Origin of the sequence: Micromonospora sp. NPDC049102 (assembly GCF_043197485.1) — a bacterium.
Classification (GTDB): Bacteria; Actinomycetota; Actinomycetes; order Mycobacteriales; family Micromonosporaceae; genus Micromonospora.
The window spans coordinates 1-57,671 of the sequence record NZ_JBICTE010000029.1; the positions used below are offsets into that span (position 1 = coordinate 1).

Annotated in this window: 50 protein-coding genes, 1 tRNA gene and 1 other RNA gene (1 of these 52 running past the window's edge); 18 read left to right on the forward strand and 34 right to left on the reverse strand. The window is 71.2% G+C overall.

The window, feature by feature from the left end:
- Positions 1-198: 198 nt before the first annotated feature.
- The 7 genes from ACGFH9_RS23740 to ACGFH9_RS23770 all read right to left on the reverse strand — a co-directional run bounded on the left by ACGFH9_RS23740 (position 199) and on the right by ACGFH9_RS23770 (position 7,860).
- Complete coding sequence (locus tag ACGFH9_RS23740) at positions 199-663, reverse strand: hypothetical protein (protein WP_393223163.1); 465 nt, start codon at positions 661-663, stop codon at positions 199-201.
- A gap of 113 nt (positions 664-776) precedes the next feature.
- Positions 777-2,729, reverse strand: coding sequence for a VWA domain-containing protein (locus ACGFH9_RS23745; RefSeq protein WP_393222989.1), 1,953 nt, complete (start codon positions 2,727-2,729; stop codon positions 777-779).
- Between the two features lie 2 nt (positions 2,730-2,731).
- Positions 2,732-4,183, reverse strand: a complete 1,452-nt coding sequence (locus ACGFH9_RS23750; RefSeq protein WP_393222992.1) for a magnesium chelatase — start codon at positions 4,181-4,183, stop codon at positions 2,732-2,734.
- A gap of 66 nt (positions 4,184-4,249) precedes the next feature.
- On the reverse strand, positions 4,250-5,326 hold the full coding sequence (locus tag ACGFH9_RS23755) for a hypothetical protein (protein WP_393222994.1): 1,077 nt from the start codon (positions 5,324-5,326) through the stop codon (positions 4,250-4,252).
- 80 nt (positions 5,327-5,406) lie between these two features.
- Positions 5,407-6,057 carry a response regulator transcription factor gene (locus tag ACGFH9_RS23760; protein ID WP_355232740.1) on the reverse strand — a complete coding sequence of 217 codons (651 nt, stop codon included), beginning with the start codon at positions 6,055-6,057 and terminating at the stop codon, positions 5,407-5,409.
- The gene (locus ACGFH9_RS23765; protein ID WP_393222997.1) at positions 6,054-7,298 is read right to left on the reverse strand and encodes a histidine kinase; all 1,245 of its coding nucleotides are present in this window, start codon (positions 7,296-7,298) and stop codon (positions 6,054-6,056) included. The genes ACGFH9_RS23760 and ACGFH9_RS23765 overlap by 4 nt, the downstream gene beginning before the upstream one ends.
- A gap of 55 nt (positions 7,299-7,353) precedes the next feature.
- Positions 7,354-7,860, reverse strand: coding sequence for a hemerythrin domain-containing protein (locus tag ACGFH9_RS23770; RefSeq protein WP_393223000.1), 507 nt, complete (start codon positions 7,858-7,860; stop codon positions 7,354-7,356).
- Between the two features lie 95 nt (positions 7,861-7,955).
- On the opposite strand from ACGFH9_RS23770, the gene mgrA reads away from it, so the two are divergent.
- Positions 7,956-8,951, forward strand: coding sequence for an L-glyceraldehyde 3-phosphate reductase (gene mgrA, locus ACGFH9_RS23775; RefSeq protein ID WP_393223002.1), 996 nt, complete (start codon positions 7,956-7,958; stop codon positions 8,949-8,951).
- A gap of 24 nt (positions 8,952-8,975) precedes the next feature.
- On the opposite strand, the gene ACGFH9_RS23780 is transcribed toward mgrA, so the two are convergent.
- The gene (locus ACGFH9_RS23780) at positions 8,976-9,878 is read right to left on the reverse strand and encodes a lytic polysaccharide monooxygenase (RefSeq protein ID WP_393223005.1); all 903 of its coding nucleotides are present in this window, start codon (positions 9,876-9,878) and stop codon (positions 8,976-8,978) included.
- A gap of 137 nt (positions 9,879-10,015) precedes the next feature.
- Here ACGFH9_RS23780 and ACGFH9_RS23785 point away from each other — a divergent pair, with 137 nt between their 5' ends.
- Complete coding sequence (locus tag ACGFH9_RS23785; protein WP_091591861.1) at positions 10,016-10,138, forward strand: 50S ribosomal protein L36; 123 nt, start codon at positions 10,016-10,018, stop codon at positions 10,136-10,138.
- 150 nt (positions 10,139-10,288) lie between these two features.
- The gene (locus tag ACGFH9_RS23790; protein ID WP_393223009.1) at positions 10,289-11,587 is read left to right on the forward strand and encodes a hypothetical protein; all 1,299 of its coding nucleotides are present in this window, start codon (positions 10,289-10,291) and stop codon (positions 11,585-11,587) included.
- A 62-nt stretch (positions 11,588-11,649) separates the two neighbouring features.
- Here ACGFH9_RS23790 and ACGFH9_RS23795 read toward each other — a convergent pair whose 3' ends face one another.
- Both ACGFH9_RS23795 and ACGFH9_RS23800 read right to left on the reverse strand, forming a co-directional pair.
- On the reverse strand, positions 11,650-13,032 hold the full coding sequence (locus ACGFH9_RS23795) for a class I adenylate-forming enzyme family protein (protein ID WP_393223012.1): 1,383 nt from the start codon (positions 13,030-13,032) through the stop codon (positions 11,650-11,652).
- Positions 13,022-14,560, reverse strand: coding sequence for an NAD(P)-binding domain-containing protein (locus tag ACGFH9_RS23800; protein ID WP_393223015.1), 1,539 nt, complete (start codon positions 14,558-14,560; stop codon positions 13,022-13,024). The genes ACGFH9_RS23795 and ACGFH9_RS23800 overlap by 11 nt, the downstream gene beginning before the upstream one ends.
- A gap of 63 nt (positions 14,561-14,623) precedes the next feature.
- On the opposite strand from ACGFH9_RS23800, the gene ACGFH9_RS23805 reads away from it, so the two are divergent.
- The 7 genes from ACGFH9_RS23805 (at position 14,624) to ACGFH9_RS23835 (ending at position 23,126) form a co-directional block, all read left to right on the forward strand.
- A complete protein-coding gene (locus ACGFH9_RS23805; RefSeq protein WP_393223017.1) occupies positions 14,624-16,141 on the forward strand; it encodes an aromatic amino acid ammonia-lyase in 1,518 nt (505 codons plus the stop codon).
- Positions 16,131-17,696 (forward strand): NAD(P)-binding domain-containing protein, encoded by a 1,566-nt coding sequence (locus ACGFH9_RS23810; protein ID WP_393223018.1) that lies wholly within the window; start codon positions 16,131-16,133, stop codon positions 17,694-17,696. Before ACGFH9_RS23805 ends, ACGFH9_RS23810 begins: the two co-directional genes overlap by 11 nt.
- A 1-nt stretch (position 17,697) precedes the next feature.
- Positions 17,698-18,687 carry an alpha-hydroxy acid oxidase gene (locus ACGFH9_RS23815; RefSeq protein WP_393223021.1) on the forward strand — a complete coding sequence of 330 codons (990 nt, stop codon included), beginning with the start codon at positions 17,698-17,700 and terminating at the stop codon, positions 18,685-18,687.
- The gene (locus ACGFH9_RS23820; protein WP_393223024.1) at positions 18,684-19,937 is read left to right on the forward strand and encodes a cytochrome P450; all 1,254 of its coding nucleotides are present in this window, start codon (positions 18,684-18,686) and stop codon (positions 19,935-19,937) included. Before ACGFH9_RS23815 ends, ACGFH9_RS23820 begins: the two co-directional genes overlap by 4 nt.
- Positions 19,934-21,193, forward strand: coding sequence for a cation:proton antiporter (locus tag ACGFH9_RS23825; protein WP_393223026.1), 1,260 nt, complete (start codon positions 19,934-19,936; stop codon positions 21,191-21,193). Before ACGFH9_RS23820 ends, ACGFH9_RS23825 begins: the two co-directional genes overlap by 4 nt.
- 71 nt (positions 21,194-21,264) lie before the next feature.
- Positions 21,265-21,921 carry a response regulator transcription factor gene (locus ACGFH9_RS23830; RefSeq protein WP_393223028.1) on the forward strand — a complete coding sequence of 219 codons (657 nt, stop codon included), beginning with the start codon at positions 21,265-21,267 and terminating at the stop codon, positions 21,919-21,921.
- Positions 21,918-23,126, forward strand: a complete 1,209-nt coding sequence (locus tag ACGFH9_RS23835) for a sensor histidine kinase (protein ID WP_393223030.1) — start codon at positions 21,918-21,920, stop codon at positions 23,124-23,126. The genes ACGFH9_RS23830 and ACGFH9_RS23835 overlap by 4 nt, the downstream gene beginning before the upstream one ends.
- A gap of 117 nt (positions 23,127-23,243) precedes the next feature.
- Here the strand turns inward: ACGFH9_RS23835 and ACGFH9_RS23840 are convergent.
- Positions 23,244-23,316, reverse strand: a tRNA-Ala gene (locus ACGFH9_RS23840).
- 87 nt (positions 23,317-23,403) lie between these two features.
- A complete protein-coding gene (locus ACGFH9_RS23845) occupies positions 23,404-23,994 on the reverse strand; it encodes a YqgE/AlgH family protein (protein ID WP_393223033.1) in 591 nt (196 codons plus the stop codon).
- Positions 23,995-24,166: 172 nt separating this feature from the next.
- Between ACGFH9_RS23845 and ACGFH9_RS23850 the strand changes: the two genes are divergently transcribed.
- Both ACGFH9_RS23850 and mdlC read left to right on the forward strand, forming a co-directional pair.
- Positions 24,167-24,967 carry an S-methyl-5'-thioadenosine phosphorylase gene (locus ACGFH9_RS23850; RefSeq protein ID WP_355232725.1) on the forward strand — a complete coding sequence of 267 codons (801 nt, stop codon included), beginning with the start codon at positions 24,167-24,169 and terminating at the stop codon, positions 24,965-24,967.
- A 123-nt stretch (positions 24,968-25,090) separates the two neighbouring features.
- Positions 25,091-26,686 (forward strand): benzoylformate decarboxylase, encoded by a 1,596-nt coding sequence (mdlC, locus tag ACGFH9_RS23855; protein ID WP_393223036.1) that lies wholly within the window; start codon positions 25,091-25,093, stop codon positions 26,684-26,686.
- Positions 26,687-26,767: 81 nt separating this feature from the next.
- Here mdlC and ACGFH9_RS23860 read toward each other — a convergent pair whose 3' ends face one another.
- The 9 genes from ACGFH9_RS23860 to pruA form a co-directional block, all read right to left on the reverse strand.
- On the reverse strand, positions 26,768-27,715 hold the full coding sequence (locus ACGFH9_RS23860) for a hypothetical protein (RefSeq protein WP_393223039.1): 948 nt from the start codon (positions 27,713-27,715) through the stop codon (positions 26,768-26,770).
- A 100-nt stretch (positions 27,716-27,815) separates the two neighbouring features.
- Complete coding sequence (locus ACGFH9_RS23865; RefSeq protein WP_393223041.1) at positions 27,816-28,460, reverse strand: hypothetical protein; 645 nt, start codon at positions 28,458-28,460, stop codon at positions 27,816-27,818.
- 141 nt (positions 28,461-28,601) lie between these two features.
- Positions 28,602-28,977: a transfer-messenger RNA gene (ssrA, locus tag ACGFH9_RS23870) on the reverse strand.
- Positions 28,978-29,081: 104 nt separating this feature from the next.
- Positions 29,082-29,561 carry an SsrA-binding protein SmpB gene (gene smpB / locus ACGFH9_RS23875; RefSeq protein WP_124775313.1) on the reverse strand — a complete coding sequence of 160 codons (480 nt, stop codon included), beginning with the start codon at positions 29,559-29,561 and terminating at the stop codon, positions 29,082-29,084.
- Positions 29,562-29,779: 218 nt separating this feature from the next.
- On the reverse strand, positions 29,780-30,655 hold the full coding sequence (ftsX, locus tag ACGFH9_RS23880) for a permease-like cell division protein FtsX (protein ID WP_393223044.1): 876 nt from the start codon (positions 30,653-30,655) through the stop codon (positions 29,780-29,782).
- A gap of 67 nt (positions 30,656-30,722) precedes the next feature.
- Positions 30,723-31,403, reverse strand: coding sequence for a cell division ATP-binding protein FtsE (ftsE, locus tag ACGFH9_RS23885; RefSeq protein ID WP_007455859.1), 681 nt, complete (start codon positions 31,401-31,403; stop codon positions 30,723-30,725).
- 118 nt (positions 31,404-31,521) lie between these two features.
- Positions 31,522-32,643, reverse strand: coding sequence for a peptide chain release factor 2 (prfB, locus tag ACGFH9_RS23890; RefSeq protein WP_355052002.1), 1,122 nt, complete (start codon positions 32,641-32,643; stop codon positions 31,522-31,524).
- Positions 32,644-32,707: 64 nt separating this feature from the next.
- The gene (locus ACGFH9_RS23895; RefSeq protein WP_355232719.1) at positions 32,708-33,223 is read right to left on the reverse strand and encodes a PadR family transcriptional regulator; all 516 of its coding nucleotides are present in this window, start codon (positions 33,221-33,223) and stop codon (positions 32,708-32,710) included.
- Between the two features lie 175 nt (positions 33,224-33,398).
- The gene (gene pruA / locus ACGFH9_RS23900; protein ID WP_393223047.1) at positions 33,399-35,027 is read right to left on the reverse strand and encodes an L-glutamate gamma-semialdehyde dehydrogenase; all 1,629 of its coding nucleotides are present in this window, start codon (positions 35,025-35,027) and stop codon (positions 33,399-33,401) included.
- Between the two features lie 394 nt (positions 35,028-35,421).
- On the opposite strand from pruA, the gene ACGFH9_RS23905 reads away from it, so the two are divergent.
- Positions 35,422-36,513: a hypothetical protein gene (locus tag ACGFH9_RS23905; RefSeq protein WP_393223050.1), complete on the forward strand. Its 1,092-nt coding sequence runs from the start codon at positions 35,422-35,424 to the stop codon at positions 36,511-36,513.
- A 7-nt stretch (positions 36,514-36,520) separates the two neighbouring features.
- Here the strand turns inward: ACGFH9_RS23905 and ACGFH9_RS23910 are convergent, their stop codons facing one another.
- On the reverse strand, positions 36,521-37,030 hold the full coding sequence (locus ACGFH9_RS23910) for a DUF6912 family protein (RefSeq protein WP_355624921.1): 510 nt from the start codon (positions 37,028-37,030) through the stop codon (positions 36,521-36,523).
- A 207-nt stretch (positions 37,031-37,237) separates the two neighbouring features.
- Between ACGFH9_RS23910 and ACGFH9_RS23915 the strand changes: the two genes are divergently transcribed.
- Positions 37,238-37,465 carry an AlpA family transcriptional regulator gene (locus ACGFH9_RS23915; RefSeq protein ID WP_053657286.1) on the forward strand — a complete coding sequence of 76 codons (228 nt, stop codon included), beginning with the start codon at positions 37,238-37,240 and terminating at the stop codon, positions 37,463-37,465.
- A gap of 211 nt (positions 37,466-37,676) precedes the next feature.
- Complete coding sequence (locus tag ACGFH9_RS23920; protein WP_393223054.1) at positions 37,677-38,258, forward strand: Rv3235 family protein; 582 nt, start codon at positions 37,677-37,679, stop codon at positions 38,256-38,258.
- A gap of 207 nt (positions 38,259-38,465) precedes the next feature.
- On the opposite strand, the gene secA is transcribed toward ACGFH9_RS23920, so the two are convergent.
- Positions 38,466-41,393 carry a preprotein translocase subunit SecA gene (secA, locus tag ACGFH9_RS23925; protein ID WP_393223056.1) on the reverse strand — a complete coding sequence of 976 codons (2,928 nt, stop codon included), beginning with the start codon at positions 41,391-41,393 and terminating at the stop codon, positions 38,466-38,468.
- A 168-nt stretch (positions 41,394-41,561) separates the two neighbouring features.
- Between secA and ACGFH9_RS23930 the strand changes: the two genes are divergently transcribed.
- Together ACGFH9_RS23930 and ACGFH9_RS23935 are read left to right on the forward strand one after the other, a co-directional pair.
- Positions 41,562-42,713, forward strand: coding sequence for a GNAT family N-acetyltransferase (locus ACGFH9_RS23930; RefSeq protein ID WP_393223058.1), 1,152 nt, complete (start codon positions 41,562-41,564; stop codon positions 42,711-42,713).
- The gene (locus ACGFH9_RS23935) at positions 42,710-43,825 is read left to right on the forward strand and encodes a GNAT family N-acetyltransferase (RefSeq protein WP_393223061.1); all 1,116 of its coding nucleotides are present in this window, start codon (positions 42,710-42,712) and stop codon (positions 43,823-43,825) included. The genes ACGFH9_RS23930 and ACGFH9_RS23935 overlap by 4 nt, the downstream gene beginning before the upstream one ends.
- A 62-nt stretch (positions 43,826-43,887) precedes the next feature.
- On the opposite strand, the gene hpf is transcribed toward ACGFH9_RS23935, so the two are convergent.
- The 8 genes from hpf to efeU all read right to left on the reverse strand — a co-directional run bounded on the left by hpf (position 43,888) and on the right by efeU (position 53,282).
- Positions 43,888-44,514, reverse strand: a complete 627-nt coding sequence (gene hpf / locus ACGFH9_RS23940) for a ribosome hibernation-promoting factor, HPF/YfiA family (RefSeq protein WP_355239790.1) — start codon at positions 44,512-44,514, stop codon at positions 43,888-43,890.
- Positions 44,515-44,759: 245 nt separating this feature from the next.
- Positions 44,760-45,467, reverse strand: coding sequence for a ComF family protein (locus tag ACGFH9_RS23945; protein WP_393223064.1), 708 nt, complete (start codon positions 45,465-45,467; stop codon positions 44,760-44,762).
- A 4-nt stretch (positions 45,468-45,471) separates the two neighbouring features.
- On the reverse strand, positions 45,472-47,289 hold the full coding sequence (locus ACGFH9_RS23950) for an LpqB family beta-propeller domain-containing protein (protein WP_393223067.1): 1,818 nt from the start codon (positions 47,287-47,289) through the stop codon (positions 45,472-45,474).
- A complete protein-coding gene (gene mtrB, locus ACGFH9_RS23955) occupies positions 47,286-49,043 on the reverse strand; it encodes an MtrAB system histidine kinase MtrB (RefSeq protein ID WP_393223070.1) in 1,758 nt (585 codons plus the stop codon). Before mtrB ends, ACGFH9_RS23950 begins: the two co-directional genes overlap by 4 nt.
- A gap of 12 nt (positions 49,044-49,055) precedes the next feature.
- Complete coding sequence (gene mtrA, locus ACGFH9_RS23960) at positions 49,056-49,745, reverse strand: MtrAB system response regulator MtrA (protein ID WP_007455837.1); 690 nt, start codon at positions 49,743-49,745, stop codon at positions 49,056-49,058.
- A gap of 121 nt (positions 49,746-49,866) precedes the next feature.
- Entirely contained in the window at positions 49,867-51,144 is a 1,278-nt protein-coding gene (efeB, locus tag ACGFH9_RS23965; protein ID WP_393223075.1) for an iron uptake transporter deferrochelatase/peroxidase subunit, read from the reverse strand.
- Between the two features lie 25 nt (positions 51,145-51,169).
- A complete protein-coding gene (gene efeO / locus ACGFH9_RS23970) occupies positions 51,170-52,303 on the reverse strand; it encodes an iron uptake system protein EfeO (protein WP_355239773.1) in 1,134 nt (377 codons plus the stop codon).
- A gap of 25 nt (positions 52,304-52,328) precedes the next feature.
- Positions 52,329-53,282: an iron uptake transporter permease EfeU gene (gene efeU / locus ACGFH9_RS23975; RefSeq protein WP_393223078.1), complete on the reverse strand. Its 954-nt coding sequence runs from the start codon at positions 53,280-53,282 to the stop codon at positions 52,329-52,331.
- Between the two features lie 169 nt (positions 53,283-53,451).
- On the opposite strand from efeU, the gene ACGFH9_RS23980 reads away from it, so the two are divergent.
- Positions 53,452-53,604 (forward strand): hypothetical protein, encoded by a 153-nt coding sequence (locus ACGFH9_RS23980; RefSeq protein ID WP_355239768.1) that lies wholly within the window; start codon positions 53,452-53,454, stop codon positions 53,602-53,604.
- 164 nt (positions 53,605-53,768) lie between these two features.
- Here the strand turns inward: ACGFH9_RS23980 and ahcY are convergent, their stop codons facing one another.
- From ahcY to ACGFH9_RS23995, 3 genes are all read right to left on the reverse strand, one after another.
- On the reverse strand, positions 53,769-55,268 hold the full coding sequence (gene ahcY / locus ACGFH9_RS23985; RefSeq protein ID WP_393223082.1) for an adenosylhomocysteinase: 1,500 nt from the start codon (positions 55,266-55,268) through the stop codon (positions 53,769-53,771).
- A gap of 263 nt (positions 55,269-55,531) precedes the next feature.
- Positions 55,532-56,695: a mannose-6-phosphate isomerase, class I gene (gene manA, locus ACGFH9_RS23990; RefSeq protein WP_393223085.1), complete on the reverse strand. Its 1,164-nt coding sequence runs from the start codon at positions 56,693-56,695 to the stop codon at positions 55,532-55,534.
- A gap of 4 nt (positions 56,696-56,699) precedes the next feature.
- Positions 56,700-57,671: the 3' portion of a cation diffusion facilitator family transporter gene (locus ACGFH9_RS23995; protein ID WP_393223088.1), read on the reverse strand. The gene runs 36 nt beyond the window's last position; the window shows 972 of its 1,008 coding nt (coding positions 37-1,008); its start codon lies off the right edge, out of view — the gene reads right to left on this strand; the stop codon is at positions 56,700-56,702.

Here is a 57,671-nt window from a genome sequence, read left to right on the forward strand (position 1 = left end):
ACAACCCGAAACCGTTCGTGTGGACCAAGACCGCCGAGGAGATCCTCGACTCCCTCGCCAGATATTGCAAACGAATTTCAGGCGCAGGACACTAGCTAGCCCCGGAAGCTCCACGCGCGCGGCGCGGTCGCGGCGACGAGGACGGCCTCCGGCACCGGCCGGCCCGGCCGTGCAAGATCGGCGAGGTCTCGGGGTGGGTCAGCGGCGGAGCATGCGGAGCTGGGCCTGGTGTTTGGGGAGGTGAACCCGGGCGTGTAGGTCGAGCGTGCGGGACCAAGGCAGCGGCTCGTCGACGATCAGGTCGAAGCCCTCGCGCAGGTGGGTCTCCACCGGCGCCTCCGATGCCAGGCCGAGTTCGGTGACCAGTCCGCAGAGCCGGTCACTGGTGTCGTGCAGCAGGGCCGCCAGACCACGCAGCCCACCCTGCTCGGCGGCCAACGCGTCGAGCTGCGGACGGTGGATGTCCTCCTCCAGCTCGTAGTAGGCGAACGGCGACCCCGCGAGCAACGCCTCGCTCGCCTGGATCATCAGTTCGTCGTTGGCGACGAGGTGCGCGACGATCTGCTCGGCGCTGAGCTGCCCCTGCGGCGCAGGCCCGAACGTCGCCCCGTCGATCTCGGCGAACACCCCGTCGTAGGCCCGCCGCAACCCGCCACTGTCCACCACACCCCCACCCCACCCGCCCACCGTGTCGATCATGGCGTTGTGGTGCCCGGTTCACCCGGACGAGCGGCATTTGCCGCCCACCACAACCCCTCGATCGACACGGTGGACGTTCAGCGGCGGGACTGGCGGGACCGGAGGTAGTCGGACACGACGTACTCGCCCAGGTCGTCCGTGTCGGGGGTGAACATGCGGCCCCGGCTGCGTCGGGCCACCGCGTCGATGAAGCGCCGCAGGCCGTCATCGTCGCCGAGCATGAACAGGTTGAGCGTGGCACCGTAGCGGCTGAGCCGGTCCACCTCGCGGACCGTCGCCTCGATCGTCTCCGGCAGGGGCGGCCAGTGGAACAGCGCCTCCCCGTCGTCCGGGTCCAGGTGGGCGGTCGGCTCCCCGTCGGTGACCACCAGGACGATCGGCTCGGCGTCCGGATGGCGGCGCAGGTGCCGGGCGGCCAGCCGCAGCGCGTGCTGGAGGTTGGTGCCCTGCTCCAGATCCGGCTCCACGGCGGCCAACTCCTGCTGGGTGAGCGTCGTCGCCTCCCGGCCGAAGCCGACGATCTGCAGGGCGTCCTGCGGAAAACGCGTCTCCATCAGGTGCGCCAACGCCAGGGCCGTCTGCTTCATCGGCCCCCAACGCCCCTGAGAGATCATCGAGTACGACAGGTCGACGCAGAGCACCACCGCCGCCGAGGCACGCTTCTCGGTCTCCACCACCTCGAAGTCGTCCGCTTCGAGCTGTAGCGGAACCGTCGGCCCGGCCCGGCGTACCGCCCGGGTGAGCGTGCGGACCACGTCCAACGGCTGCTCGTCGCCGTACTCCCAGGGGCGGGACGCACCGCTGACCTCGCCGGCCGCACCCGCCGACCGCAGGTCGTGCTGGCCCCGCGGCCCGGCCGTCAGGTCGGCGAAGACCCGCCGCAGCGCGGTGCCACCGAGCCGGCGCAACGCCTTCGGACTCAGCGTGAGCCCGTCCGCGTCCCGGCCCACCCAGCCCTGCCGGCGCAACTCCCGTTCCAGCTCACGAAGCCGGCGGACGTCATCGGCCGCGTCCCGGCCCAGCGTCCGGGCCACCGCGTCGACGTCCACGTCGTCCAGCGTGGCCCCGGGGTACTCCTGGTCGAGTTGGTCCAGCAGGTCGTCCAGCTCACCGATCTCACCGAGCGCGCCGGCCGCGTCCGCGTAGTCCAGGGGCTGGTCGCCCCGGACCCGCTCGCCGCGCCCCCAGCGCAGGTCCGGCCGCAGCGCCCGCAGGTTCGCGTCGAGCGCCGACAGCTCACCGGCGAGGCGGTCGCCGAGCGACTGCTGCAGCAGACCGGCCAGCTCGGCGCGCTGCCGGTCGGACAGCGAGTTCATCAGGCGCTCACCCGCCGCCGAACGGCGAGCCAGCACGTCGATCAACTCGTCGACCGTCTCGGGCTTCTCGGGGAAGAAGTCGCCGTGCCGCCGCATGAACTCGGCGAACGCGTCGGTGGTGTCCTCCGCGCGGCCGTGCCGGGCCAGCAGGTCGTTCAGATCCCGCATCATCTCGGCGAGCCGCTGCTGCGCGGCCGGGTCGGCGGACGCGCGCACCGCGTCGCGGAGCCCGGCGAAGCGCTGACCGAGGACGTCGTCCCGGAGCTGGTCGAGGATCTGCTGGTACGAACGACGGGCGTCCTCGCTGGCCCACTGGTAGCCGGACAGCTCCTCGACCGCACGGGCCGTGGAGCGGGGCAGGTTGTCCAGCACCGACTCGGCGAACCGCGCGCCGTCGTCGTCGCGCCCCCGCAGTTCGTCACGTTCGGCGGCGAGGGCCTGGTCGAGCAGGGCCTGTGCCCGGGTCACCGCGCCGTCGAGGTCGCCGCGACGAAGCGCCTCGCGGCGCAGCCGTCGCGCCCGGGCGGCCAGGTCGTCCAACCCGCCACGCCCCTGCGGACCACGGCGCAGCAGATCGCGCAGCGCCTGCCGCAGGCTGCCGCCGGCCAGCACCTCGGCGCCGACCGCGTCCACCGCCTCACGCACGTCGTACGGGGGTGCCAGCGGATCGGGGCCGCCGTTCCACTGCCCGTACCGGAACCGGTTGCCGGCCATGGTCAGCCCCGGCCGCCGTAGACGGTGCGCCCCGACTCGGTGACGTCCTTGCCGAGCCGGCGGGTCAGGTGCAACCCCTCCAGCACGAACTCGACGGCTGCGGCGGCCTGCTCCGGGGTGGGCGCGTCGCCCAGGCCGAGCCGGTCGAGGACCTTGGCCAGGCCGGGCACGGTGCCCACCTGGCGCAGCAGCTCGGCGGAACCGACCAGCTCCCCGGTCTCGATCGCCGCCCCGTCCTCGACCAGGGCGGTGAACCCGGACAGGTCGAGCCCGGCCAGGTGGGCGCGGAACGTCTCGGCGGTCGCGGTCCGCAGCAGGTGGGCCAGGACCTCGATCTCCCGCCCCTCCTCGCCGCTCTCGAACTCCACCTTGCCCCGCAGCGTGCTGGTCACCGACACCGCGTCACCGACCCGGGCCACCGCGGCCTCCGGCCGACCCTCCGCGTCGTCGGAGGCGGCGAGCAGGCCGGCACGACGCAGCGCGGCACCGGCAACCGTCTCGGCGGCGGCGATCGCGAACCGGGCGGAGACTCCGGAGCGCGGGTCCACCGACGGGGATTCCCGCACCGCGCGGGCGAAACGGGCCAGCACCTCCAGCACGTGCTCGGGGACTGCCGCGACCAGATCCGCCTCCTGGCGGATCAACGCCAGCTCCAACTCCAGGTCGACCGGATAGTGGGTACGGATCTCCGCGCCGAACCGGTCCTTGAGCGGAGTGATGATCCGGCCCCGGTTGGTGTAGTCCTCCGGGTTGGCGCTGGCCACCAGGAGCAGGTCCAGTGGCAGCCGGAGCTGGTAGCCCCGGACCTGGATGTCTCGCTCCTCGAGCACGTTGAGCAGCGCCACCTGGATGCGTTCGGCCAGGTCGGGCAGCTCGTTGACGGCGAAGATGCCCCGGTTGGTACGCGGCACCAGCCCGAAGTGGATGGTCTCCGGGTCACCGAGGGTGCGGCCCTGGGCGATCCGGATCGGGTCGACGTCACCGATCAGGTCACCGACGCTGGTGTCCGGGGTGGCCAACTTCTCGCCGTAGCGCATCGAGCGGTGCAGCCAGCCGATCGGCAACTCGTCGCCGGCCTCGGCGACCTGGGCGATCGACGCGGGGGTGAGCGGGCGCATCGGGTGCTCGTTGAGGACCGAGCCTGCGACGACGGGGGTCCACTCGTCGAGTAGCGCGCCCAGGGCGCGGATCAGCCGGGTCTTGCCCTGGCCGCGCTCGCCGAGCAGCACCATGTCGTGCCCGGCGAGCAGAGCACGCTCGACCTCGGGCAGAACGGTGTCGTCGTAGCCGACGATGCCGGGGAAACGGGTCTCGCCCGAACGCATCCGGGCGAGGAGGTTGTCGCGGAGTTCCTGCTTGACGGTGCGGTACTGGTGACCGGCCGCCCGTAGCGCGCCGAGCGTGCCGGGCAGGTCGGCCGGTGGAACCGGGATTACCGGGGTAGGCGCAGTCACCCGAGTAACGCTAGCTCACATTCGCGGGGGCACCTCCGGCTTCGGGTGGCACCCCCACTGCCACCCTCAGCCTCGGCCGCAGCGGCGGCAGGTGCCCCGACGACGCAGGTGGTACGCGTACGTCGCCGCGCCGAGGGCAACGCCCCACACCGGCCAGAGCAGCATCGGCGCCCCGGTCAGGCTGGTTCCGCCGGTGAGCTCCCAGAACTGGGGGTTGCTGAGCAGGCCGAGGCTCGCCGCGGTGACGGAGATGGCGACCAGGCCCGCCGGCACCACGGCCAGCTTCACCGGCACCCGCCGACCGGCGAGCCCGACCATCCAGCCGGGGAACCGCTCACCCCAGCGCTGCACCAGTCCAAGGGTGAGGATCGCGCCGGCGGTGGCGAAGGCGGCCAGCCCGAACCCGGCCCAGACCAGCCCGCTGTCCTGCATCTCGGTCAGGAACTCCCGGGAGATGCCCAGCGGGATGCCGGCCGCCCAGGTGAACCGGGTCGCCGCGTACGTCAGCGGGATGACCGCCGCGATGCCGGCGGCCCACCGACCCCAGCGCGCGGCGACGGTCGGGGTGGTCCAGCCGCGGTCGGTGTCGTCCCGCCCACAGGAGACGCAGGCCCGGGCGGTGCGGCGCTGCCAGGCGAGTACCGCCCCGGCCAGCAGCAGCCCGCCGAGCAGCGCGGCGAACCGGCCGAACAGGGCCCAGTTGAAGATGTCGGAGTAGTCGACCGGCGGCCAGCCGAACGGCGCGCCGACGATCAGGATCGGCAGGTAGCCGAGGATGACCAGCACGCGGACGTCCGGCACAACCACGGCGAGGACGAACGCGACCGCCCAGCCGTAGCCGGCGAGCAGCGCCCGCAGGGGGCCGGGTGGGCGGACCGCCGGGCGGCTCATGGCCAGGGCGGCCACGGCGGCGGTCAGCAGGACACCGGCGAAGAGCGGGGTGGCCACCTCCACCGGCACCAGGCGCAGCAGGCTGACGTCACCGCCGTGGGGGTCGTTCGGGCCGAACGGGTAGCCGGTGTCGGTCAGCGTGCCGACCAGGGCGAGTACACCCCACAGGCCGAGCCAGGCGGCGGCGAGCGGGGCGAGCCGGTCGGGCCAGCGGGAGTCGGTACGGGTTCGAACGTCGTCGATCGTCGTCATGCTCTCAGCCTCGACCGATCGGCGACCGGTTCCCTCCCGGGCGGCGGTGAACCCACTCCCCCGGCCGGGGGAACGGCCGGTCAGCCGGACGGGGTGACGAAGCCGGACTCGTAGGCGGCGATGACCGCCTGGGTGCGGTCGCGGACGCCCAGCTTGGCCAACACGTTGCCGACGTGCGTCTTGACCGTCTCCACTCCGACGACCAGGTGGGCGGCGATCTCCGGGTTGGACCGGCCGGTCGCCATGAGCCGCAGCACCTCGGCCTCCCGCTCGGTGAGGCGCGCGGCGCGCAGACGGTCCCCACCCGCCGGCCCGTACGCGCCGACGAGCTGGCGGATCGCGGCCGGGAACAGCAGCGACTCCCCCGCCGCGACGACCCGGACCGCCTCGACGACCTCCGCCGGCCGGGCTCGCTTGAGCAGGAAGCCGGACGCACCGGCGCGCAGCGCCTCGTAGACGTACTCGTCGTTGGCGAACGTGGTGACCACCAGCACCCGGGGCGGGTCGGCGGAGGTGGCCAGGAGGTGTCGGGTGGCCTGGATACCGTCGATGCCGGGCATCCGTACGTCCATCAGCACCACGTCCGGGCGGTGCCGGGCGACCAGGGGCGGCACCTCGGCGCCGTCGGCGGCCTCGGCGAGCACCCGCAGATCGGGTTGCGCGTCGATGATGGCCCGCAGCCCGACCCGGATCAGCTCGTCGTCGTCGACGATCAGCACGCCGGTGCTCATCGCGCGTCCTCGTACGGCAGGCGGGCCCGGACGAGCCAGCGGTCGCCGTCCGGGCCGACGGTGAGCCGGCCGCCGAGCAGCAGCACCCGTTCCCGGATGCCGTCCAGGCCCCGCCCGCCCCGCCCCGGATCGGAGCGACGCTGTCGGCCGAGGGCATTTTCCATTTCCAACTCCAGAGCATCGCGGTGCAGGTCGAGCCGCAGCGTCACCGGCCCGCGGCCGTGGCGGGCGGCGTTGGTCAGTCCCTCCTGGACGATGCGGTAACCCTCCCGGGAGACCACCGCGGGCACCGCCGTGGGGTCGCCGGCGCGGCTGTCGTAGACCGTCAGCCCGGCCGCGCGGGCGTCGGTGACCAGCCGGTCCAGGTCGGCGAGCGTACGCTGTGGCGCCACCGACGGCCGGTCACCGCCGGTCTCGCGGAGCAGCCCCAGCACGTGGTCCAGCTCGTCCATCGCGGTCCGGCCGGCGTCCTCGATGGCGGCCAGCGCGCGCCGGACGAACTCCGGGTCGGTGTCGAGCACCTCGCGGGCGGCGCCGGCCTGGAGGGTCGCCACGGTCAACGCGTGACCGACGGAGTCGTGCAGTTCGCGGGCCAGCCGGTTGCGTTCGGCGAGCCGGGTGGCCCGCACTTCCAGGGCGGCGATCCGCTCCGCCTGGGCGGGACCGAGCAGCACCGGAGCCATCGACACGGCGAGCGCGCCGAGCCCGGCCACGGCGTAGCCGAGGCCGACCAGCAGGGCGACCCCGGTGAGGGTGAGCCAGCCGCTGTCCCGCCCGTCCAACGGCCCGAACCGTTCCCGGCTGGTCAGCTCGTCGCCGACACCGAACTGCTGCGCGATGAAGGCCAACGCCATCGGCAGGGCGCTGAACAGCGCGATCATCACCACCGCGCCGACGATGAGGTGCGTGGCGATCCAGAGCGCGCTGCGCAGACGGCTCTCCCGGTCGCCGCGGTGTCCCAGGGCCGGGTCGGGCAGGTCGACGCCGAGCAGCGCCCGTACGGCGGCGATCTCCAGCGCCCGACTGCCGTCCAGCAGCAAGGGCACCACGGCGATCAGCGCGGCGATCACCAGCAGGACGTACACCAGCGGGCGGGGGATCGCCGAGTCGCGCAACATCTGCGCGAAGGTCACCGCGAGGACGCCGTACGGCAGGGCCAGCACGCCGCCCAGCAGCAGGAAGACGCCGCGTCGCCAGGTGCTGCCCGCGACCAGCGGGGCCAGCACCGCGCGGAGGGTCATCCGATCATTCTGCTGCCGTCGGGCGGGTGCGCGACTCCCCCGTACCGGGGAGATCTCAGCGGTGGTCGGCGACGTACTCCTGCGGGTCCTTGTCGCGGAACGCAAGGTCGCGGCCGTTCTTGTGCTCGCCGTAGAAGGTCAGCCAGCGTTGCCCCAGCTCGGCGCGCAGTTCGAAGCCGGCGTGCCGGCGGAAGTCGGGCAGCGCCTCGTCCTCCTCCTCGGCCAGGTGCTCGCTGTTCTCCCGGCGGGCCGTGCCGACAGCCTCCCACCAGGGCTTCGAGCCGACCGGGTGCAGTTTGGACTCGGCGATGGCATCCCGGATCTTGTTGTGGTCGCCGATGGCGTCGGCGGTCTCGTCCTCGCCGTCGTCGCCGTGCTTGACCAGGTGCGGGTAGAGGATCGCCTCCTCCGCCTCGGCGTGGATGTCGAGGTGCAGGGCGAGGGCGTCCCAGATGGCCAGCAGCTCCTGCTCGTCGCGGGCGTCGTCGAGGCGGGCGAAGCCGCGCCGGAAGGCGGCGTGGTCGTCCAGGATCAGTGCGGTGATGTCGTCCACGTCGTTCACTTTCTGTGGGTCCGGGACCGGTCGTCGCGTCGAAACTACCCCGACGTCCGACTTCCCACGCCCGATCTCGGGCACGTCCGACCGCGATTAGGCTCATGATCGTGACCTACCTCGCCGCGGAAGACCGCTACGACACCATGACCTACCGGCGCAGTGGACGCAGTGGCCTGCGGCTGCCCGCCGTCTCCCTCGGGCTGTGGCACAACTTCGGCCCGGACCGCCCGTACGAGCGCCAGCGCGACATCGTCCGACGGGCGTTCGACCTGGGTGTCACCCACTTCGACCTGGCGAACAACTACGGCCCGCCGCCCGGTTCGGCGGAGGAGAACTTCGGCCGGATGCTCGCCACCGACCTGAAGGCGTACCGCGACGAGCTGGTCATCTCCAGCAAGGCCGGCTACCTCATGTGGCCCGGCCCGTACGGCGAGTGGGGCTCGCGCAAGAACCTGATCTCGTCGCTGGACCAGTCGCTGGGCCGGATGGGCCTGGACTACGTCGACATCTTCTACTCGCACCGCTTCGACCCGGACACCCCGCTGGAGGAGACGATGGGCGCGCTGGACGCGATCGTCCGCTCCGGCAAGGCGCTCTACGTGGGCATCTCCAACTACAACTCGGAGCAGACCGCGAAGGCCGCGGCGATCCTGCGCGAGCTGGGCACGCCGCTGCTGATCAACCAGCCGTCGTACTCGATGCTCAACCGCTGGACCGAGGACGACGGCCTGCTCGACACGCTGGAGCAGGTCGGTGCCGGCTGCATCGCGTACAGCCCTCTCGCGCAGGGCCTGCTGACGGACCGTTACCTCAAGGGCATCCCGGCCGACTCGCGGGTGCGGACCAGCGTCTTCCTCAACGAGAGTGACCTCGACGACGAGAAGATGGCCACCATCCGGGGGCTCGGCGCGGTCGCCGAGCGGCGCGGCCAGTCCCTGTCCCAGCTCGCGCTGGCCTGGGCGCTGCGCGACCCGCGGATGACCAGCCTCATCATCGGGGCGAGCAGCGTCGAGCAGTTGGAGACCAACATCGCCGCCGTGCACAACCTCGACCTCACCGCCGAGGACCTGGCCGAGATCGACCGGCTGCTGGGCTGACCGCCGGAGTACGGGCGGCCCGGGTCACCAGATCCGGCGCCGCCCGGCGCGGTGGTTGCGCACCTCGCACCGTCGTCCCGCCGGAACGACGGGCTCGCGCCGCCGCCGGCCCACGCCGATGAGCACCGCCAGGACCAGCACGACGGCGGCTCCGGCCAGTACCGGCCACCGGCCGTCGAGGTCGGTCACCGACGCCACCGGCACGCCCGGGTCGGCCGCCGCCACCGCCGACTCCGTGGCGGCCGGCCGGCTGGCGGGGGTACGCGCGGAGGCCGTCGTCGTGGCGGCACGCTTCTCGGTGCCGGGCGGGGCCGTGAAGACCACGTCGGAGCAGGAGTAGTAGGTGTCCGGGGTGTTGGAGTTCTGCCAGATCGTGTAGATCAGGTGACGCCCGGTGCGACCCGTCGGCAGCCGGCCGGCCAGTTGGTACGCCCCGGCCCGCACGGGTGGGTCGGTCCGGGTCAGGAACGGACGCGGTTCCAGATCCGACCAGGTCAGCGGCTTGCCCGGGTCGTAGTCGGGTGTGGTGACGTAGAGCCGGAAGGTGCCCTTGTGCTCGATGGTGGTCCGATACCGGAAGGTGAACGTCGCGCCGGTGGTCAACCGGGTGCTCGGCCAGTCGGTGCGGGGCAGGTCCAGCCCCCGGTACGCGGAGAGCCCACCGCTGCACAGTTCGCCGTCCGGAATCCGCTCCCGGTCCCGACCGTTGATCGCCGCGACGCGTACGTTGTCCCATGCCCGCACCGCCGCGCCCGCCGCCACGGCCGCTCGGCAGGCGCTGGTGGGGGCGTACCTGCCCTCGGGTCCGCAGGCCGCTGCCCGGCTGACGGGGTCGGTGGGGGCGCCGTGCGCCCAGGCCGGCGCCGTGCCCAGCGGTGCCGCCGCCACGGCGACCAGCACCGTGACGAGCATCCGACGCACGCTCATGGCTTGACCTCCCGGTAGTGGTACGGGCGCGGAAGGCCAAAGGTTCGACGCCCGGGGCGCGGGAATCGCGCGGCGGTCCCCGGCGTTCCGATAACCGGTACCGATAAAGGCCAGACCCCCAGGCCGAGGAGGCAGACATGAAGGTACGTAGCTCGTTGCGTTCCCTGAAGCAGAAGCCCGGTTCGGTGGTGGTCCGTCGTCGCGGCCGGGTGGTCGTGGTGAACCGCGCGAACCCGCAGTGGAAGAGCCGTCAGGGCTGATCAACCCCTTACCGGACATACAGTCGAGAACGCCCCGACCGGGACCATCCGGTCGGGGCGTCTCGCGTCTCCGCTTCCGGCGAGCGGCACGGCCCGGTCGATGGCATCATGCCCCTTGATCAAGCACGTTCATCGATCGAGGGGGCGACGGTGCACAGATCAGACAGATCAGCGACCCGACGGCGTACGCGACAGCTCACCGCCGGCGTGGTCGGCGTGTTGGCGGCCCTGGCCGCCGTTCCGGCACCCGCGTGGGCGGCCATGTGGTCGCCCATCCAGGTCGTGTCCGAGGCCGGTTGGAGCGGGCAGGACCAGCCCTTCGTCGCGGTCGACCGGCAGGGCGACTCCCTGTTGGCCTGGGCGGGCTGCGACAGCAACGCCAGTGGCTGCTACGACCAGGTGAAGGCCCAGACAGTCTCGGTCGACGGCGTGTCGGGTCCGGTCCAGACGCTCTCACCGCTCGGCGCGTCCGCGTCCTGGCCCAAGGTGGCGTCCGACGACGACGGCGACTCGGCCGTGGTGTGGACGCAGGACGGTCTCGTGGCGGGACGCCGCGTGTCCGCCACCGGCGAACTGGGTCCGCTCCAGATGATCGCCACGTGGCACGGGGTCAGCCCGGCCGTCGCGGTCGACCCGTCGGGACTGGCGCTGGTCACCTGGACGGAGATCCGCGACGGCGCGTACACGACGAAGGCCCGTTACTTCGGCGCGGACAGCTCGCTCGGTCCGGAGTTGACCCTCGGTGTCGGTGTGGACCAGCCGGTCGTGGGCGTGGACCGTACCGGAACCGCCCTCGTGGCCTGGACGGAGAGCTACGAGCGGGTCGTCGCGCGCCGGGTCCGCCCGGAGGGGGTCGCGCCGCTGCGCGTCATCGCCGGGCGGGCCACCGACGTGAGGTACGCCAGCGTCTCGCTCGCCGTGGACCGGGACGGGGACGCGGTGATCAGCTACCGGTGGTCGAAGGCGGGTGAGCTGCCCCGCCTGCGCGTGCGGCAGCTCAGCCGCACCGACACGTTGGGCAGTGTCATCAGCGTCTCGCCGGCCGCCCACGAGCTGACGCTCTTCGACGAACTCGCCGGTGATCTCGACGGCGACGCGGTGCTGACCTGGGGTCGCTGGACGTCCGACGGTAGGCAGGTGTTCGCCCGCTCGATCTCCAGCACCGGCGTCCTCGGCACTGTCACCCGACTCGGTGTCGGCGACTGGCCGAAGATCACCCTCGACGACGACGGCGACGGTCTCGTCACCTGGAACACGCCCAGCCCGGACTTCTCGACCACACAGGTGCAGGCCAGGACGATCGGGCAGGACGGCGCGTTCGGGGCGGCCGAGATCATCGCTCCGGACGGGCGCTACGCGCAGCCGGCGTCCAGCCCGACGGGCCGTTTCTCGGTGATCTGGCAGAAGGCGTCCTACGAGTCCGACATCCGGGCCCGCTTCGGCCAGTAGCCGGGCGGCGACAGCGAGACGCCCGGACCGGTTCCCCGGTCCGGGCGTCCTGCGTTTGCCCGCTACCGGAGCTGCCGGAGTTGACTCTTGTCGGGTTTGCCGCTGGCGGCGAGCGGAACACGGTCGATGACCGTGACGGTGCGGGGCACGGCGAGATCGCCCATCTGTACGGCCACGAGCTTGCGCAGCAGGTCCGGATCAGGCGTCCTCCCGGCCGCCGGCACCACGAAGGCGTGCACGGCCTCGCCGGTCGTCTCGTCCGGAGCGCCGACGACGTACGCCTCGGTGATCGCGGCATCGGAGGCGAGCGCCCGCTCCACAGCTCCGGCGTGGACCAACTGCGCGTTGACGATGATCACATCCCGCGTGCGCCCGAGCAGCCGCAGGTAACCGTCGGCATCGAGCTCACCCAGGTCACGGGTCCGCACCCAGCCGTCCACGAACACCTCGGCCGACTCGTCCGGGTCCTGCCAGTACGACGATGCCTGCGCGGGGGCGCGGACGTAGATCTCCCCATCGCGGACAGAGACCTCCACGGCCGGACGACCGACAGTGGCGAGCGTGGCCGCGTTCGCCACCATCTCGCCGGGGGTCGCCATCGCGATCATCGACGTCTCGGTCTGACCGTAGCCGTGGAAGAGCACCGGACCCAGCACGTCGAGCGCCTCCGCCAGTCGGCCCGGCGCGAGCGGCGACCCGGAGACCATCAGCGCCCGCAGGTGAGTCAGGTCGACCGGGTGGGCCTGTTGGTCCCGGATCAGTTGGTGCAACTTGCCGACCGTGATCACGCTCGCGGTGGCGCGGTGCTCGACCAGGGCATCCGGGAAGACCGGCCGGGGTGCCACGACGAGGGTGCCGCCCGCCGCGAGGGCGAGGACGCCGTACTCCAGCATCACCTGACTGGCCAGCGAGCCGAAGACCAGGTAGCGCTGCAACCGGGTGGCCAGGTCGGCGATGGCCGGGGGCCACCGGTCCGGGTACGGTACCCAGGCCGCCGACATGGCGGCGTAGGTCTGGACCACGCCCTTCGGCGTCCCCGTGCTCCCACTGGTCCAGGTGATCCGCGCGGGATCATCGGGCCGTCCCGCTGCGACGAGTGGCAGCCCGTCGTCGGGGTGCCCGGCGAGCGAGGCCAGCCGAGCCGAGTCGACCACGAGAGCGCCGGCACGTTGTGCCGGGCTCAGGTCGGCACGCCACCCGGACACCCGCGCCCCCACGGCGAAGGCGGCAACCGTGGCGGCGAAGGCGGCTGCGGTGACCGGCAGGTCGAGCGTGACACCCACTCCGGGCCCCGCGCCCAAGGAGCGCAGCCCGGCCGCGATGCGCCGGATCAGACCCGCCATCTCCGCTGCGGTCGTGACGACCGGCCCGTCCTCGAAGACCGGCCGGTCCCCGCCGGCGGTCAGGAGGTCGAGGACGGGCTGCGGCCAGACGTCATCGGACATCGGCGAGGACACCCTTGACGAAGACCTCGAGAGGCTGCCGGTGCACGGTCGGCAGGTCCCAGTTGTTCTCCAGGTTCTCCGCCAGGTGGTGCTCGGCGACGACCTGCCCGTCGCGCAGCACCCGCACGACGGGGTGGAGATAGCTGGCGTCGTGCGCGGCGTTCGCGTCGTTCTCGGCCGGACGCGGCACGGTGATGTCGAACGGGTCGACCTGGTCGTGGTCGGGGCCGTACTCCAGGGTCACCAGGAACGCGAACACGTCAGGTTCCGCCTCCCGCAGGTAGGCGACCGGCATCTCCTCGCGGTAGCGGGCGGTCTCGTCCTCGACCGTGATGACGTCGCCGAGCACCGCGAACTGCTGCCACAGCGCCGAGGTCACGTTGATCCGGGCGATTATCGAGTCGGCGATCGCCTCCGGCGTCAGGGCGATCTGCCGGGCCGGCCAGGGCTGCCCGTGGTGCCGCTCGCGCAGGATGCGGTGCAGCGCGCGGGTGGCATAGCGGAAGCCGTGGATGAAGCCGTTCGTGGACTTCTTGAAGTCACGCTGCTGGCTGAGGGTGCCGGCGAAGTAGAGACCGGGGATGTTCACCGACTCGAAGGCCGGCGTCTGCGCCGGGAACCGATCGTTGATGACCAGCTCCGGCCGGGCGGACTCGGCGAAGATGGACGCGTCGAAGCGGAACCCGGTGCAGAGGATGACCCGGTCGTACTCGAGTTCACGCAGGTTCTCGACCGTCCGGGCATACCGGAGGAGCACCCGGAACCCACCGCCCTCCCGCTGGCTGATCTGCTCCACGGTGCCGTCCAGGACAGCGTTCTGCGACTTCAGCTGATAGGTGTCCAGGAAGTTGTTGTTCACCGCGCGCAGGTGACCGACGTAGTGGGACTGCCAGGCCAGCTTGATGCTGTGCGGCCCGGCGACGTGAATCGTGGCGGCGGTCTCGACGAGCGCGTCCGCGGTCTCGAAGGCCGAGTTGCCCTTACCGAGGATCAATACCCGTTGGTTGACGAAATCGGCGGGGTCGACGCTCACGGTGTCGTAACGCTCGGCCAGGTCCACGCCCTCGATCGGCGGCACGTAGAGCTGGGAGACGCCGGTGGCGACGACGACTCGCCGTGCCGTCCAGCTGTCGTCGCCGGCCCGTACCGTGAAAACGTCGCCGGCCTTCGACACGGCTGTCACCCGGGTGTCGTAACGGACGCGCAAACCCCGCGCGAAGTCGGCGAGATAACGCACCAGATCGTCCGCGGCCGGAAAGTAGCGCCTGCTGTAGTTCTTGAAGAGCAGCGCCGGATCGTCGGTCAGCAACGAGTTCCAGTCCGACCGTAGATTGAACTCCGGATCCTCCGAGCCGGTCCACACCTTGTTGATCGAAATCAGCTGGCGGTGCCGGGGATAGGTCTCGAAGAACATGCCCGCCCGGGGGCCGCCCTCCAGCACCACATAGTCGTTACCGTCGCGCTCGAGCAGGGCCGCGAGCTGCAAACCCGCCGGCCCGGCTCCGATGATCAGGCAATCGTGCGTCATGCGGCGCAATTTACTGAGGCGATTTCAGAACGCTCTGAGAAGCTGTTCGTAGCATCCGCTTCCATGACGATTCAGGTGGATCTGGCAGCGCCGCTGCGCCCCGCCGACCTGCGCGCCGCAGCAGGCCCGGTCACGGTCGTGGTGGGCGAAGAGGTACGCGACCGGGTGACGACCGGCCGCACATTTCTGGGCAAGGCACTCGGCGACGACCGGGCGATCTACGGTGCCACCACCGGTTTCGGGGCGCTCGTCGGGTACGCGGGTCGAGCCGACCAACGCGACCAGGCCGACAACACCCTCGCCCACCTCGGCGCGGGCCAGGGTCCGGACCTCGCCCCGGACGTCGTACGCGCGACGCTGTTGGTCCGCGCCTGGTCCCTGGCCCGGGGCGCGTCCGGGGTCTCGCCGCACGTGATCGACGCGCTCGCGGCCATGCTCGGCACGACGTTCACACCGGCGATGCCCCGGCTCGGTTCCGTGGGGGCCAGCGGCGACCTGATTCCGCTCGGTGCCGCCGCCCAGGCGCTGCGCGGGCGCGGACACGCCTATGTGGACGGCGTCCGTATGCCCGCCGAGGACGCCCTGGCGAAGGTGGGCCTGGAACCGCTCCCGCTCGACGGCCGGGACGCGCTCGCGCTCGTCAACGGCACCTCGCTGACCACCGCCGCGCTGACCCTCGCCCTGGACCGGGTCCGCGCCTCGCACCGTGTGGTGCAGACGTTGAGCTGCCTCCTCGCCGATCTGCTCGGCAGCGACCCGCAGTTCCTCGATCGCGCCCTCCTGGCCGCCTACGGTCACCGGGGCGCCATCGAGGTCGGCGCCGCGATGCGGGCGACCTGCGTCGGCCTGCGGGCGTCGGGCACCAGACCCTTGCAGGAGCCGTACAGCATCCGCTGCGCGCCGCAGTTGCTCGGGGCGGCCGAGGACGCCCTGCGCTATGTCGACGGCGTCGTGGCGGCGGACCTCGGCGGGGTCAGCGACAACCCGCTGTTCTTCCCGGCCGACGACAAGGTCGTGCACGGCGGCAACTTCTTCGGACAGCCCGCTGCCTTCGCCGCCGACGTCCTGTCCATGGTGATCGCCCAGGTCGGCAACCTCGCGGAGCGCCAGCTCGACCTGCTGGTGGACCCGGCGCGCAACGGCGGGCTGCCACCGATGCTCGCGGCGGGGCCGGGTCAGCAGCACGGGCTACAGGGCGTCCAGCTCGCGTCGACCGCGCTCATCACCGAGATCAGGCGGGACACCGTGCCCGCGAGCGCGCAGAGCCTCCCGACCAACCTGCACAACCAGGACGTCATCCCGCTCGGCACCCAGGCCGCGCTCCGCGCCCTGGATCAGGCGGAACTACTACGCCTGATCACCGGTTCGCTGGGACTGGGTCTGCGCCAGGCGGTGCATGTCGGAGCGCGCCGCCCGACGGCCGCGGGCTGCGACCGTGCTCTGCGGGCCCTGGAGGAGGCAATCGCCCCGATCGATCCGGACCGACCACTCGACGGGGACGTACGAACGGCTGTCGCGATTCTGGAAGAGCTTGAAAAATCTCTGATTTCCGACTCGTACGGTGAGCGCCGTGACGCTTGATTACCTGATCATCGGGGCCGGTCCGGCCGGTCTTCAGCTCGCCGCCCTGCTCGAGGCCGACGGCACGCGTGACTATGTGGTGCTGGAGGGCGCCGACGGGCCGGGGGCGTTCTTCGCCACCTATCCGCGGCACCGCCAACTCATCTCGATCAACAAACCGCACACGGGCACCGACGACCCCGAGCTGAATCTGCGGCTCGACTGGAACTCCCTGCTCACCGACGATCCGGCGCTGCTGTTCACGCAGTACACCGAGCGGTACTTCCCCGACGCCGAGGTGATGGTGCGATACCTCGCCGACTTCGCCGCGAAGACGGGCGTCAAGGTCAGTTACGGCACCCGGGTGACGCGCGTGTCCAAGCACGACGACGTGTTCACGGTCGAGGCCGGGGACCGGCGCTGGGAAGCTCGCGTGGTGGTCGTCGCCACCGGCGTCTCGAAGACCTACTCGCCGGACATCGAGGGATTCGAGCTGGCCGAGGGGTACGACGTGATGAGCGTCGAGCCACGCGACTACCTCGACCAGACGGTCCTCATCATCGGCAAGGGCAACTCCGCCTTCGAGACCGCCGACAACCTCATGGAGACCACGACGCTGATCCACGTCGCGGGACCCAGCTCGGTCCGGATGGCGTGGCGCACCCATTACGTCGGGCACCTGCGCGCGGTCAACAACAACTTCCTCGACACCTATCAACTCAAGTCCGCGAACGCGATCCTCGACGGCACGATCAAGAGCATCGAGCGCGACGGTACGGGCTACAAGGTGACGTTCAGCTTCTCCCGGGCCAACGAGGTCGTGAAGGAACTGCACTACGACCGGGTGCTGGCGTGCACGGGATTCCGATTCGACGACTCGATCTTCGACGCCTCGGCCCGACCCCAGCTCACCATCAGGGACCGGTTTCCGGCACAGACGCAAGCATGGGAGTCGGTGAACGTCCCGGGGCTGTTCTTCGCCGGAACGATCTCGCAGGTACGCGACTTCAAGAAGTCCACGAGCGGTTTCGTGCACGGCTTCCGCTACGCCGTACGCGCACTGCACAGGGTCCTCGCCCGCCGGTACGACGCCACGGACTGGCCGTCGGACAGGCTCGCCGCCGATCCGGCGGCCATGACCGCGGCGGTCATCGAGCGGGTCAACCGCAGCTCGGCCCTGTGGCAGCAGTTCGGGTTCCTCGCCGACGTGCTCACCGTCGCCGGAGACGAGGCCCGGTACCACGAGGAGGTGCCGGTGGACTACCTCGTGGCGACCGGCCTGCACACCGCCGACCACGAGTACGACCAGGCATTCGTGATCACGCTGGAGTACGGCCCCGACCACGACCAGGTCGACCCGTTCGACATCACCGTGTCCCGCGTCGCCCAGGATGTCGTGGGGCAGGCGCACGACGCGGCGTACCTGCACCCGGTGGTCCGTTACCACCGCGAGGGTCAGCTGATCAGCACGCACCACCTCGCCGAGAACCTGGAGAACCAGTGGGATCGGCCCGACGTCCACGTACGGCCGCTAGAGGAATTCCTCGGCCGTTGCCTCTCCGGTGCCGAGGGCTGACATGGACCCGGTCCACCAGGACTTCTTCGAAGGCGGTGCCGGGCGCGAACGCACCCTGGCCGCCAACGAGCGGGCCTTCGAGCGGCGGTGGATCGTGCCACGGGTGCTGCGGGCGACCGGCGAGCGGGACCTACGGACCACTGTGGCCGGCACGTCGCTGGCCGCACCGGTCCTGGTCGCGCCGACGGCCTTTCATCGCCTCGCGCACGTCGAGGGCGAGGTCGCCACCGCGCGGGGAGCCGCGGCGGCCGGCACCGCGATGGTGGTCAGCATGGCCGCCACCCGGCCGATCGAGGAGATCGCGGCGGCGGGCGGGACGCTGTGGTTCCAGCTGTACCCCCAACCCGACCTCGACTTCACGGAGTACGTGGTCAAGCGCGCCGAGTCGGCGGGCTGCCGGGCGATCGTGGTGACCGTGGACTCCCCGGTGTTCGGGCGACGCGAGCGTGACCTGCGCAACGGCTTCACCGACCTGCCAGCCGGCTATGCCTGCGAGAACATGCGCGACGCGACAGGCCAGGTGCGCCCGATCGCGATGGACGCGACGGTGGGGTGGGACCGGATCGCGTGGCTCCACGGCATCACGGGCCTGCCGATCCTGCTCAAGGGGATCCTGCATCCGGCGGATGCCCGTCTCGCGGTCGAGCACCGCGCCGCCGGCGTGATCGTGTCCAACCACGGCGGACGACAGCTCGACGGGACGATCCCCACGCTCGACGCGCTTCCCGCAGTCGTGGCAGCCGTGAACGGGCAGATTCCGGTGCTGCTCGACGGGGGTGTGCGCGCCGGCACCGACGTGGTGGTCGCGCTGGCGCTCGGAGCGCAGGCGGTGCTGGTGGGGCGTCCGGTGGTGCGAGGGCTCGCGGCGGGCGGGTCGGAGGGCGTACGGGAGACCCTCGAACGACTCACCGACGAGCTGGATCAGGCCCTCGCCCTGGCCGGAGCGCGGCGACCAGCCGATCTCACGCCCGACCAGGTGGTGACCCGGTGAAGGCGGTGGTCGCCCTCCGGGAGTGGATCTTCGAGCGGGTGAACGGGACCGAGGGGGTTCCCGTTCCCGGGCCGCTGGTGGGGCCGGAGGACTTCGAGCGGGTCTACAGCCATCCGGCCGCCGACGGGCGCAGCCGCGGGGCCGGCATCTCGGACCTGTTCTGGTACTGGCTCGCCCCCGGTCCCCAGATGCATCAGGAGCACCTGGAGCCCGGCGAGGCGTACAAGACGGTCGCGCGGACGACACGTCAGGTGCTGGCCGTCCCCCACCCGCGCTCCGACGAGCTGGCGACGGCCGCGACCCGCCGGATCCTCGACGCGCTTCCGACCGGCCGGACCAGTCACGTGCGGCTACGGGACCTGATGATGCCGATCTGGGCCGAGGTCTCGTACGAGCTGGTGTTCGGCGCATCCTGCCCGCGCGAGGTGCGGGACCTCATCGTGGCGAACGCGGACGACGTGGTCACCGCGCTGAAGGGGATGAGTCTGCGGCACATGTCCCGGCGGGATCGCCTGACGCGCTACCTGCTGGACCGGATCGACGCGGGGACGTCCCCGGTCGTGCTGCCGCCGCCCTTCACCGCCCTGGAGACCGCCTGGTACCTCCAGGGCGCGTTCTTCAACACGGCGGTGGTGCAGATGTCGGAGGCCATGACACACATCCTGCTGTGCGCCCGGTCCGTCGAGGACACGTCGGACGACTCCCTCGACCGGATCATCGACGAGACGCTCCGCGTGTACCCGCTGTTCGGTATCGCGCACCGGATCACCTCCGGACCGATCACCGTGGGAGATCACGCCCTCCCCACCGGATCGGTGCTGCTCTTCAACTATCTGGCCTACCAGCGCACCGGCCCCGCAGCCGACGACGCGTTCGACCCGGACCGCTGGCTGTCGTTGCGCCGGCAGGACGCCCACTTCATCCCGTACGGCGTCACCGCCAACCGGGCCTGTCCGGCTCGTGGCTCGGCCCCCGTCCAGTTGCGCGCGGCCACCCGGGAGGTGCTGCGGCGCTTCTCGGTCAGCTCGTCGGCGGAGCACACCCGCTCGCTGCCGAGTCGCGGTCCGGCGTACCTCACGCCCCGAGGTCTCGCCGGTCCCGGCCGCAACCGGCTCGCGCTCATGCGGCAGCGTGACCGGCTCTTCGACGTGGGGCGGTCGTTCACGCAGCTCGTCTGCGGCACCTGGATGGTCGTCGACGCCCGGCGACAGAAGTTGTGCACCCGGTTCTTCGAGGAGGCAGACGCATGACCCCCACCGAGCTCGCTCCGCGGTTCTTCATCGCGGTCGCGGTCATCCTGCTCTTCTGCAAGCTGGTCGCCTGGCTCCTGGGCAAGGTGGGCCAGCCACCCGTGGTGAGCGAGATGCTCGCCGGGGTGCTGCTCGGCCCGTCCCTGCTCGGCCTCTTCTGGCCGGGCGCGCAGGCCGCGCTCTTCCCCGCGCCGCTGCTGCCGATCCTGTACGTGGTCGGCCAGGTCGGCCTGGTGCTGTTCATGTTCCAGGCCGGGTACGCCTTCACCTCGCACCGGGTGACCGGGCTCGCGGGCACGGCGGGAGCGGTGTCACTCGCGGGTGTCACCGCTCCTCTGGTGCTGGGGATCCTGCTGGTCCTGGGCATGGCGGGCTTCGTCCCGATCCGCACGGACGGCGTGTCACTCGGTGTGTCCGCGGCGTTCGTCGGCGTGGCGCTGGCGATCACGGCCTTCCCGATGCTCGCCCGGATCATCACCGAACGCGGCCTCGCCGGCACCCGCTTCGGTTTGCTCGCCCTGGCCAGCGGCGCGGTCGACGACATGGTCGCGTGGATCATGCTGGCCGCGGTGCTGGCGTTCGCCTCGGGCGCCGCCGGGCCGGCCCTGGTCACCGTGGGTGGCGCGGTGCTGTTCGGGGTGGTGCTGTGGCTGGGTGGGCGGCGGGTGACCGGCTACGTGATGGGGTTTCCGGGCGAACGTGCGCGGCTGCTCGGCACTGTGGCGGTGCTCTTCCTGGTCGCCTGGTACACCGACGAGATCGGGCTCTACGCGGTCTTCGGCGCCTTCGCGGTCGGTGTGGTGATGCCGCGCTCGGCGCAGACCGACAAGGTGGTCGACACGCTGACGCCGATCGCGGCGACGGTTTTCCTACCGCTGTTCTTCACCTACTCCGGGCTGCGCACCGAGTTCGCGCTGTTGGGCAACCTGGCCGTACTCGGCTTCGCCGCCGCGTGCGTGACCGTCGCGATCGTCGGCAAGTTCGGCGCCTGCTGGGCCGCGGCCCGGGTGCGCGGCGAGCCGAACACTGTCGCGTTGCGGGTCGGCGCCCTCATGAACGCGCGGGGCCTGATGCAGCTCATCGCCCTGAACGTGGGACTGGAGGCGGGCATCGTGAACTCGTCGCTCTTCACCGTGCTGGTGGTGGTCGCACTCATCACGACACTCATGACGACGCCGCTGCTCACCTGGATCGACCGACGCGAGGCCCGAACTTCCGCGCCCACACCGTCGCGCGTGACCGTCGGAACCCCGTAAATTGTTTGTTTGAGGCGACAAGTTTTCCGATACATAGGGACTTCTCGATGCGCTGGTGTCACTATCGAGGCATGAACCGACTCCTGCTCGTCGAGGACGACTCGGAGCTGCGCGGCATGGTGGCCGAGACACTGACCGGCGAGGGATACGTCGTCGACCAGGCCCCCGACGGTCAGCGCGGTCTGCATCTGGGGCTCACCCGTCCGTACGACGTCATGGTGATCGACCGACGCCTACCGGCCCTCGACGGGCTGGACCTGGTCGTCCGACTGCGCTCGCGTGCGGTGGCCGCCCGGGCGCTGCTGCTGACCGCGCTCGGCGCCGTCGAGGACCGGATCGCCGGCCTCGACGCGGGTGCCGACGACTACCTGACGAAGCCCTTCGACCTGGACGAGTTGAGCGCCCGCATTCGGGCCCTCTGCCGCCGGGTCACCGACTCCACCGAGGTGCTGCGGTTCGGGGCGGGCCAGCTCGACCTGTCCGTACGCGACGCCGTCCTACCCGACGGCACCCGGATCGCCCTGTCCGCACGCGAGTTCGAGCTCCTCCGGGTCCTCGCGTCCCGGCCGCTCACCGTCCACTCCCGCGCCGAGCTACGCAGCCGAGTCTTCGACGAGGCTGCCGCAGCGTCCCTGGTCGACACGTACGTCTACTACCTGCGCCGCAAGCTCGGCCGTTCGGTGATCCGGACCGTCCACGGCCTCGGCTACCGGCTGGGCAGCCTGTGAACGTCGAGGACACGATGCTGCGCAGGGCCAGGGCGCGGGTCAGTCTGCTCGTCGGACTCACCATGACGGCGCTGCTCGCCCTGGGTGCCGCCATCTCCTATGCCGCCCTGCTGCACAACCAGCACGAGCAGATCGAACGAGAGCTCAGCTACGGCGTGGTCCACGGCACCATCGACGGGCCGCCGGCCTGTAGCTGGATCATCCTGTACGACGGCGGCCGCACCGACCTGGGTCGGAACCCGCCGCCACCCGGCTTCCCCCTGCGTTCGGCCATCGACGCGGCGGCCTCCGACCAGCAGGTCCACAGCGACAAGGTCGACCGGAACGGCACGACCTACTACGTCCGCACCCAGCCACGCGGCACGGGAGTCGTGCAAGCGGTGTTCGACGCACGCTTCCAGCTCTCCGACCGGCGTCACCTGCTCGCCGCCTTCCTGCTCGCCGCGATCGTCGGCCTCGCCGCGGCAGCCCTCACGGGCATCGCCGTGGGCCGCCGGGCCGTGGCACCGCTCGCCGAGGCGCTCGGACGGCAACGTCGGTTCGTCGCCGACGCCAGCCACGAACTCCGGACGCCCATCGCCCAGGTCCACACCCGCGCCCAGATCCTGGCCCGCCGCGCCGGGGCCGACCGGGCCGACTTCGACCGCCTCATCGAGACCACCGGACGCCTCGGTGAGATCGTCGACGAGCTCCTGCTCTCCGCCCGCCTCGCCGCCACCCCGGTCGACCGTCACCTCTCCGAGCCGGTCAACCTGGCCCTCCTCACCGCCCAGGCCGTCGACTGCGAGGCCGACCGCGCCGCGGAGCAGGGCGTCCAACTGCACGTGACAGTCCCGGACAGCCCGGTCCTGGTCCCCGGCATCGCCTCGGCCCTGCGCCGCATGGTCGGTGAACTGCTCGCCAACGCCCTCACGCACACCCCGAGCGGCGGCCGCATCGATGTCGCCCTGCACACCTCCCGCTGCGGCGCGGACCTGGTGGTCAGGGACAGCGGTGCCGGCTTCGATCCCGCCGACGCGCGACACCTCTTCGACCGCTTCCACCGAGGTGCCGGGGCCAAGGACCGGCGCTTCGGTCTGGGCCTGGCCCTCCTGCGCGAGGTCGTCACCAGCCACGGCGGAACGATCTCCACCGACAGCCGGCCCGGCGCCGGCGCGACCTTCACCGTCCGCCTACCCACAGTCCCGCCTCGCGCCGCCGCCTGACCGGCTCGGCCCGGCGGGATGCGCGTCTCGGCGCAGTGGATGAGGACGTGCGGTAAAGAAAAGGTCAACGGCCTGGCCGGTTAACCCGACCAAGCCGCTGACCTGCTAAAACAAGGGTGGAGCCGAGGGGACTCGAACCCCTGACCCCCACACTGCCAGTGTGGTGCGCTACCAGCTGCGCCACGGCCCCTTGCTGTCGTCCCGGTCGCCCGGGCACTGGGAAACTATACACAGACCGGCTGGCATGGTCATCTCGCGGGGTCCCCCACCGGCCGGGTCAGTTCAGCGCCACGTCCGGCGGGAAGTGGGCGACCGCGGCCATCATCCCGCCCTGCCGCCGCAGCACCATCGGCCACAGGTCGTCGGGGCGGTCGACGAAGGCGTCGCCGGGCAGGGCGTCCAGCAGGAACCAGGAGCCGTCGGCGATCTCCTGCTCCAACTGGCCGCTGCCCCAGCCGGAGTAACCGGCGAAGACCCGAATCCCGCCGATGCTCTCCCGCAGCTTCTCCGGGTCGACGGAGAGGTCGATCGTGCCGACCGCCCCGGACACCTGGTGGAAGCCCTTGAACCGGCGCAGCGGTTGCCGCATCCGGGCCAGGCAGATCGCCGAGTCGGGTTGCACCGGGCCGCCCTCGAAGAGCACCGCCGGGTGGCGGGCCAGGTCGCTCCAGTCACCCAGCACCTCGGCGACCGGCACCTCGGTCGCCCGGTTCAGGACGACGCCGAGCGCGCCGCCCGGCTCGTGGGCGACAAGCAGCACCACCGTACGGTCGAAGTTCGGGTCCTTGAGCGCCGGAGTCGCGACCAGCAGCCGCCCGGTCATCGACTCCATCGCTCGTCCGCCGATCGCCTGGCCCTCTCCGTGCATCCCGCCTACCCGTCAGCCGTGAGCCCGCACCCGGGTTCCGTCATTCGCCGCCTCCGCACGGTGCATCGGTGTCCGCCGCGCTGTCAACGCCATGCCTGGCACCATAGCCTGCGTCCCGGGCGCTGGCTAAGGTCTGAGCGGCGGGTGATCGGACAGTTGCGACGGAGGCTCGATGGCACCGACGGCGGACCTCGCGGTGATCGGCGGCTCGGGGCTCTACGCCCTCCTCGACGGCACCCCTCATGAGCTGGGCACCCCTTACGGTCCGCCGTCCGACGCGGTGACCATCGCGGAGGTGGCCGGGCGACGGGTCGCGTTCCTGCCCCGGCACGGTTCCGACCACCGGTTCCCGCCGCACCGAATCCCGTACCGGGCCAACATGTGGGCGCTGCGCTCCCTCGGCGTACGCCAGGTTCTGGCGCCGTGCGCGGTCGGCGGGCTGCGTCCGGAGCTGGGTCCGGGCACGTTCGTGGTGCCGGACCAGCTCGTCGACCGCACCAGCGGACGGGTGCAGACCTATTACGACGAGGGCGCGGTGCACGTGCCGTTCGCCGACCCGTACTGCCCCAGGGGCCGCCACGCCCTGCTCGCCGCGGCGGCCTCCCGGGACGTCACGGCCGTGGACGGCGGGACGGTGGTGGTGGTCGAGGGCCCACGGTTCTCGACCCGTGCCGAGTCCCGCTGGTACGCCTCGATCGGCGGCACTGTCGTGAACATGACTGGCCACCCGGAAGCGGTACTCGCCCGCGAGATGGCGCTCTGCTACTCCTCGATCGCGTTGATCACCGACCTGGACGCCGGGGTGCGGGCGGGCGAGTCGGTGACCCAGGACGAGGTCTTCCGGGTCTTCGCGGCCAACACCGAGCGCCTGCGGGACGTGCTGCTGGACGCGGTGGCCGCGTTGCCCACCGAGCAGGACTGCGCCTGCGGCCGGGCTCTCGACGGCATCAAACTGCCCTTCGCGCTCCCCTGAGCGCTCTCCGAAGGCCTCCTCGGACGCCGGAAAAGCCCGAAAGGTCTGTCACATCCCGATAGATTCGGCTGATCGGGAGGGCGGCCACGGTCGCTCCTGCGCGCGAGACGGAGGCAGGCGACGATGACAACGGTCCGGGACGCGACGTACGACGTGCTCCGCGCCCTCGGCATGACCACCGTCTTCGGCAACCCCGGTTCCACCGAGGAGCCGTTCCTGCGCGACTTCCCAGCCGACTTCCACTACGTCCACGCGCTGCACGAGGCCACGGCGGTGGCGATGGCCGACGGGTACGCCCAGGCCGCCGGCACCCCCGCGCACGTCAACCTGCACACCGCCCCGGGTGTGGGCAACGGCATGGGCAACCTGGTGACGGCCTGGCACAACAAGACCCCGCTGATCGTCACCGCCGGCCAGCAGACGCGGGAAATGCTGCTGCTGGAGCCCCGACTGACCAACCGGCGAGCCGTCCAGCTGCCCGAGCCGTACGTCAAGTGGAGCTACGAGCCGGTCCGCGCGCAGGACATCCCGGCGGCGCTGCTGCGGGCGTACGCGACAGCCGTGCAGCCCCCGGTCGGGCCCGTCTTCCTCTCCCTGCCGATGGACGACTGGGCCCAGCCCGCCGAGGCGCCGCCCGCACCGCGCTCGGTGGCGACCCGATTCGCGCCGGACCCGCAGCGGTTGGCGACCTTCGCCCGCATACTGGCCGACAGCCGTGACCCGGTACTGGTGTTCGGGCCCGGCGTCGACCGCTCCGGCAGTTGGCCGGAGGCCGTCGCGCTGGCCGAGCGGCTGGCCGCACCGGTGTGGTCCGCCCCGGCGCCGGAGCGGGCCGTGTTCCCGGAGGACCACCCGCAGTTCCGGGGCGTCCTGCCGTTCGCGATCGGACCACTGGCGGAGGCGCTGCACGGGCACGACACCGTCCTGGTCGTCGGCGCGCCGGTGTTCCGCTACTACCCGCACGTGCCGGGCGACCACCTGCCCGAGGGCGCCCGGCTGCTACACGTCACGGACGACCCGGACGAGGCGGCCCGAGCCCCGGTCGGCGACAGCCTGCTCGGCGACCCCGGACTGGCCCTCGCCGCCCTGCTCGACCTGCTCCCGGCCGCCGACCGTCGACCGCCGGCACCTCGGGCCGCCCCGACGCCGCCGGAGGTCACCGCGCCGCTGAGCGCCGACGCGCTGTTCGCCGCGCTGGCCGCGCACTGGCCCTCGGACGGCGTGCTGGTCCAGGAGTCACCGTCCAACCTGGCCGCGCTCCGCCGCCGCCTGCGCATCAACCGGCCGGCGTCGTACTTCACGATGGCCAGCGGCGGGCTCGGCTACGGCCTGCCGGCCGCGATCGGGGTGGCGCTGGCCGAGCGGGACACCGGGCGCGGCCGGCCGGTGGTGGCGGTGATCGGCGACGGCTCGTTCCACTACTCGGTGCAGGCGCTCTGGACCGCCGCGCGCCTGTGCCTGCCCGTCGTGGTCGTCGTCCCGATCAATCAGCAGTACGCGATCCTGAAGGCCTTCGCCGAGCTGAAGGACACCCCGGGGGTGCCCGGGCTGGACCTGCCGGGGCTGGACATCTCCGCGATCGCAGCCGGCTACGGCTGCGCCACCGAGGTGGTGCAGACCCCCGACGAACTCGGCGCGGCCCTCGCCACCGGCCTGCGCGCCGCGGGTCCCACCGTGCTGCCGGTGCCGATCAGCACCGACGTGCCCACGATCCTCTGACCAGGACCCGGACGCGGCACGGATGGTCGCCCGGCGACCGGGGCGCGGTACGGGCGGTCGGCGGCCAGGGCCCGGCGGGCATCACCGCGGGGCGATCGACAGCGGAGTGCCGCTGAAAACGTCCAGGACCGGCCGCGCCCCCAGCGGCGCGGCCAGGGTGACGGTGACCGGCTCCAGTTTGAGCACGGCGGTGCAGACGCCCGTGGACCGGGTGACCGCGCCGCCGACAATCACCACGTCCGGCCGTTCGGAGACCAGCGGGGTGATGCCGGTGTCGCAGGCGTTCACGCCCAGGCGCACGGTCAACCGAGCGCCGTCCACCGCCGCGAGATCCTGGGCACCCACCAACCCGTCCGGCAGCGGCTGCGTCGGTGGGGGCGCCGAGGGGACCGGTGTGACTGCCGTCGGCGCTACGGCGAGTTGGGCCACCGGGGCGGCCAGCTCCTCCACCGTGAACAACCAGGCCGGTACCTGCGCCTCGCCTCGACTCGTCCGGACCGGTACGGCACCGAGGGTCACCCCGGTGACCGTCAGCGGAAGGCAGGCCGTCTCCGTCGGGCTGGTCGCCCAGCCGTTCGGCCCAGGCTCGACTGTCGGACCGCCGGGGGTCGGCCGGCCGGGTCGCTTCGGCCGTCCCGGGCAGGGCAGCGGGTCACCCTGGTCGAGCTGCCGGTACGCCTCGGCCGCGCTGACCAGCGGCAGCGTCAACCGGCCGTCCGGGAAGCGGATCTCGGCACCGACACGGGTGGGCGGGATGGCGACCTGCGCGCGGTACCAACCGGCCCGGAAGGCCGTCTCGGTGTGGGGCGTGAAGCGTGGGTCACCGGTGAGCACGGTCGGTCCCTGCAGAGGGACGTACCCGTCATGCCAGGCCGGACCGGGCCGCCACGCCGCGGCGACCGCGGTGGCCCGCTCGTCGAACGCACGGTTGGTCGACGCGGTGGGGCCGACGGCCGGGTCGGCCCCGGTCGCGGCGCAGCCCACCATGGACAGCAGAGGCAGTACGAGCAGCAGAACCGGTCGGCGCATGCCGGGTTGGACGGCGTCGGCGAGCCGTGGGTTCCGCCGTCGACTCAGGTCTCGCGGCACCCCCTCGGCCCGCGACGGCACGGTGTCGGCGGCGGACCGTTCAGGCGTTCGCCAGTCGGCGGAGTTCGGCGGCGACGGCGCGAGCCCCGGGCGCGGCCGCGGCACCACCGGCAACGAACGCGTCGGCCAGTGCGCGCAGCTCGGACGGCGGCAGGATGGACAGGCCCATGCCCCGCAGCGGGATCGTGGCCCGCTCCCCGCTGACCCGATCGGTGACGACGATGGCCGACCGGTCCCCACGGGCCGGAGCGTCCTCCCCCGTCTCGCGGTACGACCCGGGGTCGACGGCGGCGGTGGCGAGATCGACGGTACGGCTGCGCAGGGCACCCCGCACGTGCACGCGGGTGCCGTCCAACCACGCGGCCGTCCGCAGCACCCGCAGCACCAGGTAGACGCCGAGCAGGACGAACGGAAGCCCGCAGAGCCCGGGAAACAACCCCCGCCCCGGGTCGCCCCCGGACTCCCGCAGGGCGGGCGGGAGCATTCCCGGCGGTAGATCGCGAGCGTCCTCGTAGGAGGCGAACCCGTCCCCCGGACCGGTAAGGCGACGCAGCAGCCCGCCGGCGAGCAGGGGTACCAGCACGAACGCCGCACCGATCGCCGCGACGAGCACCCCCGTCACCACCGCGAGCGTGCGCTGACCGGCCGACGCGCCGACCGACAGGCGCAGTTCCTGGTTCGCCACAGCGGCAGCGTAGGCGGCGACGACCCCACCCCGCCGCCCGGCACCGGTCCCGAGCGCGCCGCGGTGATCGACTCCACGGGTGACATCGGCCGGATACGACGATGCGCCCCGGCCGGTCGGCCGGGGCGCATCGCTTCGAGGTGGTGGAGGTGCCGGGAATCGAACCCGGGTCCTTCGCCGGTTTGTCAGGGCTTCTCCGAGCGCAGCTCGCTGTGCCTCTACTCGGCCCCACCGCTCACGCGAGCAAGTTGGTGTGACGGGCCCAGTCGCTGATTGATCTCGCCGCACGGACCCCGCGACCGGGTCCGATTGGCCAGCCTTCTAGCTGATGCCGGCTACTGGGACGAAGGCGTTCCCAGGCCGACAGACTTAGCTACTCGCCTCAGGCGGCGAGAGCGAAGTCAGCGCGATTGCTCTTGGCGCTTATAAGTTTCCGACGACCGATTCTCGAGACGACGTCGGCTTCCTCGGCTCGCTTCCCCTGTCGCTGCGTACGAAGTCGAAACCAGTCACCCCCTCGACAGGCCGCCGATGTGGCGGCACTGACAAGAATAACGCCTGCCGCAACAGCTTTCATCCCGAGCCCCGAGTCGGCGCGCCGACCTGGACAAACGTGATGAATCAGTCGTCCATTCCCTTGCCGCGCCGACCGGACACCCGGGCGATCTCCCGGTCCGCGTCGCGCTTGGCGAGGTCCTGGCGCTTGTCGTACGACTTCTTGCCCTTGGCCAGGGCGATCTCGACCTTGGCCCAGCCGTCGGAGAAGTAGACCTGCAACGGGACGATCGTCAGACCGCCCTCACGGGTCTTGCCGACGAGCTTGTCGATCTCACCGCGGTTGAGCAGCAGCTTGCGCGTACGCCGGGGCTCGTGGTTGGTCCACGTGCCCTGGGTGTACTCCGGGATGTGCATCGCGTGCAGGTACAGCTCGCCGTCGCGCTCCTGGGCGAACGCGTCGACGAGCGACGCCCGCCCGGCCCGCAGCGACTTGACCTCGGTGCCGGTCAGCGCCATACCCGCCTCGTACGTGTCGAGGATCGCGTAGTCGTGGCGCGCCTTCTTGTTGGAGGCGACCACCTTGCGCCCCTTTTCCCGTGGCATCGGCGCCACCCCCTCCCCTGGTCCGTCCGACGCCGGGGCCACCCCGGCCGGACAACCGATCATGCTACCCGAATGAGGCTTATTCGGGCTCTGGCCGTCGGGCAAGTCGCGCCATCGCGGGGGCCGCCCGAATAAGCCTCATTGACAAGGACCCTCCCGCGCCGTTTATTCCGGCTGCGGGAGGGTCCCCGAAAGCGACGGGCGCGACCCGTACGACCCTAGACCCGCAGGTAGAAGCGCAGGGTGATCCAGGCGGTGGCGGCACTGACCAGGCCACCGACGATTGCCATGAACGGGAAGATGAACAGGATGTCGCCCCAGCTGATCGGCGACAGCAGGCCCTGCAACGCCTTGAGTGACCCGTCGAAGAGCAGATATTTCGCTGCCACCAGGGCCACCAGGCCGAGCAGTGCGCCGATCAGGCCGGCCACGACGGCCTCCAGCACGAACGGTGCCTGGATGAACCAGTTGGACGCGCCGACCAGCTTCATGACCGCCACCTCGCGCCGCTTGCTGTACGCGGCGACCTGGATGGTGTTGGCCACCAGGAGCAGTGCGGCGATGGCCATCACGACCGCGGCGGCCAGAGCGATGTTCTGGATCGCGGTGAGGACGTCGAAGATCTTGTCCAGGAGCCGGCTCTGGTCGACGATCTCGTCGACGCCCTCGGTCTCCTTGTACTGGTCGTAGATGTTCTTGTACTGCTCCGGGTTGTTCAGCTTGAGTCGGAACGACTCCGGCAGCTGATCCGGCTTGACCGCGTTGACCAGGTCCGGCGCGTCCTGGTACATCTCCTGGAACTTCTTGTACGCCTCGTCCTTGTTGACGTAGATGACTTCCTTGACCAGGGGGTCGTTCTTCAACTTGTCGTTCAGGTCGGTGCGCTGCTGCTCGCTCACCTCCTGGCTCAGGAAGATCGAGACCTCGATGTTCTTGTAGTAGAGGTCCTTCATGTCGTCAACCTGGCGGTACATGAGACCGCTGGCACCGAGCATGGTCAGCGAGACCGCCATCGTGATGATCATCGCGACGGTCATGGTCACGTTGCGCCACAGTCCGACCAGTACCTCGGACAGGACGTATTTCACGCGCATCGGGTTTTCCTCCGGGTCTCCGGCATGAAGTGTTCGTCGTCAGGCTGCGAAAGGGGTGAGCGCCGGCTCACCCGTAGACGCCGCGGGCCTGGTCACGCACGATGCGGCCGCTCTCGATCTCGATGACGCGGCGGCGCATCTGGTTCACGATGTTGGAGTCGTGGGTGACCATCACGACGGTCGTGCCGGTGCGGTTGATCCGGTCCAGCAGGCGCATGATCTCGATCGAGGTGTCCGGGTCCAGGTTTCCCGTCGGCTCGTCCGCCAGCAGGATCAGCGGACGGTTCACGAACGCCCGGGCGACGGCGACCCGCTGCTGCTCACCACCGGAGAGCTCGTGCGGGTAGCGGTGCTCCTTGCCACCGAGCCCTACCAGCTCCAGCACCTCCGGCACGACCCGGCGAGCAACCGCCTTGGTCTTGCCGATCACCTCGAGAGCGAACGCCACGTTCTCGTAGGCGGTGCGGTTCGGCAGCAGCCGGAAGTCCTGGAAGACGCAGCCGATCGAACGCCGGAAGTGGGGTCGCTTCCAGGAGCGCATCGACGTGACGTCCTTGCTGTTGACGATGACGCGCCCCTTGTTGGGGGTCACCTCGTGCAGCAGCATCTTGATGATCGTGGACTTGCCGGAGCCGGATGGACCGATGAAGAAGACGAACTCGCCCTTCTCGATCGAGACGGACACGTTGTCGAGCGAAGGCCGGGACGCCTTCGGGTACGTCTTCGTCACTTGCTCAAGCTGAATCACGGGTCGTGAGTCTACGCGGTGTAACAACTGAGCCAAGCCCCACGCCCCGCAGAAGGGGCGCGCGTCGTCGATTCAGGTTCTCACCTGGAGATCGGCGACGCGCTCCGCCCACACGCCGTCACGCACTGTCGCTGGCGAGCTGACGCTGCTTACGCCAACGAATACCGGCCTCGATGAAACCGTCCAGTTCGCCGTCGAAGACCGCGCTCGGATTGCCGGTCTCCTGCTCGGTTCGCAAATCCTTCACCATCTGATACGGGTGCAGGACGTACGAGCGCATCTGGTCGCCCCACGAGCCGGCGGCGTTCTCCTTCAGGCCCTCCAGCTTGGCCTGCTCCTCCTGGCGCTTGCGCTCCAACAGTCGCGCCTGGAGCACCCGCAGCGCGGAGGCCTTGTTCTGTAGCTGGGACTTCTCGTTCTGGCAGGTAACCACGATGCCGGTGGGGATGTGGGTGAGCCGGACCGCCGAGTCGGTGGTGTTGACGCTCTGCCCACCCGGGCCCGAGGACCGGTAGACGTCGGTCCGGACCTCGTTCTCCGGGATGTCGATGTGGTCGGTCTGCTCGGTGACCGGCAGCACCTCGACGCCCGCGAAGCTGGTCTGCCGGCGGCCCTGGTTGTCGAACGGGCTGATCCGGACCAGCCGGTGAGTGCCCGACTCGACGCTGAGCGTGCCGTACGCGTACGGCACCTTGACCGCGAAGGTGGCCGACTTCAGGCCCGCCTCCTCGGCGTACGAGGTCTCGTAGACCTCGGTCGGGTAGCCGTGCCGCTCGGCCCAGCGCAGGTACATCCGCAGCAGCATCTCGGCGAAGTCGGCCGCGTCCACACCACCCGCGCCGGCCCGGATGGCGACCAGCGCCTCCCGGGAGTCGTACTCGCCGGAGAGCAGCGTGCGGACCTCCATCTCCTGGATGGCCTTGGTCAACCCGGTGATCTCGGCCTCGACCTCGGTCAGCACACCCGGGTCGGACTCGGCCTCGGCCAGTTCCAGCAGCACCCGGGCGTCGTCGAGCTGCGAGCGAAGGCTGCCCAGCTTGCTGATCTCGCCGTTGACGTACGACAGCTGCGAGGTCACCTGCTGAGCCTTGGCCTGGTCGTCCCACAGGTCAGGGGCGGACGCCTCCTGCTCCAGGCGGGCCTTGTCCTCGTGCAGCCGGTCCAGATTGAGGACGGCCTCGATGTTGCGCAGGGTCGCGTCGAGTTCCTTGAGCTGTTCGGCGTAATCGGCAGCGGTCACGACAGACAAGCCTACTGCGTTGTGGGAGGCACAGCTCGTTCCGTGTAGGCGAACCTGCCGGTGATCACCCGACCGGGGCGGACTTCAGCCACGACAGGGCCGCCTTGTGGTAGGCGACGGCGAACTCCAGCGCGCTGGCGTCGTACGTCTCGCCGTCCCGTTTGGCGTTCTTCACCTGTTCCCGGACCTGGGCGAGGGCCTCGGTGTGGTATTCGTTGGCCGAGGCGTACAGGCCCTTGAGCTGGCTGGACGAGTGGAGGTTGCCGAAGGCCATCCGGAGCGCGATCGGGTTGCGGATCGTGTCCCGCCCCGGGTTCTCCGCCAGCCAGCGGGAGAACGTCCGTTTCCCACTGGCGGTGAGCGCGTACGGCTGGCTCATGCGGGGGCCCGGCTTGCCGAGCCGCACGTACCCGCGCTCGGCCAGGACCGGCAACTCGCGGTAGACCTGACTGCGGGTCATCGACCAGTAGGGCGCCAGCCGGCGCTCTGCGGCGGCCATCAACTGGCCGCCTGTCATGGGACCCTCGTGGAGCAGCCCGAGGAGGGCCGCCGCCGTGGGGTTGACTCCGGATTCCGCCATGCCCGTTACGCTGCCACTTTGCGCTGCCGGCGTCCAGGATTTGCCAGTTTGCCACCCGACAGGTCTTCCTATGTGCACTGTCGGCGACAGACTGTCCGTTGAGGACTATCGATGGATGGTCGCCCTCGACCGACCGCCGGCGGCGCTGGGCGCACCGCCGGCGGGTCGCCGCAGGTCAGCCCATGTGGGGGTACGTGTGGTCGGTCGGCGGCACGAAGGTCTCCTTGATCGTCCGCGGTGACACCCAGCGGACCAGGTTCAGCCAGGAGCCCGCCTTGTCGTTGGTGCCGCTGGCGCGGGCGCCACCGAAGGGCTGCTGCCCCACCACGGCACCGGTCGGCTTGTCGTTGATGTAGAAGTTGCCGGCCGCGTACCGCATGCGCTCGCCGACCGCGTCGACGACCCGGCGGTCGGTGGCGAACACCGACCCGGTCAGCGCGTACGGGGCGATCGACTCAGCCTGCGCGACCACCTCGTCGAAGCGGGCGTCGTCGAACACGTGCACACCCAGGATCGGCCCGAAGTACTCGGTGGTGAACGTCTCGTGCGCGGCGTCGGAGCACTCGAAGAGCGTCGGCCGGACGAAGTAGCCGACCGAGTCGTCGGCCGTGCCGCCGGCCAGCACCCGGCAGCTGTCGTCACCGGCGATCAGGTCCAACGCCGCGGTGTGCCGGGCGAACGCCTTGTCGTCGATCACCGCGCCGCCGAAGTTGCCGAAGTCGGCCACGTCGCCGTAGGTCAGCGAGTCGGCGGTCGCGGCCAGACGGTCGCGCAGGCCACCCTCCCAGATCGAGCGCGGCACGTACGCCCGGGAGGCGGCCGAGCACTTCTGGCCCTGGTACTCGTACGCGCCGCGGATCAGCGCGGTGTGCAGCGCGTCCACGTCGGCGCTGGTGTGCGCGACCACGAAGTCCTTGCCGCCGGTCTCGCCGACCAGTCGCGGGTAGCCCCGGTAGCGCGCGATGTTGTCGCCGACGGTCTTCCACAACTGCTGGAAGACCGTCGTCGAACCGGTGAAGTGGATACCGGCCAGGTCCGGGTCGGCGAGCACGACGTCCGAGACCTCCTCGCCCCGGCCGGTCACCATGTTGATCACACCGGGCGGCAGACCGGCGGCCTCGAACAGCCGCATGGTGAAGTGCGCGGCGAACTGCTGGGTCGGGCCCGGCTTCCAGATCACGGTGTTGCCCAGCAGCGCCGGCGCCGACGGGAGGTTGCCGGCGATGGCCGTGAAGTTGAACGGGGTGACCGCGTAGACGAAGCCCTCCAGCGGGCGGTGGTCGAAGCGGTTCCAGACGCCGGGGGACGACGCCGGCTGCTCCTCGAGCAGACGCCGCGCGAAGTGCACGTTGAAGCGCAGGAAGTCGATGAACTCACAGGCCGCGTCGATCTCCGCCTGGATCGCGGTCTTCGACTGGCCGAGCATGGTGGCGGCGTTGAGCGTGTCCCGCCAGGGGCCGGCGAGCAGTTCGGCGGCGCGCAGGAAGATCGCGGCGCGCTCCTCGAACGGCAGTGCCCGCCACATCGGCGCGGCGTCCTTGGCCGCCTTGATCGCGGCGCGGGCATCGTCGTGGGTGGCGTGCGCGGTCACGCCGAGCACGTGGGCGTGCTTGTGCGGCTGCACCACGTTGATCGGGTCACCGGCCGCCATCCGCTGCTCGCCGGCGATGGTCATCGGCAGGTCGACACGCTCGGCGGCCAGCTCGGTCAGCCGCCGCTGGAGCCGCTCGCGGTCCGCGCTGCCCGGCTCGTAGTTGCGAACCGGCTCGTTGCGCGGCTCGGGAACGGAGAACACGGCATCCATCAAGGCTCCTGGCGATCTCGACAGCGGTGGCGAAACCGGACCCGCGGGCACCGACCGGATAGCCGGACACCGGACGCCGCGCGGGGTGGCCGAGCAGCGGCGGGACCTCCCGCGATTGTTTCACGCGAAGGTGCTGACCCTGCCGCCGCCGTCACCCGATCGCGAAGGACCGGCTGGCTCTCCTCCCCTTACCGCTCGCTGCTCGCCGTGGTGGGGCTGGGGCGATCCCTTACCGCTCAGGGTGGTGGGCTGGGGGGCGCGGTTCGTGGGGCCGTTGCGGCTTGTTCGGGGTACGTCGCTGGTGCGTACCCGTGGGGTGTGGCTCGTTCGGTGGGGGGCTCGGCGGTCCGCGTACCCTGAATGGTCGGTGACCTGGCGCCTCGAAGGGGAGACGATGACCAAGCAGCCCGGCCGCGACTCAGCCGCGGAGTCGGACCAGCCGGCGGTCGACGCGACCGGCCCGAGTGGCCGGCCCACCGGGGCGCCCGGAGCGGCGGTCCTCGTGCTGCTGGCGCTCGGCTGGCTGGCCGCCATGCTCTGGTCGACCCGGGAGGCCATCACCTCGGCGGCGGCCGGCATCACCGCGATCAGCCTCTCCGCGTTCGCCCTGCCCGGCGTGATCTCGGCCGCGCTGGTGGCCGGCGCGGCCACCGCGCTGGCCTTCAACGACCTGCTGGCCCGCCGGTACGGCGACTGGACCACCCTGCGCTTCGTCGGTGCGATCGGGGCCGGGATGCTGGTCGGGCTGGCCGCCGCGGTGGCGATCAACCTGACCTACTTCGACACCTCGACCACCAACGTGATCGCCGGCACCACCGCCGCCGCCGCGATCATCGGTGGAGCGATCGCGGGCGCACGGACCGCCCCGGCGGTCGGCGCGGTGGTGACCGCCGCGCTGGGCACGTTGATCTTCGTGGTGGCGTTCAGTCGTGCCCGGGACCCGCTGTTCGACCTGTTCGGCGCGGGCGACACCCAGCAGTCGCTTGTCGACGCGGCCAAGTGGGTGTCGCGCACCGAGTCGCTCCTGGGTGGCCTGCTGGCCGGGCTGCTCGCCTTCGGCTACCTCACCTGGGCACGGCGTCGCGCCGTACGGCGCGACCCGCGGACGCCCGCGCTGCGGTGGCCAGCGTACCTGCTCGCCGGTGCCGGGCCGGGTCTGCTCCTGCTGCTCGCCGAGGTGATCATCCGGATCGGCGGTCGGTCTCTGCTGGACCTGGCCAGCGCGCTCAGCGAGGCGGACGCGGTGGCGCAGACCTCGCTGGGCACCTCACGGGTGGACAACGGCATCTGGGTGCTCTTCGTGGGGGCGCTGACCGCGATCGTCGCGTTCGGCCGGACGCTCGGCCCAGCGCAGACCGACGACGATCCGGCCCCGACCGACCGACCCGGTTCCGAGTCGGCGACAACCGCGAACGCCACCGGCGAGGTCGAGCAAGACGAGCCGGACACGGCGGTCCGGGAAGCGGACGCCGACCCGGCCCGCTGACCGCTGCTCAGTCGGCGCTGCGCAGCAGGAGATCCAACTCCGTCACGTCGTACCACTCCAGCTCGTGATCCTCGGCGCCGTCGACGGTGAACTGCGCGTCCGGGTCGCCGGCGGCGGCCTCGGCCACCACGTCGGCCGCGGCGGCGACCTCCTCGACGGCCTCCGTGCCGTCCACGTGGATCGCCGCGACAGCGCCCACCGGAACGGTGTCGACCAACGTCACCATGCTGGAACCCAGCTCACCGTCGCCACGGCCGAGCGCGGCGGACGGCAGGTCGACCGAGACGACCACGCGGCGGCGGGGCGCAGCCGGATCGGCCCGGAGCAGGTGCAGGGCATCCTGCGCGGCCCGGGTGAACGCGACGTACTCCAACTCCTCCTCGTCGCCCTCGGCGTACCACTCGCGCAGCGCGGGCGTCACCGCGTGCGCGCTGTCGGCGGTCAGCCCCTGCTCACGCAGGCGGGCCAGCATCGGTACGGTCGCCGGCACGTACACCCGGACAAGCTCGTCGGTCACCGGTCGTCTCCCCGCTCGGTTCCGTGCCGGCGGTAGCCGGCACGGGCGCAGATCATGCCGCACGCCGTGACCGTCATACACCTCGCCTCCGGGTCGGTGGAAGTTTCCCGCCGGTGTGTCCGGCACCGGTTGGCAGTGGTGGCGGCTGGGCGACGAGCGCCGTCGGTGGCAAACTGAGGCAAACGACGTCAACCCCGGGGAGTTTCCGTGGAGCCGAGGTTCCTGCTGCTCTCCGACGTGGCTGCCGAGCTGAACGTGTCGGACTCGCAGGTCTACCACATGGTCCGCAGCGGAGAACTGCCGGCGATCAAGATCGGCGGACGCGGCCAGTGGCGGGTCGAGCGGGCCCGGCTGGAGGAGTACATCGCGCAGAAGTACGCCGAGACCGCTGACTGGGTCCGTGGTAACCCTCTCGTCGACCGCGATCCGGAGTAACCGCCCGAATCACTGCACCGTGATCAACTCCGGCTCACCGAACCGGGGCTGTTCGAGCCGCGTGGATACCGCCACCTCCAGGATCTGGAGTGGATCATGCCGACGATGTGGCTGGTTCGCAGACTTACCTCATTGACCAAGGCCGTTCTCTCGCTCAGAATCTAAGCAGTAGAAAGCAAGCGAAGGCAAACGCAAGATCGAGGGAGCAGCGATGAGCGAGCGGCGACCCCGGCCCTCCCAACCACCCGTACGCCTGCGCCCCGTCCCACCCATCGATCCGCCGTACCCGGACGAGACGTACTGGCCCGGGCCAACCCACGGCCAACTCGCTCTCGACCTCTTCGCCTCGACACGACCGGACCCGGTCCGGCCCGCGGAACGCCGCTCTGCCCCACGCCGGCCGACCGCGCGTCCGGGCAGCCAACCCGGCGCACCCCTGCCACCGGCGACCGCCCCCGAGGCCACCCGGGCCGCGCACCGCTTCGTCGGCACCTGCCTGGAGGTGGTCAACGGCTATCGGTCGCCGGCCCAGGTACGGCCCCTGCTCGACCCGGGCCGCGCCGTCGAACTGCTCACCGAACTCGCGCGGGCGACCGGGCGGGCCGGACCGGTGCGACGTCGGGCGGCGCGTCCGGCCCTGCGACTGCTACGGCTGCGGGTCTGCGCACCTCGGGAGGCCGCGGTGGAGGCGGCGGCTGTGGTGAGCGGCCTCGGTGGCCGGAGCTGGGCCATGGCGCTGCGCCTGGAACACCGGCGAGGCCGCTGGCTGTGCACCGCTCTGCACGTTCTCTGACCCCGCCACCGTGGTTGATCGACCCGACGTCCAGAGAATCGGGTCATCAACCTGCCACCGACACACCGACTTCCAGGAAGCCGAGTCGATCTCCCGCCCCGCCGCCGCAGGGCGACCACGCCGGCGGGGCGGGATCAGGCCAGGCGGGGCGGAGACGCCGATGGGCCCCGGCCTTGTCGGCCGGGGCCCATCGGGACGCGCGGTAGTTCAGTTGCCGCCGTTGGGCGCGCCGTGGCACCGCTTGTACTTGCGGCCCGAGCCGCACGGGCACGGCGCGTTGCGGGACGGGCCGTTGCCGGCGTCGGCCTGGCTGGGGGCCGGACGCCGCGAGCCCGCAGTCGGGAGCACCGGGCCACGCAGCCCCGAGGCCGGGCGCTGCGGGGCGGACGGCGCACTCTGCCCGGGTGCCGCCGGAGCGCCCTGGGCCGGGCGGCCCACACCGAGCGCCGGGGCCTGCTGCTGCTCCTGCTCGATGGCGGGGGCGCCGGGGCTGGCCTCGCCGTCGATGGTCGGAGCCGAGTACTGCAGGCCCTGCCGCTGCGGCGTGCGGTTGAGACCCTTGGCCCGGATCTCCACCGGCTTGTCGAGCAGCTTGACCTCTTCCGAGTCGGGGTCGGGCTCCGGCTCGGTGACCTGGACGTCCACGTTGTAGAGGAAGCCGACGGTCTCCTCCTTGATGCCCTCCATCATGGTGGCGAACATGTCGAAGCCCTCGCGCTGGTACTCCACGACCGGGTCGCGCTGGGCGTACGCCCGGAGGTTGATGCCCTCCTGGAGGTAGTCCATCTCGTACAGGTGCTCGCGCCACTTGCGGTCGATCACCTGGAGCAGCACCATCCGCTCGAGCTGGCGCACCCCCTCGGTGCCGAGCTCCTCCTCGCGGCGGTCGTACGCGGCGTTCGCGTCCTCCTTGAGGCGGGCGACCAGGAAGTCGGCGTCCATGCCGGCCCGGGAACCTCCGGCCTCCTCCTCCAGCTCCTCGATCGTCACGGCGACCGGGTAGAGCTGCTTGAGGCTGGACCAGAGCTGCTCCAGGTCCCAGTCCTCGCCGTAGCCGTCGGAGGTGGCACCCCGCACGTACGCCTCGACGGTGTCGTCGATCATGTTGCGGACCTGGTCGGAGAGGTCCTCGCCGTTGAGCACCCGCAGCCGCTCGGCGTAGACGACCTGGCGCTGCTTGTTGAGCACCTCGTCGTACTTCAGGACGTTCTTGCGGATCTCGGCGTTCTGGCCCTCGATCTGGGCCTGGGCGCTCTTGATCTGGCGGGTGACCATCTTCGACTCGATGGGCACGTCCTCCGGGATGTTGAAGCGCTCCATCACCGCCTCGACCGCGCCGGCCCGGAAGCGGCGCATCAGCTCGTCCTGCAGCGACAGGTAGAACCGGGACTCACCCGGGTCGCCCTGCCGGCCGGCGCGACCGCGCAGCTGGTTGTCGATCCGCCGGGACTCGTGCCGCTCGGTGCCGAGCACGTAGAGGCCACCGGCGGCGGCGACCTCGTCCGCCTCGGCGTCGCAGGCCTGCTTCCAGGTGGGCAGGACCTCCTCCATCGCCTTGGCGTAGTCCTCCTCGTTCTCCAGCGGGTCGAGACCCCGCTGGCGCAGCTCGTTCGCCGCGAGGAACTCGGGGTTGCCGCCGAGCAGGATGTCGGTGCCACGGCCGGCCATGTTGGTGGCGACGGTGACCGCGCCCTTGCGCCCGGCCTGGGCGACGATCTCGGCCTCCCGGGCGTGGAACTTGGCGTTCAGCACGTTGTGCGGGATGCCCCGGCGGCGCAGGAGCTGGGAGAGGATCTCGGAGTTTTCCACCGAGACGGTGCCGACGAGCACCGGCTGGCCCATCTGGTGCCGCTCGGCGATGTCCTCGATGACGGCGTTGAACTTGGCCTTCTCGGTCTTGTAGATGACATCCGGCCGGTCCTCGCGGACCATCGGACGGTGCGTCGGGATGCTCACGACGCCGACCTTGTAGACCTTGTTGAACTCGCTCGCCTCGGTCTGCGCCGTACCGGTCATCCCGGACAGCTTGTTGTAGAGGCGGAAGTAGTTCTGGAGGGTGATCGTGGCCAGGGTCTGGTTCTCCTGCTTGATCTCCACCCCCTCCTTGGCCTCGATCGCCTGGTGCATGCCCTCGTTGTAGCGACGGCCGTGCAGGATGCGACCGGTGAACTCGTCGACGATCAGGACCTCACCGTCGCTGACGATGTAGTCCTTGTCGCGCTTGTAGAGCTCCTTGGCCTTGATGGCGTTGTTGAGGTAGCCGACCAGCGGAGTGTTCACCGACTCGTACAGGTTGTCGATGCCGAGCCGGTCCTCGACCTTGGCGACGCCGCGCTCGGTGACCGCGATGGTGCGCTTGGAGTGGTCGACCTCGTAGTCGCCCTCGCCGTCCGTTCCGGGCTGGAGCCGGGCCACGACGCCCGCGAACTCGCCGTACCAGCGGGCCGAGTGCTCGGCCGGACCGGAGATGATCAGCGGGGTACGCGCCTCGTCGATCAGGATCGAGTCGACCTCGTCGACGACCGCGAAGTTGTGCCCCCGCTGGACCAGCTCGTCCCTCGACCAGGCCATGTTGTCGCGCAGGTAGTCGAAGCCGAACTCGTTGTTGGTGCCGTACGTGATGTCGCACTCGTAGGCGGCCTTGTGCTCGGTGGCCGGCCGGTTGGGCAGCACCACGCCGACGGTCAGCCCGAGGAACTCGTGCACCCGGCCCATCCAGGCCGCGTCGCGCTGGGCGAGGTAGTCGTTGACGGTGACCACGTGCACGCCGTCGCCGGAGAGCGCGTTGAGGTAGACGGCCATGACCGAGGTCAGCGTCTTACCCTCACCGGTCTTCATCTCGGCGATGTTGCCGAAGTGCAGCGCGGCGCCGCCCATCACCTGGACGTCGTACGGCCGCTGGCCGAGCACCCGGTCCGCCGCCTCGCGGGCCACCGCGAACGCCTCCGGCAGGAGGTCGTCGAGGGTCTCGCCATCGGCGAGCCGCTCCCGGAACTGCTCGGTCATGCCGCGCAGTTCCTCGTCGGTGAGGTTGACGTAGTCGTCCTCGATCGAGCTGACGGCGGCGGCGATGGCCTTGAGCCGGCGCACCATGCGGCCCTCGCCCGCGTTAAGGACCTTTTCCAGAATCGACACGGATCAACGCTCCCCTAGACAGTCTCGAACCATCGTAGGCGCAACATCGGCGCGATGGTCACTGGTGGCGGCGGTCCGCTCCACCGAACCCGACATAACACGCGCACGGGATGCGCCCGGGACGTTATCCGGTTACGCCCAGGGCGAACGTTCCGGCACGATGCACGGGTGGAGCCTGTGAAGATCGTCGAGGACGGGGTGCTGCTGCGACCCTGGCGGGACGCGGACGCCGACGGCGTACACCGCGCGTGCCAGGACCGGGACATTCAGCGTTGGACCACCGTACCGCGCCCATACCTTCTCGAACACGCCCAGGATTTCGTCACGCGGACGAGTCCGCAGGCGTGGGCGGACGGTACCGGGACGCCGTTCGCGGTCTGCGACGCGGACACCGGCGACCTGCTCGGCTCCTGCGGACTGATCTCCATCGACGGCGCCGGAACCGGTGAGATCGGCTACTGGACGGCCCCGTGGGCCCGCGGCCGGGGTGTGACCGTCCGGGCCACCCGGGCGGTGTCCCGCTGGTCCTTCGAGAAGCTGGGGCTACGCCGGATGCTGTGGCAGGCCGAGGTGGGCAACCACGCCTCCCGGCTGGTCGCGCTGCGGGCCGGGTTTCAGATCGACGGCCGGGTGCGGCGGGCGAACCCCGCGCCGGACGGCGACGCGGACGGCTGGATCGGCTCGCTGCTCCCCGGCGAGGTGCCCGAGCCCGGGACGCCCGGGCCGGCCGCCCGAGGCACCCTGGTGGCTCGCCGGGCCGCCGTCTTCGGCCGCCCACAGCCGACGCTGTTCGCCACCTCGGCAGGCGCTGAGCTGCGACTACGACCGATGGAGGAGCACGATCTGGACGCCGTGGTGCAGACCTGCCGGGACCCGGAGACGATCCGCTGGACCACGGTCCCGGACCCGTACGACCTCTCCGACGCGCGGGGATACCGGGGCTACGCCCAGGGCGCCTGGGCCCGGGGAGACTCCGCCTGCTTCGTGATCGCCGACCCGGACGACAGGTACGTCGGCACTCTGGACCTGCGGCTCTCCCCCGCCGACCCGCTGCTCGCGGACGTGGGCTTCATGGTCGCCCCGGCGGCACGCGGGCGGGGGTACATGCCGGCCGCGCTCCTCGCGCTCAGCGCCTGGGGCTTCACGACGCTGGGACTGGCGCGCATCGAATGGAAGGCGAACGTGGGCAACACCTCCTCTCGGCGGGCCGCCGAGAAGGCGGGCTTCACGTTCGAGGGGACGGCCCGGGGTGGGGTCCAGCACCGGGGTGAGCGGGTCGACACCTGGGTGGCCGCGCTGACCGCCGAGGACCTGACATGACGGACCCGCCGCCGGTCGTCGAGGCGCACGGGGTACGACTCCGGCCGTTCCACTCCGGCGACATCGCGGACCTCGTCGAGGGCTGCGCGGACCCGCTCAGCCAACGGTTCGTGTCCACCATGCCGTCCCCGTACACCGAGGTCGACGCCCGCTGGTGGGTCGAGGCCGGCGCGCCGTCGGTCTGGGCCGGCGGCGGCGCCGCGTACGCCATCGCGGACACGGTCACCGACCGGCTGCTCGGCGCCACCGGGTTGAGCAACCCGATGCCCGCCCGGAGTCAGGCGGACATCGGGTACTGGCTGCGGCCGGCGGCGCGGGGACGCGGACTGGCCACCGCCGCGACCCGCGCGCTGAGCGAGCACGCCTTCGACGCGGGAACGCGGCGGCTGGAGCTGCACACCGAGCCGGAGAACACGGCCAGTCAGCGGGTCGCGCTGGCCGCCGGCTTCCGCTACGAGGGCGTGCGCCGGTCCGCCGGTCAGGACCGGGACGGCGGACGGTACGACCTGCTGACCTGGGTACGCCTCTCCGACGATCCGCCCGGTCCGACCCCACGGCTGCTGCCGGACCTACCCGACGGGGTGCTCAGCGATCAGGTGGTGGTCGTGCGTCGGCTCGCGCCGGACGACGCGGAGACGATGTACGGGCTGCACAGCCGGCCGGAGGTGGTGGCCAACCAGGCCCCGCCGGTGCCGCCGACGCGCGAGTCGATCGGGCGACGCTGCCGGCTGGCGGAGAGCGCGTGGCTGACCGGTGACATCGCCCGGCTCCTGATCGTCGACGCGGCGACCGGCGAGCCGGCGGGCAGTTGCGGCCTGTCGTACACCGAGGTGTCCAGCGGCGAGGGGTCGATCGGCTACGCGCTGCTCCCGCGCTGGCGGGGGCACGGGTACGCCACCCGCGCGGTGCGGCTGCTCGCGGCGTGGGCGTTCGGGCCGGCCGGTTTCGCCCGGCTGACGGCCGGCACGGTGCCGGAGAACACCGCCTCGCACCGCGTGCTGGAACGGGTCGGCTTCCAGCACGAGGGCCTGCAACGCGGTCGTCTGCCCGGGCTGGCGGGCGCTCGCCTCGACGACCTGACCTTCGCTCTGCTGCCGACCGACCTGCGCTGACGAAGCATGGGGTCGTGCCGGGCGACCGGCACGACCCCATGCTCGGCGGGATCTGACCCTGCTCAGGTGTCGAGGGAGATGATGCCGTAGTCGTAGGCGTGACGTCGGTAGACGACGCTGGGGCGGCCGGTTTCCTTGTCCTGGAAGAGGTAGAAGTCGTGGCCGACGAGTTCCATCTGGAACAGTGCGTCGTCGATCGTCATGGGCTCGGCCGGGTGCACCTTCTCCCGGGCGATGTGCCACGGCTGGTCGTGCTCCTCCTCGACGCGCTCGGCGACGGCGGTGCCGGCGCGGGCGGCCGGTGCCGACAGCGGGGCGGCCACCAGGTCCGTGACCGGCAGGTCGGCGGTGGCGGCGGCCACGGAGATCGGCGCGTGGCGACCACGGTGTACGCGCCGGCGGTCCGCCGCGCGGCGTAGCCGGGTGTCGAGTTTCGCGATGGCGGCGTCGAGCGCGCTGTAGAAATCGTTCGTGCAGGCCTCGGCCCGGATCACCGGGCCACGGGAAACGCAGGTGATCTCCACCCGCTGGCAGTGATCGGCCTGGCGCGGATTGCGCTCGTGAAACAGCTCGACATCGATGCGAATAATCTTGTGGTCGTAGCGTTCGACCTTTGCGAGTTTCTCGGCTACGTGTACCCGGTAATGGTCCGGCACTTCGACGTTGCGGCCCTTGACCACGATGTCCACGTGACCTCCTTTTTTCGGACGTCTTCGATCCGGTTTCCCGGTCGTGCGCCGTAGGAAGACCCGCTGGCGTCGACCGGTCAGTACGGCTACGCCTCCTCTCACCGCCGGGGGCGGGATGAAACGACCTCCTACCCCCGACAGCGAAACGCTAACTCCTGTTCGCCCGGCAGTCACCCCATGTCGCCAAGACCGCCCGGAATTTTTCGCACCTCATACACCAACGGGTGAAACGGAAACACGGTCGGTTACAAGTGGTGCCTTTTTTCGGTCGCGGCGAGCACCGCCGCGACATTCGGTCGCCACCCGGTCGCGGTCAGCACCCGGGCCGCCGCGGCCAGGGTCACACCTGTGGTGACGATGTCGTCCAGCAGCACCACCACTGGCGCGTCGCCCGAGGTGCCGGGTCCACCGGACGCCCCGGAGCGGGGACGGAACGCCGCCTCGGCGGCTGCGGCACGGCCCGCGCTGTCCAGGGTCACCGAGTCGGGGCGGGGCAGGGCCCGCAGCGGGCGATGCACCCGCGCGGGCCAGCCGGCCCGGCTCAGCCGGGTCGCGCAGTGCCGGGCCAGCCGGTCCAGGTGATCGCCGTAGCGGGCACGTGCCGCCGCGGCGGTGTCCGGCACCGGCACCAGCGCCACGGGGCGCACCTCGCCGACCGCCACCGCGACCACCTCGGCCAGCAGCGCGCCGAGCGGCCGGGCCAGACCGTGCCGACCGTGCTCCTTGTACGCGATCAGCGCCTCGCGCAGCGGACCGGCGTACGGGCCGAGGGCGACGCAGCGCGGCAGGCCCGCCGGGGCGGGCGTGGGGCGGGCCGCCCGGGGGCGCAACGCGTCCAGCGCCGTCGCACAGGCCGGGCAGACTCCCTGTCGCATCGGCTGGTGACGCGCCCGGCAGCCGGCGCAGTCCGCGGGGAGGACCAGGTCGGCGAGGTCCGCCCAGAGCCCGCGCACGACGTCAGTAGAGGAAGAACGGAGCCGACGGGTTGCTCGGGCGGACTCCGGCCGGCGGCGCGGAGACGTCGCGGACGCGCTCGGGCTCGATCCGTTCGAACGGGCTGCTGCGGTACGCCACCTTGTTCGCCTCGTACATGTACGACCCGGTGGGCACCCGCACACTGCGGTTGGTGGGGTACGCCGTCAGGTGGTTGACCTTCGCGCCCACGTCGGTGCGCAGCGGCGTCTCCAGGGCGCCGTCCACGCTGATCTCGTAGATCGCCGGCTGACCGGCCGAGCCGGCCACCACCAGCCGGTCCTCCCCGATCCAGTCCACCGCGGTCAGATTGGTCAACGAGGTGACGAGTGCCCGGGGCGGGCCGATGGACACTCCGCTGCCGGAGCCGTCGAGGTTGAGCGCCGCGACGTAGAGCCGTCCGCCGGCGATCAACGCGATCCGCTGACCGTCCAGTGCGGAGGCCACCGCGGTGACCTCCGACGAGGGCAGGTTGAGCGGCACCTCCGACATGCGGGCGGCCTCGTCGAAGCGGTAGAGGCGACCGTCGGCCACCACCAGCCCCTGCGCGGGACGCGAGTCGGCGGTACGCAGCCAGACCGGGCGGCCGATCGAGGCGTACTCCCCGGCGCTGCGGCCGACCGCGGCCACGGTGTCCGCCCCGGCACCCACCGCGAGCCGCTGCCGGTCCCTGCCGCTCGTCACCACCAGCGCGGCGAGCACCCGGTTGACGCCCCGCGCGAGACCGGCCGACACGATGGCGCGATTGACCTCGGGCGTCAGCGGCACCGCACCGCTCGGCTCGCCGGCGAAGTCGAGCGGGCGGATCGCGCCCTCGTAGACGCCGTACCGCTGTGGGCTCTCCCGGACGGGGTAGAGCTGGTAGGCGGCCCGGCGCTCGTCGAGGTCCTGCACGGGCTGCGAGTTGTTCCGGATCTTCAGCTCCAGCTCGCCCGGCAGGTCACCCAGCGACCAGGCGAGCTGCGTGATCACCTGGTCGACCCGGCTCTGGTCGTCGCCGGACATGTCCAGGTTGACCTCCCACCGGTTGTTCGCGCCGGTGGCGTTGTTGATCAGCTCGGTGCCGTCGGGCAACCCGACGACACCCGGCCGCAGCCAGTCGGAGGGGCCGCCCACCAGCCAGCGCACGACCTCGTTGACCCGGCGCTCGTCCGGCACCGCGTACGGCAGGTAGCGCTGGTCCGGCACCAGCCGGGTGCGGTCGGAATTCCAGAAGTAGATCGACTCGTCCTGGTAGTACTGCTGGAGGGCCACGTCGCTGAGCAGCAGCACGTTCGGCGGGTCGAGCAGGTACTGCCCGGCGCGCTCGTCGCTGCCGGTGCCGCCGAGGGCCGCGCTGCGCAGCCGGAACTCGTACTGCGTCTCGGTCGCCACCGGGGGCGCCAGGGTGCCGTTCGTCCGCAGTACGCCGATCTGTTGCACCGTGATCTTGACGGTGGTGGTGGAGTCGCTGTTGAAGGTGAAGACCGTCTCGCGCAGCCGGACCACGGTCAGCGCGACCTCGCTGCCCTTCTTGTCCTGTAGGCGGGACTTGTGCTCGGGGGCGATGAACGCCTTCACCCGCTCGTACGCCCGGTCCGGCTCGCCGGCGGCGGCGGACAGGAAGTTGCGCACGAAGGCCGCGTTGTCGCTACCGCTGGCGTTCCGCGTCGGCGGTTCGCTACTGCGGCCGTTGCTCGATCCGGCCTCCGTCGCGGTGCCGGCCTTGCCGTCGACCCGTACGTCGGACGAGGCCGGGATGCCGCACCCCGCGCTGAGGAGCAGGGCCGCGCCGAAGGCGCCGAGCAGTGGTCGAGCCCTCACGAGCGCACCTCCTCCCGCTCGCCGCTGTCGGTCGACGCCGGGCCGATCGCCAGCGCCGGGCCACTGCCCGGGCCGATCGCCAGGGGGCCGCCGTCGCGCGGTCCGCCGAACGGAAGGGCAGCGTCGGCGGGTACCAGCCGCAGCGGCGACGTGGTGAGCCGGTCACCGGCGCGGGCCGGCAGGGTGAGGCGGAACTGGGCACCCTGGCCGGGCGCTCCCCAGGCCTCCAGCCAACCACCGTGCAGGCGGGCGTCCTCCAGACTGATGGAGAGGCCGAGCCCGGTACCGCCGGTCTGGCGGGCCCGCGACGGGTCCGCCCGCCAGAACCTGTTGAACACCAGCTTCTCCTCGCCCACCTTCAGCCCCACCCCGTGGTCACGGACGGTGATCGCCACGGCGGTCTCGTCGATGCCGAGGGTGATCAGCACCGGGCGGGCCTCGCCGTGTTCGACGGCGTTGCCGACCAGGTTGCGCAGCACCCGCTCGACACGGCGAGGGTCGACCTCGGCGATCACCGGGGTGCTCGGCAGGTCCAGCTCGATCTCCACGCCCACCCGCTCGGCGAGGCCGGCCAACCGGTCGACGACACGGTGCACCACCGGCACCAGGTCGGTCGGCTCGGCGTCCAGCATGGCGAAGCCGGCGTCGAACCGGCTGATCTCCAACAGGTCGGTGAGCAGCTCCTCGAAACGGTCCAGCTCGGCCTGGAGCAGCTCGGCGCTGCGGGCGACCGCCGGGTCGAACTCGTCGCGCTCAGCGAAGATCAGGTCGGCGGCCATCCGGACCGTGGTCAACGGAGTACGCAGCTCGTGCGACACGTCGGAGGTGAACCGCCGCTGCAACCGGGACATCTCCTCCAGGCGCAGGATCTGCCGTTGCAGGTTGGTCGCCATCTGGTTGAACGAGGCGGCCAGCAGCGCGAGGTCGTCCTCGCCGTTGACCACCATCCGCTGGTCGAGAAGGCCGGCGGAGAGCCGCTGGGCGGTCCGCGCGGCGACCCGGACCGGGTTGACCACGAGCCGGGTGACCAGGGCGGCGAGCAGCCCCAGCAGGATCACCAGGGCGATGCCGGTGCCGACGACGGTGGCGCGGGCGTCCGCGGCCGTGGCGTCCTGACGGGTCAGCGGCACCAGGTAGTAGAGCTCGATCTGCCCGAAGCGGGTCGGCACCGGGGAGCCGTAGACCAGGTACTTCGTCGGCTCGCCGGTGAGGCGGCCGGTCTGGATCTGGCTGGCCACCTTGCCGCCGGCGACGGCGGCCCGCAGCTCCTTGCTGATCAGGGGCTGGACGTTTGCCGCCGGCGCGGTGCGCGTCTGGATCATGGTGGGGTAGCCGGCGGCGGTGATGGCCACCACCACCCCGCTGGTCTGCTGGGGGTCGCCGCCGGCCAGGTAGTTGACCGTGCCCTCGATCGTCTCCTGGAGCTGCGCCTCCTGCGGCTGACCGTAGAGGGAGACCTGCTTGGCCGCGTACCCCGCGCCGCCCTTGAGGCGCAGTTGGACGTCGGTGCGCGCGTTGTCGAGCAGGATCGTCGTGATCTTGTCAGCGATCAGGTACGCGAAACCGCCCACCAACAGGCTGGAGGCGACCAGCGTAATGGTCACCACCCGGACCTGGAGCGAACGCCGCCAGGTCTGGTGCGCCCGGGCCAGCAGTCGCGCGACCCGCCCGCTCAGCACACGCCAGACCTCCCGGCCGGCGGCGAGCCGGCGGGCTGCGGTGGTCTGCGGGGGCGGGGGCGGCGAGGTCGACACAGTGTGACCAGGCTATCCGGTGCCCGCCTTGTAGCCCACGCCCCGCACGGTGAGGATGATTTCCGGCCGCTCCGGATCTGGCTCGATCTTGGCGCGCAGCCGCTGCACGTGCACGTTGACCAGTCGGGTGTCGGCGGCGTGCCGGTAGCCCCAGACCTGCTCCAGCAGGACCTCGCGGGTGAAGACCTGACGCGGTTTGCGGGCGAGCGCGACCAGCAGGTCGAACTCCAACGGCGTCAGCTTCACCTCCTCGTCGTTGCGGCTGACGGTGTGGGCGGGCACGTCGATGGTGATCTGGTTGCCGGGCGGACCGATGGTCAGCATCTCCGGCGCGACGTCCTCGCCACGGCGCAGCCGGGCCCGCATCCGGGCCACCAGCTCCTTCGGCTTGAACGGCTTGACCACGTAGTCGTCGGCGCCGGACTCGAGCCCGAGGACGACGTCCACGGTGTCGCTCTTGGCGGTAAGCATGACGATCGGCACGCCGGACTCGGCACGGATCGACCGCGCCACGTCGATACCACTCATTCCGGGCAACATCAGGTCGAGCAGGACAATGTCCGGCCGGCTGTCACGAAACGCGGCCAACGCCCGCTCGCCATCGGCCACGAACGAGGGCAGGAAACCCTCACTGCGCAGCACGATACCGAGCATCTCGGCGAGTGCGGGGTCGTCGTCGACCACCAGTACCCGGGCTCTCATGGGATTAATATTGCATCCCCGTTCAGATCGGTGGGACCGGCGTCACCCGGCACGGACAGCCTCATGATCCCCCCTCGACGCGGTCCGCCGCCACCACAGCTCGGACGGGTCGCGCCGCCGGTCAGCCGAAGAGCGCCCGGCCCCAGTGGTCGCCACCGTCGCGTACACCGGGCGGGCACGCGAACAGGCCGCTGGAGACGTGCCGCAGGTACTCGTTCATCACGTCGTGGCGGGCCAACTGGGTCTGGATCGGCACGAACTGCCGGCGCGGGTTCCGCTGGTAGGCGATGAAGAAGAGACCGGCGTCGAGCCGACCGAGGCCGTCCGAACCGTCGACGAAGTTGTAGCCGCGGCGCAGCAGGTGCGCGCCGTTGTTGCGGCTCGGGTGGGCCAGGGCGACGTGGGCGTGCTCGGCGATCAGCGGCTTGCCGTCGTCACCGCGTGCCGCAAAGTCCGGCTCGTCGAACTCCTTGCTGCGCCCGAGCGGGGCACCGCTGCCCTTGGTCCGACCGACGATCTCCTCCTGCTCGGCCAGCGGGGTCCGGTCCCAGGTCTCCACGATCATCCGGATCTTCCGGGTGACCAGGTACGACCCGCCCGTCATCCAGTCCGGCCCGTCGCCGGGCTGCACCCACAGCTGGTCGCGGAGCAGATCGGTCTCCTCGGCCTTGAGGTTGGCCGTGCCGTCCTTGAAGCCGAACAGGTTGCGGGCGGTCGCCTGGTCGCGGGAGGTCGACGAGGTACGGCCGAAGCCGAGCTGCGACCAGCGGACACTGACCACCCCCATGCCGATCCGCGCCAGGTTGCGGATCGCGTGCACCGCCACCTGGGGGTCGTTGGAGCACGCCTGCACGCACAGGTCACCGCCGGAGATCGGGGCCTGCAACGCGTCGCCGGGGAACCTGGGCAGCTCCGCGAGGGCGGCCGGGCGGCGGTCGGCGATCCCGAACCGGTCCCGCCCGTCGGCATCGCGGAACAGCGTCGGACCGAAGCCGATGGTCAGGGTGAGCTGCGACGGCGGGAGTCCGAGGGCCTCGCCGGTATCGTCCGGCGGGGCTTCCGGCATCCCGCCGACCGCCCCGAGGACACCCGCGTCACGGCCGGCCGTCATCCGGGCGGCGGCGGCCGTCCACTCCTCGAGCATCCCGACCAGGCGGGCCCGGTCCTTCGTGATGACGTCGAAGGCGACGAAGTGCAGCCGGTCCTGGGCCGGGGTGACGATGCCGGCCTGGTGCTCGCCGAAGAACGGCACCGCGCCCGCCGGATGGTCACTGGCTGCCGCCGGGCCACGGGAGTCGCCGACGAGCGCACCCGCGCCTGCGGCCACCCCGGCGACTCCGGCCACCCCCGCGCCGGCGAGCGTGATAGCCCGCCGACGGGTCAACCTGCGTACGCTCATCGACTCGACTCCCCCTGCGTCCCGGTCACTTGGCGACGACTGCGGCGACCTTGCTGATCGGCTCGGCGAGCGCGTTGATGCCGTCCGAGAGCTCCTTGAGCTCGGCCTTGCTCAATGCGGTGTGCAGCTTCCACCCGTCGCCGTCGCGGTGCTTGCCGAGCTGCGCCTCGACGTTCGCGAACTCGGTGTCGAGCTGCTTGACCAGCTCCGGCGAACGCTGCTCCAGCGCGGGCCGCAGGGCGGACAGCGCCGCCTTGGAACCTTCCAGGTTGGCGGCGAAGTCCCACAGGTCGGTGTGCGAGTAGCGGTCCTCCTCGCCGGTGATCTTGCCGCTGGCGACCTCGTCGAGCAGCTCCTTCGCGCCGTTGGCGAGCTGGAGCGGCGAGAGCTTCTCGGCGTTGGCCTTCGCCACGATCTCCTTGACGTCGACCAGCAGCCGGTCGGCGATCGGACCGTCCTTGCTGATGTCGCCGGACTGCCAGAGGTCCTTCTCGATCCGGTGGAAGCCGGTGAACTCCATCCCCTCCTCGATGACCTCCTCGCGGCCGTCGATCTTGGGGTCGAGGTCGCCGAAGATCTCGGCCACCGGCTCGATCCGCTCCCAGTAGGTGCGGGCGACCGGGTAGAGGCCCTTGGCCTTCGCCACGTCGCCGGCCTTCACGGCGGCGACGAACTCCTCGGTCTTCTCCAGCAGCGCGGAGGTCTGGCTCTTGACGTAGCGCTGGTAGTTGTCGGTGGCGCCGGCCAGGGCCGCGTCGGCGGTCAGCGGCTGCGCGGACCCGCTGACCTTGAGCGCCCCCCGGATGCCCTTGCCGCTCATGCCCGGCTTGCAGGCCGTCTCGTACGTGCCGGCCGGCAGCTCGACGTGCAGCTCGCGGCTCAGCCCGGGGGCGATGTTCTCCACCTCGCCCATCACCCGGTCGCCGGAGGCGTACACGTAGAACTCGGTCACCTTCGCGCCCGAGTTGGTGATCTTGAAGGTGGCGGTGCCGGCGCCGAGGTCGGTCGTGGCGACGTCGCAGGCCGTGTCGGTGGCCTTGACCACGATCGGGCCGCCCGCCGCGTCCGACTTACCGGAGTCGTCCTTGGAGCAGGCGGCGATGCCGGTCGTCGCCAACACGCCGGCAGCGGCCAGCGCGAAGAATCGGGTGGTACGCATCTGAGCTGTCTCTCCTCGTGGGGGGTCAGGCACGTTGCGGCGCGGATGCCGCCTCGGCCTCGGCCTCGGCGCCGGTGTCGGCCCCGCGCTCGGTGACGGTGGTGGTGGTGGGGGGTGCCGAAGCCGCGGCCGGCGCCGGCGCAGAAGGCTTCGCGGTGGTTGCGCCCGGCGCGGTACGGCGGGTCGGGCGCAGGAAGAGCACCAGGACCGGCACGGCGTACCCGATCCAGGCGATCGTCTCGAGCACGGTGGGCGCGGGGGTCACGTTGAACATGCCGGCCAGCAGCGCCGCGTACCAGGTGGTCGGGTCGAGCACGCCTGTGATGTCGAAGGCGAGGTCGCCGAGGCCGGGCAGGACACCGGCCTCCTGGAAGTCGTGGACGCCGTACTTGAGGATGCCGGCGGCGACCAGGACCAGCAGCGCGCCGGTCCAGGTGAAGAACTTGCTGAGGTTGATCCGCAGGGCGCTGGCGTAGAGCAGCACGCCGAGCACGATGGCGGTGACGATGCCGCCGACCAGGGCGAGCAGCGGCCCGCTGTCCCCGGCCGCGCCCTGTGCGGCGGAGTAGAAGATCAGCGCGGTCTCCAGGCCCTCCCGGATCACCGCGAGGAAGGCCATCCCGGCGACGGCGAGCGACCCGACGGCCAGCGCCTCGGTCAGCTTGCCGCGCAGCTCACCCGCGATGGTGCGGGCCGCCTTGCGCATCCAGAAGATCATCCAGGTGACGAACACCACGGCGGCGACGGAGGTGATCGCCTCGAACAGCTCACGATCCTCGGATCGGGCCAGCAGCGAGGTCGAGGTGTACTCGATGAGCCAGCCGAACAGCACGGAGAGCACCACGGCCAGGGCGACGCCCGCCCACACCTGGGGCAACCGGTCCCGGCGCTGCGACTTCACCAGGAAGGCGACCAGGATGCTGACCACCAGGGTTGCTTCCAGGCCTTCCCGCAGGCCGATCAGGTAGGTGGCGAACATCCGAGCTCCGTGTTCATTAGGCACGCCTCAGCTAACTTAGGGCAGCCATACCTTCCTCCAGTTCAGGGGCCTCGTCAAGTTGTTCATGGCAAGCTCACTCTTCCCGTGACCTGGCCTTCGACGCCCCGTCGTGCGCCGTTCACCGGCCGGCCGTGCGAGGATCCCCGTCGTGAAAGCCTTCCTGCCGTGGCTGGCGGTGCTGGCCGTGGTGATGCTGCTCAGCGCCCTGCGCCAGCGAGCACTAGCCACCGTCGTGTCACTGGGCTGGCTGGCCTGGTGCGCCTGGACCTGGCTCCGCCCCACCCGCCGCCGCCCCCGCTAACCCCCACCCCCACACCCACACCCCCGCGATCTTGCATTTTCTGGGCCATAGCGGGGCAAGCGCCGCAAATCCACAACAGAAACTGCAAGATCGCGGGGACATGGGGCTGTGGGTACGACGAACCGGGCCGGCTTTGTGCAGCCGACCCGGTTCGGTGACGTCGATCAGTAGCGGTAGTGGTCCGGCTTGAACGGGCCCTCCTGGGAGACACCCAGGTACGCGGCCTGCTCCTTGGTGAGCGTGCTCAGCTTCGCGCCGAGCGCGCCCAGGTGCAGACGGGCCACCTTCTCGTCCAGGTGCTTGGGCAGCACGTAGACGCCGACCGGGTACTCCTCGGTCTTGGTGAACAGCTCGATCTGGGCAATCGTCTGGTTGGCGAACGAGTTCGACATGACGAAGCTCGGGTGCCCGGTGGCGTTGCCCAGGTTCAGCAGACGCCCCTCGGACAGCACGATGATGGCGTGCCCGTCGGCGAACCGCCACAGGTCTACCTGCGGCTTGATGTTGATCCGCTCCACGTCGGAGCGCTTGGCCAGGCCGGCCATGTCGATCTCGTTGTCGAAGTGGCCGATGTTGCCGACGATGGCCTGGTGCTTCATCCGGGCCATGTGCTCGTTGGTGATGACGTCGAAGCAGCCGGTGGCGGTGATGAAGATGTCCGCCTGCTCGACAACGTCGTCCAGGGTGGCGACCTGGTAACCGTCCATCGCCGCCTGCAGGGCGCAGATCGGGTCGACCTCGGTCACCACGACCCGGGCACCCTGGCCACGCAGCGACTCGGCGCAGCCCTTGCCCACGTCGCCGTAGCCCATGACGACCGCCATCTTGCCGCCGATCAGCACGTCGGTGGCGCGGTTGATGCCGTCGATCAGGGAGTGCCGGCAGCCGTACTTGTTGTCGAACTTGCTCTTGGTGACCGAGTCGTTGACGTTGATGGCCGGGAAGAGCAGCGTGCCGGCGCGGTGCATCTCGTAGAGGCGGTGCACGCCGGTGGTGGTCTCCTCGGTCACGCCCTTGATGCCGGCGGCGACCCGCGTCCAACGCTGGCCGTCCTCGCCCAGCGAGCGGTGCAGCAGTTCGAGGATGACCGCGTACTCCTCGGAGTCGGCGGACTCGACCGGCGGCACGACGCCGGCCTTCTCGAACTCGGCGCCCTTGTGTACGAGCAGGGTGGCGTCACCGCCGTCGTCGAGGATCATGTTGGGGCCCTGCCCGTCCGGCCAGAGGAGCACCTGCTCGGTGCACCACCAGTACTCGGGCAGCGTCTCGCCCTTCCAGGCGTAGACGGGAACGCCGGCGGGGGCGTCGGGGGTGCCGTCCGGGCCGACGACGATCGCGGCGGCGGCGTGGTCCTGGGTGGAGAAGATGTTGCAGGACGCCCAGCGGACCTGTGCGCCGAGGGCGACCAGCGTCTCGATCAGGACGGCGGTCTGGATGGTCATGTGCAGCGAGCCGGTAACCCGCGCGCCGGCGAGCGGCTGCGCGTCGGCGAACTCCCGCCGGATCGCCATCAGGCCGGGCATCTCGTGCTCGGCAAGCTGGATCTCCTTGCGCCCGAACTCGGCGAGCGACAGATCCGCCACCTTGAAGTCGCCCTCGGCGAGCGTGCTCGGCCGAGCCTCGGACGGCGTGCCGCTGGCGGCCGCCGGGAGGGTGCTGGTCATGAAAGCTCCTGTCGAACGATGTCTACGCCGATCCTCCACCTTACGCGCGCCGACGACGGCCGCCGGGGGACGGGCAGCGGACAGCGCACGGGGCGGTCGGTGGTGGACAGACCTGCTGCCCGCCTCCGCCCGCCCCGCGCATCCCCCCGGTTTGGTTCCCCGCACGTTGCCGGACCGTCGTCGCGATAACGCTGCGTACCCATAGAGTCACACTCGGCCAGAGCCGAGTCAAGCTATTCCGGGAAAGTCGGACTTGTGTCGAGTCAGCGCAGGCCCGACGTCGCCACGTACGCCTCACCGTCACCCGTGATCCGCAGCGGCTCGCCGGCCGCTGTGCCGATCGCCGCCTGGCCGGACGTCAGCGTCAGAGCACCCGCCCCGTCGTCGACCGTCACCGAGCCCGCGCCGCACAGCACGACCCGGGGGCCGGGCAGCGCCAGGGTGGCCTCCGGCACGGCAGCGCCGACCCGCACCCGGTGCAGCGCGAAGTCGTCCACCGGCACCGCCCAGCAGTCCACCCCCGGGCCGACGTGTCGAGCGGCACGGACCGGTTCGTCGAGCACCTCGAAGCGCAGCACCCGCAACAACTCGTCCACGTCGACCCGCTTGGGGGTGAGGCCACCGCGCAGCACGTTGTCGCTGGCCGCCATGATCTCGACGCCGCAGCCGCTCAGGTACGCGTGCAGGTTGCCGGCGGGCATCCAGATCCCCTCGCCCGGCACCAGTCGCAGGTGGTGCAGCAGCAGAGCCACCAGCACGCCCGGGTCGCCCGGATACGCCTTCGCCAGCCGGTGGGCCAACTCGGCGTCCGGGCCGTCGGCAGCCGACGAGAGGACGGCACGCAGCAGCCCGTCGCGCTCGGCGACCGGCCAGCCGAGCAGCGTCGCCACCGCCGTGCGCAGGCCAGCCGGTCCGGTCCGCAGCGCGTCCACCACCGGCGCCAACTCGGGTACGCCGAACGCGGCGAGCGCCTCGGCCGACTCCACCGGATCGCGGAACCCGCACAGCGCCTCGAACGGGGTGAGCGCGACCAGCAACTCCGGCTTGTGGTGCGGGTCGGAGTAGTTGCGCTCCCCCGGAGGAAGATCCGCCTCGGCGGCGAACCCCGCTCGGGCCTGTTCGGCGTCCGGGTGGGCCTGCAGGCTCAGCGGCGCGTCGGCGGCGAGAACCTTGAGCAGGAACGGCAGCCGGGTGCCGAACCGGTCGGTCACCCGTTGCCCCAGCCACTGCCCCGGCTGGTCGCGTACCAGGTCACAGAGGCTCACCCGGGCCCCGGCGCGCTCCACGCTCGCCGGCGCGCCCGGGTGGGCACCCAGCCACAGCTCTGCCTCCGGTCCGGCGCTGGGCACCGGCCGCCCCTGCAACAGCGCGATGGCGGAGCGGGACCCCCAGGCGTAGTCCCGGATCGGTCCGTACAGCGGTTCCACCGTCTCAGACCCCGGGCCGCCCGACCGCCTCGCCCGCCGCGTCCTCCGGCTGCGGTACGGCGGTGTCGGCGGCGGCGCCGGTGCCCGCCTCGGCGGCGGCGGCGCTGTAGATGTCCGGCTCCAGGTAGATCACCCGGGCGATCGGCACGGCGGTACGGATACGCGCCTCCACGGCGTTGATGCCGCGGGCCAGGGCCTCGGCGCTCTCGCAGGCCGGTACGCCGATCTTCGCGGCCACCATCAGCTCTTCCGGGCCCAGGTAGAGCGTCTTCATGTGGATGATCCGCTCCACCTCGGGGCCCTCGGTGATGGCCCGCTCGATGGCGGCGAGGTCCTGCTGCTCGGCACCCTCACCGAGGAGCAGGCTCTTGGTCTCGATGGCCAGCACGATGGCGATGACCACCAGCAGGACGCCGATCATCGCGGTGCCGGCGGCGTCCCACCGGCCGTTGCCGGTGATCAGCGTCATGCCGACGCCGAAGAGCGCGAAGACCAGACCGACCAGGGCGCCGAAGTCCTCCAGCAGCACCACCGGCAGCTCCGGCGCCTTGGCCCGCCGGATGAAACGCACCCAGGACTGCTTGCCCCGGATGTGGTTGGACTCCTTGATCGCCGTCCGGAAGGAGAACGACTCCATGGCGATCGCGGCCAGCAGCACCGCCACCGGAAGCCACTGCCACTCGGTGATGCCCTCCGCGTGCGACCACTTGTGGTACGCCTCGTAGAGGGCGAACAGTCCGCCGATGCTGAACAGCACGATCGACACGATGAACGCGTAGATGTAGCGCTCCCGGCCGTACCCGAAGGGGTGTTCCGGCGTGGCCGCGCGCTTGGCCCGCTTGCCGCCGAGCAGCAGCAGACCCTGGTTGCCGGAGTCGGCGACCGAGTGGACCGCCTCGGCCAGCATCGACGAGGACCCGGAGAGCAGGAACGCGATGAACTTGGTGACGGCGATGCCGACATTGGCCAGCAGGGC

Bases quoted from the DNA above. Each gene is read 5' to 3' on its own strand.
- ACGFH9_RS23895 (WP_355232719.1), bottom strand. From the start codon at position 33,223: ATGGCGGAATCCGGAGTCAACCCCACGGCGGCGGCCCTCCTCGGGCTG.
- ACGFH9_RS23815 (WP_393223021.1), top strand. From the start codon at position 17,698: ATGGACCCGGTCCACCAGGACTTCTTCGAAGGCGGTGCCGGGCGCGAA.
- efeO (WP_355239773.1), bottom strand. From the start codon at position 52,303: ATGCGTACCACCCGATTCTTCGCGCTGGCCGCTGCCGGCGTGTTGGCG.
- ACGFH9_RS23860 (WP_393223039.1), bottom strand. From the start codon at position 27,715: ATGCGCCGACCGGTTCTGCTGCTCGTACTGCCTCTGCTGTCCATGGTG.
- ahcY (WP_393223082.1), bottom strand. From the start codon at position 55,268: ATGACCAGCACCCTCCCGGCGGCCGCCAGCGGCACGCCGTCCGAGGCT.
- ACGFH9_RS23755 (WP_393222994.1), bottom strand. From the start codon at position 5,326: ATGACGACGATCGACGACGTTCGAACCCGTACCGACTCCCGCTGGCCC.
- ACGFH9_RS23850 (WP_355232725.1), top strand. From the start codon at position 24,167: ATGGCACCGACGGCGGACCTCGCGGTGATCGGCGGCTCGGGGCTCTAC.
- ACGFH9_RS23785 (WP_091591861.1), top strand. From the start codon at position 10,016: ATGAAGGTACGTAGCTCGTTGCGTTCCCTGAAGCAGAAGCCCGGTTCG.
- ACGFH9_RS23780 (WP_393223005.1), bottom strand. From the start codon at position 9,878: ATGAGCGTGCGTCGGATGCTCGTCACGGTGCTGGTCGCCGTGGCGGCG.
- ACGFH9_RS23845 (WP_393223033.1), bottom strand. From the start codon at position 23,994: ATGCACGGAGAGGGCCAGGCGATCGGCGGACGAGCGATGGAGTCGATG.
- pruA (WP_393223047.1), bottom strand. From the start codon at position 35,027: ATGGATGCCGTGTTCTCCGTTCCCGAGCCGCGCAACGAGCCGGTTCGC.
- mdlC (WP_393223036.1), top strand. From the start codon at position 25,091: ATGACAACGGTCCGGGACGCGACGTACGACGTGCTCCGCGCCCTCGGC.
- ACGFH9_RS23825 (WP_393223026.1), top strand. From the start codon at position 19,934: ATGACCCCCACCGAGCTCGCTCCGCGGTTCTTCATCGCGGTCGCGGTC.
- ACGFH9_RS23805 (WP_393223017.1), top strand. From the start codon at position 14,624: ATGACGATTCAGGTGGATCTGGCAGCGCCGCTGCGCCCCGCCGACCTG.
- mtrA (WP_007455837.1), bottom strand. From the start codon at position 49,745: ATGAGAGCCCGGGTACTGGTGGTCGACGACGACCCCGCACTCGCCGAG.
- ACGFH9_RS23795 (WP_393223012.1), bottom strand. From the start codon at position 13,032: ATGTCCGATGACGTCTGGCCGCAGCCCGTCCTCGACCTCCTGACCGCC.
- ACGFH9_RS23830 (WP_393223028.1), top strand. From the start codon at position 21,265: ATGAACCGACTCCTGCTCGTCGAGGACGACTCGGAGCTGCGCGGCATG.
- ACGFH9_RS23935 (WP_393223061.1), top strand. From the start codon at position 42,710: ATGACGGACCCGCCGCCGGTCGTCGAGGCGCACGGGGTACGACTCCGG.
- ftsX (WP_393223044.1), bottom strand. From the start codon at position 30,655: ATGCGCGTGAAATACGTCCTGTCCGAGGTACTGGTCGGACTGTGGCGC.
- ACGFH9_RS23760 (WP_355232740.1), bottom strand. From the start codon at position 6,057: ATGAGCACCGGCGTGCTGATCGTCGACGACGACGAGCTGATCCGGGTC.
- ACGFH9_RS23765 (WP_393222997.1), bottom strand. From the start codon at position 7,298: ATGACCCTCCGCGCGGTGCTGGCCCCGCTGGTCGCGGGCAGCACCTGG.
- ACGFH9_RS23745 (WP_393222989.1), bottom strand. From the start codon at position 2,729: ATGGCCGGCAACCGGTTCCGGTACGGGCAGTGGAACGGCGGCCCCGAT.
- ACGFH9_RS23800 (WP_393223015.1), bottom strand. From the start codon at position 14,560: ATGACGCACGATTGCCTGATCATCGGAGCCGGGCCGGCGGGTTTGCAG.
- mgrA (WP_393223002.1), top strand. From the start codon at position 7,956: ATGATCGTGACCTACCTCGCCGCGGAAGACCGCTACGACACCATGACC.
- efeU (WP_393223078.1), bottom strand. From the start codon at position 53,282: ATGTTCGCCACCTACCTGATCGGCCTGCGGGAAGGCCTGGAAGCAACC.
- efeB (WP_393223075.1), bottom strand. From the start codon at position 51,144: ATGAGCGTACGCAGGTTGACCCGTCGGCGGGCTATCACGCTCGCCGGC.
- ACGFH9_RS23905 (WP_393223050.1), top strand. From the start codon at position 35,422: ATGACCAAGCAGCCCGGCCGCGACTCAGCCGCGGAGTCGGACCAGCCG.
- smpB (WP_124775313.1), bottom strand. From the start codon at position 29,561: ATGCCACGGGAAAAGGGGCGCAAGGTGGTCGCCTCCAACAAGAAGGCG.
- ACGFH9_RS23920 (WP_393223054.1), top strand. From the start codon at position 37,677: ATGAGCGAGCGGCGACCCCGGCCCTCCCAACCACCCGTACGCCTGCGC.